We start from the raw sequence: 57,671 nt of genomic DNA on the forward strand, positions 1-57,671 counted from the left end.
TATGAGCAGCAGTTACAGTTATTAAAGGACTGATAGCGTGGTCGCCCCCTTCTAGGGGGCTATATTGCAAAACCGCCTTCTAAGAAGGCGGATATTTTTTATCTCAATCAAGAACAGATCGTGATGCGTTAAGCACTATAGCGAGAAAGCTGATTAAGTGCTGTAGCCAATCGGTACCTTGCGGGCGCGGGCGGTTCATTGAGGTGTCTGCCAGTGTGGGAGTGGTAGTGATGCGCGCGGATATCATCGACGTAAAAATGCTGATCCAAGAAGCTGACATTGCGATGTATCAAGTGAAAAATGAAGGCAAAGGAAATTTTGTGTTTGCAGAAGATGTAAAAAAGCAGACTGAAACTGATCAGTCTGCGTAATAGGGTATTTTAGTTGGTTAATTGGACATCAAATGGATACCAAGTAAGCTCAATGGTTTCTCGGCGTGAAAACATGTCCATGTGTTTATCGATGATCGACTGCTGCATTTGTAGCTGATCTTGTTGGCTGGCTTGGCAATGAATCACTAATTGTGAATCTGTGGCCGTCATAGTGCATAGGCCAACTGGAAAATCCACTTTGCCTTCGGTTTCGGTCCAATTTGCGGGTACTTTTCGGGCAAAGTGGCGGCATAAAACCACTAGGTATTTTTTAGCATGTTCAGAGTGAATGGTGGCGGTAGATTGAAACATAGTGCTTCCTAGTTTGTGTCAACGTTATTGTTATTCGGTGTAAGTAAAATTAAATGGCTCTGTCTGCGATAATGTGCGGGTAGCTTTGCGAGCAGCGCTCAATGCGCCCTTCAATGCCATACACGTCTTTAAGTAATTCTGGTGTCATGACATTTTTAGTGGCTCCAAAGGTTGCCGTATTATTGGGTTGTAAAATTAATAAATAATCGCAAGAGCGTAATGCTAAGTTGATGTCGTGGATGGCCATCAAGCCAATGGCGTTCTTTTCTTTAACGTTGGCTTTCAGGGCATTAATGACCTTTAATTGCCAGCGAATATCCAAAGCACTAGTGGGTTCATCGAGCAGTAACAGGTCGGGAGATCGAGCCAAAACTTGCGCAATGGCTATCATTTGCCTTTGCCCGCCTGATAACTTGGTTAAAGGGGTAAAAGCCAGTTCCATAAGTTCAAGCTGAGTAAAAGTTTGTTCTATAGCGAGGTTTATTTCCTTTTTATTAAGGGCACTATCGACGGTTTTTATGGCGCTGAAGACCACTTCATAGGCAGTAAGCGGAGAAGCTTGTGGCAGCATTTGTGGCACATAACCAATGTGGCGAACTCGTTTATTTAGTGAGAGTTGATGCAGGGGCGTTTGTCCTAACTGGATTTCCCCTTTACTTGGCTGAAGGCCGGCAATGGAGCGCAATAGGCTTGATTTTCCAACACCATTTGGCCCAATAATGGCCACTAAACTGCCTTGACGGATTTCTGGAACCGTTAAGTCTTGGAATAAAAAATGGTTTTTATACCCGATTTCCAGCTGTGATAAATTCAACATTAAGACTGCCTCGCACGAGTGATGATCAATATCATGAACAGTGGGATGCCAACTAAAGAAGTCACAATGCCAATGGGTAAAATAATACCTGGGATAAGGGACTTACTGGCAATAGACGCCATCGACATCATTAGTGCGCCACACAAGGCACTGGCTGGTAGAAAAAAACGATGATCTTCACCAATTAGTAGACGGGCAATATGAGGCCCCACCAAACCGATAAAACCAATCTCTCCGACAAAAGCAATGCTGACCGCAGTTAATAAGCTGACACGAATCATGAGTTTGAGTCGTAAGGATTCGACGGAAATACCGCTAGAGCGAGCATGATCTTCACCGCAGCGTAATAGAGTCATGGCCCATGCATTTCGTATCGAAAAAGGCAAACAAATGGCAAATACGACGGCGACAATGACAATGTTGTCCCACGTAGCACGAGCAAGACTGCCCATGGTCCAAAATACGATCTGTTGTAAGGTATCTTCACTGCTTAAAAATTGCAGGAATGACACCATGGCATTAAGGGCAAAAAACATGGAGATGCCAAATAAAACCACGGTGCCCACTTGGGCTCCAAAGTGGTTAGCTAACAGCAAAATAATGGCGGTAGACAGAAGCGCAAATACAAAGGCGGAAGCGGGGACAATGTAAGTGCTGCTGATTCCAGACCAGTTCCAGTCAAACACTAAGGCGAAGGCGGCACCTAGTGTGGCAGCAGCAGAAACCCCCAACGTAAAAGGGCTGGCAAGTGGATTGTTTAGTGCGGTTTGCATTTCGGCTCCAGCCAGTCCGAGTGCTGCGCCCACTACAACAGCCATTAAAGAGTAGGGGAGGCGAACTTGAAATAAGATCACTTCCTCACCGCGAGATAAGTTTTCTGATTGAAAGAGCCCCAGAACGACGGTACTGAAGTCCATTGCGGAAGGGCCAGAAGCAAGATCAACCAAAAGAGCCAATACAGTGCATAACATTAATGCCCCCATTAACTGTACTCGGCGTTTAATCAGTTGATGATAAGTCGTTTCAATATCGAAACGACTTGAAGGTTGTGTACTACTTTGTGTTGTTTGAGCCTGAACAGACATATCAACAAACCTTTTGTTTATTTTGAAACGGCATCTAGCTGAGCCCAATACGTACCTTGGTAAGCAATAGGCAGAAATTTTTCATGCATGGTTTTTAATGTGGCTTCAGGGTTTAGTTGGCTAAAATCGTCTGGGTAGAACCATTTGGCCATTTGCTGAATAGCGGCTACGTGAAGGGGGGTGTTATAGAAATGGTGCCAGATGGAGTAGGCTTGGCCATGTTCAATACTGCTGAGGTACTCTAGTTTATACACACCAATGGCATTTTTTAGTGATTGCTGAGCTTGTTGCTGGTTAACGGCGGCACCTAATGCCACTCGCGGTGACTGTTTTGCTAAAGATTTGGACGAACCAATGGCTGTAGCAATGTAGATGTCAGGTTGGTTGGTGAGTAAGTATTCGTAATTCATCACCCCAGCAATACCCGGAATAATAGGCTTGGAAATGTTATTGCCGCCCGCAAAGTCAATTAAGTGGCCAAGCATGCCATCAACCATGGTTTCACAGCATTCGTTACTGAGCCCAACTCGGCTATGAATAAAGACAGTTGGCTTGGGTGTTTTCAGTTTGTTAACGATCGCACTGACTTTATCCATCTCTTGTTGGTAAAACTGATTAAATTGCGCTGCTTGTTGTTCTTTACCTAAGACTTCCCCCAGTAAGGTGATGCTCTTTTTGGTGTTTTTCAGTGGCTCTCGACGGAAATCAATGAAAATCACGGCAATGCCAGCGGCTTCCAGTTGATTAATAATGTTTTTATTTCGAGCACCAGGACCGTGTCCTTCAATACCAAAAATGGCTAAGTCCGCGCCACTGGTAATGGCTTTCTCGACACTGAATGTACTGGCATCACTCCGGCCGATAACGGGTATGTTGGCAAGTTGAGGGAATTTGTCGAGATACAGCTGGTAGCTGTCGGGATCCATACGTTTATAATCACCAACGGTGGCAGTGATCCTATCAAGTACTTGCTCTTGTTCTAAAATAGCCATGGTCGGAATAAACCGTCCTTCACCCAAAATAATACGCTTAACGTTTTCGGGAACCTCTACCGTTCGGCCAACCACATCGGTAACGGTTTTTGCGGCAAGAGCAGCAGGGCTCAGCAGCGAAGAAATGATGAAAGTACTGATTAGACTAAATGAAGATAAGAGTTTCATTGGCATCCTTGTGATAAGTAATGAAGCCCAGTTGTGCGCATTTAAGGCAAAACTGGGCTGAATAGAGTGAATGAATAACTAGAATTGATATGAGGCCGATACTTTTACGTTTCGTCCTGGCTCAAAGTCTGTACTGTCAAATCCGCGGGCTTCCCCAGAGCGTGAAGCATGAGAGGCATAATGCTCATTTAATAGATTGTCGACACCAAAGGTCAGCATCAGTCCATCGACTTGATGAGGAGCCCATTGGGCAAATAGGTTGTGTACGGAGTAACTTTCTTTTACAGGCGCGTTAGTCAAGACATTGTCTTCTTCTAGAACGAACTGAGAGGTTAACCCAACGTACAGATCTAACTCATAAAAGCTGTAATCAAGAGTTAAACCAATGGCGTCACCAATATCGCTGCTGCGGCCATTTGAATCTAAGATCGGAGTGCCGTGAATGATGCTTTCATTGTCTGATTTGGAATAAGAGAGTTTTGAGCTGAACGCGTCGTAGCCATAAAATACGCTGGCCTCAAAGCCTTTTATCTCGACATCTCCATCGTTATAGATGTCATATTGCTTAGAGGCTGAGTTGTACTCTGTTCGGATGTAATCATCAATTTCAGTTTTAAACACAGTTAAGTTAGTCGCAAAACTGTGTTCACCAGAATTGCGCTGGAAGCGAAACCCTGCTTGGGTATTAAGGCCAGATTCGTGCGTAATGTTCTCTGATAAATGCGCCACATTTTGATATTTGATGAAGGTTTCAAGCAGCTCGGGGGCTTTAAATAACTCTTTGGCACTGATGAAAAACGTTAGCTCATCTGTTGCTTGGTAATCTGCAGCTAAAGCCCAAGTGACATCATTAAAGGATTTATCACTGGTAACGGCTTTACGTTGGAAGTCGTCAAAGCGCACGCCTGGAGTGACGGAGATGGCATCCGTAAGCTGAATTTTGTCTTCAATAAAGGCTGCGCTGGATGTGGCTTTCTCATGCATTTGTGGTTGTGGGCCATAGGTGCTTTTACTGTCTTGGCGGTTGTAATCGACTCCGTAGGTGAATTGGTTATCAAGGTTACCTAGTGTGATGAAAGATTGTGCAGTAACCGTTGCCCCCGTATTGATGTTATTCGCGTTGTTTTTATGTAAGCGATCGGTTGGCCAGCGAATGGTAAGGTTAGATTCATCGCGCATTAAATTCATATCATTACGATAGGCGACAGCTTTTAAAGATAGGGCATCACCTCTATCCATGTCGTAACTTAATGTGAAGGTATCGCGGTCATAGTTGGTTGGTATAAGAGTGTCTTGAGATAAACCATCGTTGGCACCACCCGACATGTCAGGGCGAGGGTTGTAATCCCCTTCATCCCGGTACATATCGTAGCTAAATTGCAGTCTATCTTGATCTGTTGGCTGCCAACCTAGCTTGATGAGTACATTTTGTACTTCACCATCAGCACCGAAAGTCTCGACACCTTTCCCGTCTTTAAAGTTACCTCTGTCAACGGTATAACCGTAAATCATCGCGTCGATATCTTGGCTTAATTGTCCATACAAAGTGACGGAGCCTTGGGTGTAGTCGTTACTGCCATAACCGGCATGGAGTCGAGCACCAAACTCTTCATCAGGGCGTAATAAATCACGAGCATTTTTTGTTTCAAATTGCACAGAACCACCAATGCCGCCGTGTACCACAGAGTTTGCGCCCACTTGAATATCAGCTGATTTAATGATGTCTGAGTTTAGAGTGAGGTTGCCAATGTGGTGGAACATATTGGCGTGTTGCGATGCTCCATCTAGGCGGATATCGAGATCTGTTTCATTTAAACCACGAATATTAATACGTTGGTTCACGGAGTGAGTACCGCCCACATCGACGCCAGGAATATCACGCAATAAATCAGATAAGTGGTCGACTTGCTTAATGGAGATGTCTTCATCACCTAAGTATTCAGAGGAGCTAGAAACTTTGGCGGCCCATACCACCACTTCATCAAGGTAGGTGATGTCTTCTTCAGCATAAACGAGCGGGGCTGAAAGGGCTGCGGCAATAGAAAAACTCAGGGGGGTATAACGTAATAGTTGGGCTTGTTTATTTGTAAAATGAGTACGGCTAAGCATGGTTGTTATTTTCCTAACGGTGGTCAATCGTCCTTTAGAAAGGCTGCTTTGTAATGATATTTATTCTCATTAATGTTATGTTCTGCGCTAATTGATGGAAAGCTTAAAGAGTTATGCGAAATCGCTTTTGTGTTATGAATAAAATCATGGCGATATGGAAAGTGAGGATCCGACAAACAAGGCAGAGGGCACAATGGCTGGGATAGCAGTGAATAAAAATCGAGCAGATTCAGTGATTTTGCGCAAAGTAGTGATGACACGAGTAGAGCAAGAAGATCAAAATATCAAGATAGTGTCGGAGCGTAATCAGCAAAAGGAAATACTTGTTGAAGGGGATTTTGTTTCTGTTGAGTTTCCCTCGGGTATGTTGGTGCAAGGTGGTAGTACCGTAGAAAAAGCCGATGCGAACGTGCTGGCTAGAGCAAACCCGTGTGTCATTGTCAGTATTGTGTTGGAAGGAGAGCTGGAGTTTGGCTATGACGATCGTGAATATTCGTTATCTGCGTGTTCTCAGCAAGAAGGTCACGGTTCAGCCATTATTGTTAACCTGAAACGCAGCTGCACTTTTCGCCGGCGAGTAGTGGAAGGCCATGCCATGAGAAAAGTGAATATTATTCTTAAGCCAGAGTGGTTTGAGCGCCAGGGGATGAGCCAGAGCGTGAGCCACCGCCAATTTGAGCAGATGTTTTCAGAGCATTTGTCACAATTAGCATGGCAACCACCTCCTGCTGTGGTGCAATTATGTAATGAAATTTTAGCGGCCGATAATTCTGATTTGTGGCTACATCACCTTTATATAGAGAACCGAGCTACCCAAGTTGTTTATGAAATGGTGAACCATGTCGTGGTTCAAGCTAAGAGTAAAGCACAAAAGTTGGGTAATGCAGAGGTGCGCCATACTTATGATGTAATTGCTGATGCAGTGGAATACCTAGAAAGCCACTTATTTACTGAGATAAGTTTGGAAGAAGTGGCTAAACATCTCGCCATGAGTGTCAGTGCATTACAGAGAAAGTTTAAACAGGAACTTGGTTTTACCGTGGTGGATTATGTACGTAATCGCCGACTAGAAAGTGTGATGGAATCTTTGAAAAAAGAGCGCGTTAGCATCAGTGAAGCAGCTTATATGGCAGGATATAACCACCCATCAAACTTTATCACCGCATTTAAGCGTAAGTTTGGTGTTACGCCAGGGGAAATGGTGTCAGAGTCGTTTAGTTAACTTGAGACAAATATGTATAAATAAACTCAGTTAATTGGATGCGAGAGAAGAACAGCCGAGAGCGATCATCGGCTGTTTTTTATTTTTATTTTCTAGCGTTTTAATTATTTCAGTGATTTCTCAAGGCGGATGTAATCCCCTCGGAAATACCCAGAAATAACTGCTTTTTCTAGCTGGCTTACTGTTGTGGCATTGGCTGGCAACCAGCTTACATCTACCCCAGAAAATTTGGTCGTTGTATCTGCATCCATGGAGGTCGCAGATAAAATTTTATCAAACGTTGTTGCGGTTAAAGATCCATTGTTTTGAGTAACCCAATTTGTGACTAAATTTTTATCCATTAATTGATGAGCGACTTTTACTGGCGCGCCACTGATGTTAGAAAATTGCACATAATCAATAGATTGGCTATTTACTAGAATGATCTTGTCCGACAGCATTCCCATAAACTGTGTATAGCTGCTGTTAGGCTGCTGTAAGAGCACCTTTTTCTCTTTACTGTCCAAAAGATAAAGTGTTGTTGAGGTTAATACAGAGAACAATGAACCATCAGGGGTAGAAGAGATGAACCTTACGTTACCATCTAGGGTGAGTAAGCCAGAACCAACATTTGGTTGCTGGGTATTAAACCATTGGATATTACTGGTTCCGTCGCTGGTAATGATTTCGCTTTCATTATTTACAAACGCTGCTTGTTTAACGCCAGCACTTGGAATAGTACGTGGGTTATCCAGTTTCGCCGAATCTAATAAAACAGGTTCACCACTGCCTTGTTTTACAAATAAGGTCTGATGGGATTCACTCATTACATAATAAGGCGTGTAGTAAGAGGTGGAGATAGGATAATACAGTCCAGTAGGCTGTAATGTGTGGCTATCAAGCAGTTGCAGCTCTGTAGAGCCAGATAACCCCACACCAAATTGAGCGATAAGTTTATCTTGTTTGTAGCTAGGAATAATCGCCTGGATATGGTTATTAAAGCATTGTGAATCTGCAACTGGCTTTGGAAGCGGTTTAGGGGTAGGAGTAACGCCAGAAGCACCTGCATAAGTATCGATCATGGTGGCAGACGTTAGTGTTGTGGCTTGTGCACCTTTTTTGAGTGAAGTAAGGAAAACACCGTTGTCACCGCTTTGATTACACGTATTTGATCCTGAAAGGTCGCCATTAATGGTTGGTGAATACACCAAATATACTTCGTTTTCACCTTCACCTTTTAAAGCAGTCGTAATGGTGGATGTGCTAACTGTGCCACCATCACCGTAATCATCATCATCATCATCATCATCGTCGTCATGAGAGTCATAAGGGTAGATGATTGGTGGTGTAACCTCATCTGAACCAGAGTCTTGTGTGGCACTTTCAGAGGTGTATTTTCCTGTCGCGGCGTCCAGCGTAATGAGTTTGTCATCGCTGGTTAATAGCAGCATTTTCCCTTTTTGGGTGTCTAGAGAAAAAGACTTATAGCCTGCAGTAGCTAAAGTGTGGCTACCTGAGAAAAAGGTTTGTTTCTCTAAATTGACTGTTTTTTGGTCAAGATAGCTTTGGGTGAGTTTCTCTCGAATATCTAAAGTTTTATTCGCAAGCATCATATCGACAGCGGCGGAAATCTTTAGATACGGTGAGTCGCCCGATAATTGCAGGGCATGCTCGAATGAGGAAATTAATATTTCGGATTCGCGCACAGGACCGTGTTGAATATTTAAAGATGAAAAGTCGATACCAAGTGGATCACCAAGCTGTGTTTGAAGATAAGTTTTGGCTGATTCAATGCTCCCACCATGCTGAGGGTTGAATAAAACCTCATTCTGAAGAAGGGTGGTAAAAGGACTGACAAAAGTGACATTAGCAGGTGCAGTGAGAATGTAATTTTTACCTTCCACCATGCTAGGCAAAGAGTCATCAACGATAGATGTGTCGCTACTTGATAACGTGGATAGACCAGTATTTTGTGCTGAGTCACATTTTCCGTTTAGGTCAGAATCCTGGCATCGAGTTAGCGATGTGTAGCTATAAGCATCACTTTTTTTGCTTTCTGTTGTTCCATCTTCGCTGCTATTACATCCTGCAAGTGCCACAATACCTGCAATTGCTAGTGAGATCCTACTCAATTTCATTTTTATATTCGCTATGCTAATAGTTGTTTTACGGGTTAGAACACCATTCTTTATAGATTTTTAATCTCTAACTAGGTGATTTTTTAGGATAATAGATCAAATATAATTGATAATCGATATCATTTTAATTAACATACGCAAAAATATGTAAATTGACATTTATTTTATGAATGCATTTCTCATCAACTTAGTCTGTTGTATTTGGAGTAGTTAAGGCTATGGATAGTTTTAAGGCTAAACAAAAGTTTATTCTGTCAATGGTGGCGAGTTCATTGCTCGTTGCATGTAATGATTCTAGTTCTGACCCGAAAGAAAGTGCGAATCCAGGGAGTGGTCATTCACCACTTGTTTTAAGCGGAACGGCCATTGACGGTTATTTAGAAAATGCGAAAGTTTGCCTTGATAAAAACGCAGATATGAAGTGTGACGTGAGCGATGGACAAATCGTTCGTACGAATAAAAATGGTCAATTTACCCTGCCGTACTCAGCCCCTTCAGATTTAAACTTCCCGATTATTGTTGAAGCCATTTCAGGAGAAACGATCGATAGTGATCAGCCTGATTCTGCGATCGAACATTCATTTGGTTTAGTGGCAGAAGCGAATAACTCTGAAGTGATTACACCTTTCACTACGTTAGTCATCGAAAGGGCTAAGCATGATAGTGTTTCTTACCAAGATGCTGAAGCGGCTCTTGCGTCTGAATTAAGTATTACTGTCGGAGACTTAGGCCGTGATTACGTTGCGGGTAATAATGAAACGGATCAACAACTGCATGCGTTAGCACGAAGCGTTACTCAGCTCATGAAAGATGCTGAGCAGGCTTCATTGGCTGAAAATGTTGATCGCTTTAAAGCGCGAAAAGCATTACATGGCAAACTTGCGATGATTGATGTTTCGGGTATGAAGAAAAAAACCGATGTTTTGGTCGCAAATGGTACCGTTGATGCTCAAACACTGAAGGTGGTGAGTGATGAAGTTGTTGATGACGTAAAAGTAACTTCAGAAGAAGTCTCAACAGGAGTGACTTCTATTAAACCACCAACACCAAAAAATGGTGTGGTGGATGATAAAAACGATTTATTTGGTTGGGCGTGGGCTGGTCGTTTAACGGCAGTTGAAGATTACGAGTACTCGGTAGATAACGGAGTAACCTGGCTGCAAGTGACTGCGAATCCTCAGCCAATGGGTGACAATAGTTACTCGGCAGGTACAGTTCAAGTTCGTGTGAAGGCTAAAAAAGAAATTAATCGCTTAGCCGGCGATGCGCTAAAGTCGAGTAATGACTTTGCAAAGATTGTTTATGTTACCCCGGTTGCTCCTTCCGCTATTACAACCAATGACGCAAATAATACGTTCACGTGGGATGTAGTAACTGGCTACGATGCCGCTGAGCTGTACGAATATTCATTAGATAACGGATCGATTTGGCAAGCGGCAGCGGCTAATCCACAGTCGATCGCTGATCAAGCCATTGCTGTTGGTCATCTGAAAGTGCGAGTCAAAGCTCAGTCTGAAAATCATGTTTTAAGTGGCGAGAGTGTTTCTTCTACGACCGCTATGACATTGACGCCAGCACAGCCTTCAGCACCAGCGATCACAAATACGAATGATGCGTCAGATACCTTTACGTGGGCACTGGTTAGTGGTTTTTCTAAGCTAACTGATTATGAATACAATTTAGGTAACGGTTGGGTTGAGGCGACAACACAGACCATCAGCGTTGGGGATATTAATATTCCAGCTGGTACCATTAAAGTACGAGTAAAGGCAGATCCTATTACTGGCCGTGCGGCTGGGGTAGAAGGCGTGGTAAATACATCATTTAGCAAAGATATGATGGTACTGCCTGCACCAATGAATGCTGTAGTGGACGATGGTAATAATACGTTAACCTTTACCTATGCCGCTGGGTTTGGCTCGCCGTCTGATTATCAAATTTCATACGATGCAGGGGTGAATTGGCAGCCAGTAACCAATAACCCTCACACAGTGCCAGATAAAGCATATTCGGCAGGTCAGGTTGCAGTTCGTACCTTTAATTCAAAAGGGGAATACAGCCCGTCGTTGCTGAGTAAAGAAGCATTTACTGTAACACCAGCTACGCCAAGTGCACCTACGTCTGCTCAAGTAGATGATGCGAGTAATACGTTTGGTTGGTCAAAAGTGTCTGGGTTTGGTGCTGCTTCTGATTATGAGATCAAAATTGGAAATGCAGCTTGGAAAACAGCAACGGCTAACCCAATGCAAGTCGATAACGTCGTTTACGCTGTCGGTGCAATTCAGGTAAGGGTGAAAGCGGATGCGAAAACAGGGCGTTTAGCGAGTGCAGCTTTAACAAACCATGAAGCTTATACTGTAACACCAGAGCAGCCAGTTGCTCCAACAGCCCCACAAACTGACGATGCAAGTAACACTTTCGGTTGGAATACTGTTGCTGGTTTCTCTTCTCCTTCTGATTATGAAATAAAAATCGGGGCAGGTGCTTGGCAAGTGGTGAGCACAAATCCTGTTCAACTAGACGATAAAGAATACGCAGTAGGTAGCATTATAGTTCGTGTTAAAGAAGACACGAAAACTGGACGTCCTGCGGGTCGATTGCTTTCAAACACCGATGCATTTACCGTTACCCCTGATTTACCCGTAGCGCCAACAGCGCCTGTAGTGGACGATGCAAATAACAGTTTTGGTTGGACTGCTGTGGCAGGTTTTAACGCGGCGTCGGATTATGAGGTGAAAATTGGTGCATCCCCTTGGCAGGCAGTAACTCAGAACCCAGTGAGCATCCCTGATCAGGCTTATGCGATTGGTGACATTCTGGTTCGTGTTAAAACAGATACCACAAATGGTCGTCCAGCAGGGCAGGCACTGAGCAATGACAAAGTCTTTACAGCAACGCCAACTAAACCAGCGGCACCAACAGCACCTATTGTGGATGATGCACTGAATACCTTTGGTTGGACGAATGTTACTGGCTTTACCGCTGCTTCCGACTACGAAATTAAAGTAGGTACAGCGGAATGGGCTTCAGCTTCAGCCAATCCGATGACCATCTCCGACGGTGATTTTTCCATTGGCGACGTTAAAGTTCGAGTAAAAGCAGACCCAATCACAGGTCGTGCGGAAAGTGACAGTATTGCTAATACTAAGGCGTTTACCTTAACACCAGCACAACCTACCGCCCCAACGGGTATTGTGGTTAATGATTCAACAAATACGTTTGATTGGACTTTTGTTACTGGCTTTACACAAGCCACCGATTACGAGCTTTCTAAAGATAACGGAAACACTTGGTTATCAGTTACAGTGAAGCCTGTAAACGTAGGCGACAACGCTTATGGTGTTGGTCAAGTTCAAGTTCGTGTGAAAGCAAATGCTGAAAATGGTATGCCAGCAGGCTTGATCGCAAGCAACCCAAGTGAATACTTCGATGTGGTTCCAGCGGATGCCCCAACACTGCCTGTAGTCGTTAATACCAGCTCAATAAAAACCAATGGACTGAACTGGACGGTAACGGCTGGGTTTACTCAAGCATCAGATTATGAGTTCACCAATGATGGTGGTACGACATGGCAAGATGTGGTGAGCATTCCGCAGCACATTGGTCATAAAGCGTATGATAAAACACAGGTAGGTGTTCGTGTTAAGAGCGACAGCAAGTTAAATCGACCAGCGGGTAACACTTTATGGGCAACAACGGCTACCGTTGATTTTGAAGCATTAAAATATGTTCAGTATGGTGAGAATGGTAAGCCATTACCATTGAGTAATTCTGTTTATTCTCGATATGGTGATTGGTCAGGTTCTAAACAATGCGAAGCTTATTATGAAATAGAAAATGCTGAACCTGTATTTTGGCTGTCATCAACTTCGGTAAAGAGTGATCGCATTGATACTTGGATTGCAGATGCAAACAAAGATCAAAAATGTAATCTGGGTATTTGGCAAGCGCCAAGCTATGCATTGGTTAAAACACTGTCTGGTTTAGCGGATACAAATAATAAATTTATTCACACCGGTTCAACGTTCTGGGGTAAAAAAGACGATGGAACGTATCAGGCGATACAAGACGGTGCTGATTACACAGGTGATACTCAATGGCGATTTGTGTATTTAAGTGCTAAAGCCGTACTGCCTGCTACGTCTGAAGTTAAGAGTTTTGTTGCGAGCACTAAATCGGCCTTAGAGCTTGGAGTAACAAATTCTCAAACCAGTTGGCAGACCGTAGAACAAGATTGGACCGGTGTGATTTCTGGTTTTTCATCCACATTAACGCTAGCGGAACTTACCCAAGATAAAACCGATGTGACGGCGTTAATTGCAAGCCTTCCAGTATTGATTAGCCAAATTGAAACGGTGATTACAGCTCAGGAAACGAATATTCAAAAAGCCGCCGCTTATATTGCTTTAGTACAGCAGCGTGCGGGGTTAACTGAGCAAGATAAAGCGCTACTTAATACAGATTTAGCTGCAGCACAAACTGCATTAAAAACGTTAAAAGAGCGTAAAGCGTCCGCAGAAATGCTGCAAAAAGCAGAAAAAATCACCACGACGTATATCGACTTACGTATTGTTGAGCTTGCTTTAACTCAAAGCAGCCAGAAGCTAGATGCAACGTTATTAGGTGCCGATGGGGCACTAATGCACAGTGATGCCCAAGCGTTATACGCCAAACTTGAAGAATTAAAACAAACGTTAATTACGCTAACGGCACAGCAAACGCAGTTTAGCAGTGATCTAACCGCAGTAAGTTCAGAGTTAGTGGCGCAACTGGTTACTCAATTCGACCAATTGATTTTGCTTGTGAATACCAAAGTGTCGGGCTTCGATAGCGCTGGCTTAAAAGTGCATGAAGATAAAGCAAAACAAGGCTTTGATTCAGCTTGGCAAAATGGTTACAGCGTGAGTGTTGATCAAGCGAAAGTTGCGACAAACTTCGCCAAACTGGACATTAATGGTAAATACCTACCAACGGCGACCACTTATGCTCAAGGTTGGCGTTGTGTGATGGATTTACGTAATCCAGAACGTAATCGAGTGTGGAGTTTATTGCGAAATGGCTTAGGTAATGGCGTGGATGATATGGCTTATGAGGCCAGCTCTGCGAAAACGTTACTCGGCGCTGGTGGTTTCCTTGAAACGACTAATCAGGCTCAGTTATGTGGCTATAACGATTGGAAAGTACCGAGCTATTTCTTATTTGAAACACTAAAAACCAAATCAAACGGATCGTTTGATAAATTTATTGATACTGATGTGTTCCCTAATCATAAAGGTCATGAACCGTACGAAAGTTACACGTCGCCACGTTACTACTATTGGGCGAGTGATTCCGTTTCACGCTCAGATGAAGCCGCTGTCTTCAGGTTCCAGTCTGAGTCTGAATCTGAACGAAAAGATAGCAGTGAAAGGGATGGTAGTGACCAATATGCGTACACTTTGGCTCGTTTAGTACGTGAAACGCCAATTGCGTACCAGTTATTGTTAGAAAATGGCACAAATACAACAGACAGAAGTGCAGCAACATGTGTGGTGGATCCAACCACAAATTTAACTTGGCAGCTATTTACAGCCGCAGATGCTGCGCGATTTAAGATCCTTGATGATATTAAAACAGAGGCCACGTCGAAAAATAGTTGTGGCAAGTCTGCGTGGCGTTTACCAACGGTTACTGAGTTGCAATCACTATATCCAGTAGACAATGTTGTTTTCCCATATAGCGTCGTACCAAAAGATGGTTTACCTGCCTCGGATCAATACAACGCTCGGGTTTGCTACGCCAGTTCAGCAGAATCTCAGCAATATGGGCGTGATTATGTGGAATGTGTTTCCATGTCTGATGGTACTTCAGAAGATAGCTCAGTCGGACAGTCCTACAGTCCTTATACAAAATACAAATTTATTTACCGCTTAGTAGCACAATAAGATAATTAGGAACCATTATGTTTAATAATAAGAAAAAACAAAAAGGCGCAGCGGCGATTGAGTACGCAATTTTAGCTGCCGCTATGTCACTTATACTAATTGATGCTGTTGGTGGTGATGGAAAGATCACAGCTGCTTTAAAAGATACATATACCACTATTGAAACGCAGTTAGGTTCTATCACAAAAAGTGACAGCGAAAACTAATCTTATTAGGGCGCTCATAATCTTGAGTGCCCATTACCCCAAGTAATAATAGATATATGAAAATAAAAAAATTAGTTTTCCTGTCGATTTTTTTGTCTATTGCTGGTTTTTTATTAATGGCGCTATTTTTAGTCCAACCAGTAGCAGAGGAGTTAACTGAAACACGAGTTCAGAAAGTAGAAGTACTTATTGCGTCTTCAAATATAGAATCTGGCCGGGTATTTAGTAGCTCTTCATTTGAGTGGAAAAGTGTCGATAAATCTGAACTTAATAAGTTAGTCAGCTATATTGCAAGAGACAGCTTTGATATCCAATCTTTACACGGCTCTGTGATTAATGGCGATTTTAAAAAAGGTCGAATTATTAGCAGTGATGACTTTATCTTCCCAGATAATGGCGGTTATTTATCATTAGTTCTAAAAGAAGGCTATCGCGCTGTTTCTGTTCCTGTTGATCAAGTCACGGCAAGTTCAGGTCTTATTGGCCCAGGAGATTGGGTAGATTTGGTTCTTATTGCTTCAAAAGAAGAAGAGTTAAGAACGAACAATAACGATACTCAAGACTTGTACGTAAAAACCATTCTTGAAAAAGTAAAAGTGCTGGCGTTTAACGATGCAGTTCGACATGACAAGTACTTAGAGGTGCAAAAAGGCAATAAAGGTTTTGTTCCTGATGACAGTGCTGTGACTTTGCAAGTGAGTGCCCTTGAAGCGAACAAAATCATTTTGGCAAAGCAACTCGGCACATTAAGTATGGTTCTCAGAAATAGCCATGAAGAAAAAGCACAACTTGGGGCAAATCGAGTCAACATTAATAATATTGCCCCTGAATTAAAAGTGGTTAGTCCTGATCATGGTCTAATTGAATTTAGAGCACAGAAAAAATCACTGATAGGCCAGTAGGGAAGTCGGCGTGTTTAATAAAAGTATACTAGTAGTTATTTTTGTTTTTTTTAGCAGTTTTCTCTCTGCAAAAACAATTGAATTATCTATCGATAAAGCTAAGTTAATTAATTTACCTGAAAATGCCCGTTCGGTATTTATTGCAAACCCTGAAATAGTAGATTACCAAACTTTAACCAATACAAAAGTGAGTGTATTTGGTAAAAAGGCAGGGGTTACTTCGATCATTGCTTTAGACATTGATGAAAATATTATTCTTGAAGCTTCAATTAAGGTTGAACACGATGTTAAAAGCTTAAATAAAATCATTAAATCGAACTTTCCCGATGCGTTTGTTACGGCAGAATCCATTGCAGGAAAGTTATTCTTAAAAGGACATGTAGCAACACCGGTAGAAGCGGACAATATCTATCGTATTGCTGCTGGTTTTACCAAAGTGGATTTAGCTTCACAAAACACATCCGGTGATGCGGCTTCTGATTCAGGCTCTTCTACGAGTGATAGCCAGCAAGGTAATAACGACGAAGCTAGCCCTAGTTCACAAACGGATGAGATCATCAATCAAATGGTGGTCACTATGCCAAATCAGGTGAACTTACGTGTCCGTATAGCAGAAGTATCTCGCAACGTCTCTAACCAGCTTGGTGTTAAGTGGGCAGACAGCAGTAAGCACTTTTCTGGTGGCTGGAGCGGCAGCAAAGGCAGCCCTGGTGTGTTGTCATTTTTTGATCAGCAGTTTTCTGTGACCGTAGATGCACTCGCTGAAAATGGTCTGATTTCTGTTTTGGCAGAACCTAACCTAACCGCACTAAGCGGTGAATTTGCTAAATTCCTTGTGGGTGGCGAAGTTGCATTACCTTTAGTGCTTAACGATACCGCTGCTATTGAGTACAAAGCGTACGGGGTTCAACTTGCTTTTAAACCGACAGTATTAGGCCCTAACCGTATTAGCTTAGTGGTTGCCCCTGAAGTGAGCATGATTTCGGTTGATAGTAGTTATCAAGCGGGGAACATTCTGTTGCCTAATTTCACTACTCGTAAGGCATCTACCACTATTGAACTCGCTAGTGGTCAAAGTTTCGTTTTAGGTGGTTTACTGCAAAGTCGTGATATTGAAGACATGCAAAAAGTACCATTCCTTGGCGATGTTCCTATTTTAGGTTCACTTTTCCGCTCTTCTGCGTTTAAGCGTGAAGAAACTGAGTTACTTATTATTGCCACGGCGTACTTAGTTAACCCAATTCGTAGTGACAGTTTTTCGCTTCCGACCGATGGCCTATTACCTCCAAGTGATCTTGAACGTTTACTCGCTCTACCTGAGAAAAATGCTCGCCGTGCACTGGAAAACCAAGATGGTTCAGAGAGCAATTTAAAAATGGGTATTTCAGACAATCAACAGCCTCGTTTACTTGGCGATAACGGTTTCTACTACTGAGGTAATAATGAAAGTCGCAATTTTATCACTGCTTGTTCTCTCGCTAACGGCATGTTCGGCTTCTCAGCCTATTAAAAGAGAGCCAAGTGTTAATGTTGAAATCGTTAGCCAAAAAATGAGTTTTTCTGTGAAAGGCCGTGCTTTATCTACTCAAGATAAACAAGCGGTGAAGAATTTTATTGTTCGCCAGGGAAATCCAAATCGCTTACGAGTACGCATTGAAGCGAATACGAAAAAAGGCGAGAGAGTATCACAGCAGCTAGTTGGTTTATTCCATGAACAAGCGATATACCCAAGCCAAGTTGAAGTGAAAAAAAACGTCACAAACGGTGATTCAAATAAAGATGTAGTCCTAATCGTTGAGCAGTTTCGTTCACAGTTAAGCTCATGCCAAGGAGGAGATTATTTTACTCTTGGTAATCATCGACATAACTCAGACAACTTTGGCTGCGCCAGTGCAAATGCGCTAGCGCAAATGGTTGCTGATCCACGTGAGTTGGTGGTGTCAGAACGTTTAGCGCCTTCTCAAGGACGTAAAGCCGTTTCAACACTAGATGCTTATTACAACACTAAAACCGTCATAGAACAGAGTAATTCAACCAGTAGTAACCAATCTAGTGGTAATAATCAGTAGGAGATACGATGAATAATAACCAAAAAGCAATCGTGGAAACTGATGCTCATACTGTGATTTTTAGTAAAAATGATCACCACAGTTCGTTGTTCGAAAGCGCCCTTGAAACACGTCATTGCCAGTACCAACGTATTATTGGTGGTATTCATGAAGCCATAGCGTATTGTGATGACAACGCATTACCAGAAAATGTGGTATTAGATGTTTCTCATAACGCACTTTTGCCAGAATTGGCGTTGTTCACTACTTTAGTTCAAAAGTTATCGACACGATCGCGTTTGATCGTTATTGGTTGTATCGATGAACTGGAAACCTGTTTGTCGCTACAGCAGTTGGGTGTGGATGAGTATTTGTCGGTGCCGCTGAGTCGTATGAGTGTTGAAAAAGTCATTCATATGCCTTCGCTATCTTTAGTAACACCGACTCACCAGGGAAGCTCAAAAAACAGTAAACACCTTGCTGTTATTGGTGCTAAAGCAGGCTCAGGGGCAACGACACTGATTGCGAGCATTAGTGCTATGTTGGCCAGAAAAGGTAAGCAAGTCGCAGTGGCTGATCTGGACTTTATTGGTGGAGACTTAGATCTTCATTTAGATTTTAAAGCCAATAATCGCCTGCTTGAAATGCTGCGCTTTCCAGAGCGTTTAGAGCCTGTTATTTACCAACGTAGTAGTACATGTGCATTACAGAATTTACATGTGTTTACGGGGTATTCTGGGCAGGGAGAACAAGAGTTTTGGCCTGATTTAGACAGCTTTAATACTGTGTCTGATTTTTGTTTGGAGCATGCTGATTACCTTCTATGGGATGTACCGACGTTCTCTTTACGTGATCAGGTTGGTTTCCATGCTGTGCAACGTGCTGATGTGTGTGTGTTGGTTGTAGAACCAACGTTATCGTCGTTAAGACAAACGAGTGTATTGCTACAGCGGTTAGAGCAAAACCCTGCCCAACGTGTGTTTGTTGTTCTGAACCAAACAAAACCAGCTGGCAGCTCTTTACTGACACCAGAAGATATCGTGAAAGTGATTGGTCGAAATGTTGATATTACGATTCCTTACGCACCAAAAGCCTTTTTGTCATCAGCCAGCATTGGTGAACTTCCGTTTGATAAAAACCGTAAGTTGAATAACGTAATAGAACAGTTATCTGATCTTATTATTGATGAGCCAGCCGCCAAAAAAGCGTTCTTTTCACGCTTATTTGGAGGTAAATAATGTTTGGTAAAACGAATACTAAGAGAGCGTCTCATCAAGCCAATGGTTTGAATAAAAGTCGTTATCAAGACCAATATCAGGTTGGTCAGCAAGGAATAGGGACGACCTCTTTTTCCCATTCGGAGCCAAGTAAAACTGTACAAGAGCGTGAGCTAAAAGAAAGCCGCCTTGCATTGATTCACCGCGAAGTGATGGCGACCATTGAGCCAGCGGTGGCTTTACAGCTGTCAGCGGAAGACCTTGAAATCCGTATTCATGATGCTGTTGATACCATTGCCACAAACCATCAAATGGCAATGGGTGTGCGTGATCTGCGAGAGATTACTCACAGCTTAATCGATGAAATGCTAGGTCTTGGCCCACTGCAACCATTAGTGAATGATCCTGAGATCAGCGACATCATGGTGAATGGTCCTAAGCAGGTGTTTATTGAAAAGCAGGGCAAGGTATTCCCATCTCACATTACTTTTCGTGATGAAGACCACTTACTGAGTGTGGCACGTCGAATTGTGAGTAAGGTTGGCCGTCGTATTGATGAAGCAACCCCGATGGTGGATGCCCGCTTGGCGGATGGTAGCCGTGTGAATGTGATCATGCCGCCACTTGCACTTGATGGCACGTGTATTTCTATTCGTAAATTTGTAGATAACAAGCAGTCTTTACAGCAACTTGCAGCATCTGGCTCAATGTCTGTAGAAATGGCTGAAGTACTGGATATTGCAGCTCGCTGTAAGGTGAACATTCTTGTTTCAGGTGGTACTGGTGCAGGTAAAACTACTTTACTTAATGCAATGTCGTTTAGCATTGCAGCGGATGAGCGCATTATTACCATTGAAGATGCGGCGGAACTTAAGTTACAGCAGCCTCATGTTATTCGATTAGAAACACGCCCTGAAAGTATTGAGGGTACTGCGCACGTTGATCAGCGTCAGCTACTAAAAAATGCGTTACGTATGCGTCCAGATCGTATTTTGCTGGGTGAGGTTCGTGGCATTGAAGCCTACGATATGATGCAAGCGATGAATACGGGCCATGATGGCTCTATGTCGACATTGCACGCAAACTCGCCGGGTGATGCGTTGATCCGACTAGAAAACATGTTGATGAACGCTCAGGCAAACTTACCTTTGCTGGCATTGCGTCGTCAGATTGCCAGTACCATTGAGCTTGTTGTTCAAGTTGAGCGAATGGCAGATGGCAAACGACGAGTGGTGCGCATTACGGAGCTCACTGGTTTAGAAGGTGATCAATATATTTCACAAGATCTGTTCTCTTATCAGTACCAAGAGCAAGATCACCTTGGTAACTTGCATGGCCATTTCGTCTCTACTCAGCAGCTGCCTAAGTTTGTGAAAAAAGCACGTTATTATCAGCTTGATCGCCAATTAAAATCGGCATTAGGAGTGATGGGATAATGCTATCGACTTCTTGGCTACTGCCGTTAGCGGTGCTTGGTTTGATTGGGTTGCTATACCTTTGTTCTGCGGTTTTACGCACCGTCACGGTACGTACTAAAGTGTCACGTCGTGTGAAAGCATTGGCTCCAGCTCAGGGTGCAAAAACACCACAGACTGCGTTATTTTCGTGGCAGCAAGAACAGTCATGGTTACAACAAACCAGTCAACGTTTTGGCCAGCGATTCGATGCACTGTACGGTGTGAGTGGCAAAAAAGTGGTGGTGATCAGTGCCGCTGTGGTTTGCTTGGCGTGTTGGTTTTATATTCCAACAGAATCCGCCTCACTGAAGCTCATTGCAGCGGCTTTAGCCATGATTGTTGGACTAGGGGGGAGCTATGTGTATTTGGGCATGCAGCAGCGTAAGGCATTTGAAAAAAGCTTTCCTCAAGTTCTGAATCAGTTATCAAGAGCAGTCATGGTTGGGGTAACTGTTCCTGAAGCGATTGGACAAATTGCCGTGAGTCACCGAGGTTTGATTGCTCAAGAATTTACCTTAATCAAAAACAAGCTAGAGATAGGGATGGATTTAAAACAAGCTCTTGCGGAGGCGAACCATCGTTTACCTTACTCGGGTTTTCATTTCTTTACGGTAGCGCTGACATTGAATCAGGACAGTGGTGGTCAGCTTCGTTCTATTTTGAACAGTTTAAGTCGGACGCTACATGATAACAGCACCATTAAAATGAAAGCTCGAAGCTTAACGGCTGAGCCTCGAATCACTATGGTCATATTGGTTACGCTGGTGCTTAGTTTGGTCGGGTACATGATTTACAAAACCCCGGATAACATTGATCTTTTACTCTCGACAGAATCAGGCAATGCCATTCTTTTGTATATCGTTGCTAGTATGAGTGCGGGTATCGGCATTATTTCTTATCTGACGAAGGTGAAATTATGACGACCTTACTATGGCTCGCTGCATTTTTATTCGGCATTAGTGGTTTGCTTGCTGTGAGTTTACGTCGTTACGCAGAGCAGCAGGATAAAATTGCTTCTCGTATTGAGGCTATTTCTCGTAATACGGCCTCGAATGCGCAAGATCTTGCGAAACAAAATACCAAAACCAAAGCTGAAATGTTATTAATTTCTGCTGGATTTTATTCACCGAAAGCACTGCGGTATTTTTGGCTTGTAAAAGGCAGCGTGATGCTGTTCTCTGGCATGGCATGGTTGTATTATCGCCAGTTTGATCTCAATTCCTCGGAGCTTGCTAAAGCCATAGTGTTTGCAATCAGTGGTGGCTTGCTGGTTGAGCGTTTTTTGCATTTTAGAGCAAAGCAGATTATTGAGCGCATCGCATCAGCTACACCGGATGCCCTAGATTTGATGGTGATTTGCATCGAATCTGGTTTAACGATTGAAGCCACGTTTGCCAAAGTGGGTAAAGAGCTAAAAAGGATCAGTCCAGAACTATCACGTGAACTGCTGATCACTGAAGCGGAATTACGTTTGCTGGATTCACGTAAAACCGCATTCATTAATATGCAACGCCGAGTGAAAGTACAAGAAATCGACATTATGGCTTCCACATTAATTCAGTCGGATCAATACGGTAGTGCCGTTGCAGAAACCCTTCGAGTTATGGCGACAGACAGCCGCCAACATCGTTATCTTCGTCTTGAAGAAAAAGTAGGTAAATTACCTGCTCAAATGTCGTTGCCTTTAGTAGGGCTGGTGATGGTACCTGTGGTGGTGCTAATTGCCGCTCCGACCATTTTAAAAATTCTAACTATGCTGGGGGTATAATGAGGCTCATTATTCTTAGTTTGGTATTGGTTTTAGCGGGGTGTACTGCTACTTCGCATAATCAATCAGAGCCAACGGCCGAATTAGAGAACACGGATCGTAAGTTGGCAGACATTGCTCTGGAAACAGGGCGCATTGAGAACGCCATTGATATTTATTCTGCTGAGCTTGAAAAGAACCCTAATGATCCTGAATTGCATTTTTTATTGGGAAGTGCTTATAACCAGATCGATGAGTTCGAATTGGCTATTCATTATTTAAAGCGCGTTGATAATAGTTTTCAACCGGAAAAGGTAAGTAGAGAGTTGGGTCGTGCCCATTTAGGTTTAGGGGAACTCGATTTAGCACAGCAACAGTTAATGAAAGCTCTAGAAGTACAACCAAAAGATGCCGTGAGCCAGAATAGCTTGGGAGTATGTTATTCCTTACAACGTAAATACGATGCTGCGCGTGATGCGTTTTCTGCGGCTTTAGCCATTGAGCCTACCCGTTTAGAGTACAGAAACAACTTAGCATTGGCATGGATTTTAGATGAGCAGCCGCAAAAAGGAATCGATGTGCTTTATCGTGCGTATTCAAAGGGAAAAAGTACCGCCAAAATGCGCCAAAACCTTGCGTTAGCGTATGCAATGAAAGGGGATCTGGATGCGGCCAGAGAACTGATAGAAGGGGATTTAACCGCGGCAGAGCTTGAAAGTAATCTTGAGTATTACCGACAGATAGTGAGTAAGCCGTTATGAGGAGTCGTCAGCGTGGTGGTCAAACAATAGAGTTTGCACTTACTTTACTTCCTTTTATGTGCATGTTTATTATTTTCATCGAAATTTGTCGGTTTTTACTGGTGAATTCTTTGCTAGACAGTGCATTGGCTAAGAGTACATTTGAACAAACCAGTACCACAGTCAATGATGATATTGCGGTGTCAATAAAAGAGAACATTGACGCAAATAATTGGCCGCTGATCCAAATGGATAAGCTCAAGATCGAAGGGCGTTATTTTTCAGATTTCAACGAGTTAGTCGATGATAATTCGGTTACTAGCCATACCAATCAGCCATATGCTCAATACAAACTGACGTACACCATGGAATTTATGGGGATTTCATTTCTACCTGTTCTGTTTGATGGTGAGCATACGTTCACTAAAACCATTTATGTAGCTCATTATTATGCGTAAAAATCAGCGAGGGATCAGCAGTATAGAGCTGCCATTTATTATTTTATTTGTTGTGCTTTTGACTTTGATCGTGACTCAGCTGAACAGTGCCGTTCAATTAAAAAATCAACTTAACGTTGCTTCTCATGCCATGACATCCATTGTTACTAGCAAAAATGTAGTCACAGGCCCGCGTATGGATCAAACCCTTGTGGGCATAGATGGTGTGGTTGACAGTGCCTTAGCGGAGCAGCTGTTGGAATTGGTGGTTCGTCAGTTTGGTTCTGATGAAAGTATACGATCTCGATTAGGTCTCGTACTTGAGCAGCAAAAGTTTGATGTCAATAACCAACCAGGAACTTATGAAATCGTCACAGCAGGACAAACCTGTCGTGGTTATGATCCACTGACGAATTGGCTTTCATTGATTGGTACTGCGCCTCATGGAGATTTGAACGGTGGCAGGCCTGCCGATTTGTTGCAGGTCACTGTCTGTTTAGACCCCATCTCGTTTGAGGAACAAGAGAGCACAAGCTATTTTGCGGTGATCAAGCGTTATGAGGCTGAATATTTCATGAGTTCCTCAGTCATGAATGGGAGGCAGCTTGAAAACTAATAGGAAGCTATTGAGCACAAAAGTGTCACAGCAGGGCAGTATTTCAATTGTGTTTGTTTGTAGCTTGCCAGTGATGCTGATTTTATTCGGCATAGTGATGGCGGTTTCAATGCATTTGCAAGCTGCCAATAGAGCCATTTATGCTTCAGAAGCCGCGGCGTTTTCATTAGCAATTAAAAACCGTGTTGATGATCAGGCTGTCATGAAATATGCAGAATATTATAAGCCTTATATGGCTGAAATTGCTTCTGAGCCGAAGGTGACGAGGCGGGTTGATGCTGCTGATAATACCGAATACCAAGTCACGGTAGCCTATGGTTTTGAATCTACGGCGACTGTACTGATTAACGACCAGCCTTCAAACATTGTGGTTGATGGACACAGTGTCTCTAAGGTTTCTGTTTCTAGAGATGCGGTGGATGTTGCGTTAGTGCTGGATACATCTGGCTCGATGTCAGGTGATATGGCGGATTTAAAAAATATTATTAATGAAGCGCTACCAGAACAGAATAAAGGCGACACGGTTCGGTTTTCTGTGATTCCATTTTCTGGTGCGGTTGGGGTCGAAAACGTCAGATGGCTGCCTGAATCCAATCAGAGTTTAATGTGTGTGAGTGGCTTATCTGAAACCAACAGTACGGTTGATATTCCTCTGACTGTTAAGCAACTAGATTTTTTACCCGCGAACCTGAATATAAAAGCGACAAAGGGCAGTGAATGGCTAGCAGACTGTTCAGACAGTGGTGCCATTCTTCCTTTGAGTGCAGATCTTACTGCTGTCAGAAATAAAATAGATTCTCTATCTGCAGGGGGCAATACCGCTTCTTACCAAGGGCTAATTTGGGGAGTGAGAACCCTGTTAGATGAGTGGTCTTTTGATTGGAGTGTGGACGATAAAACTGGCACTAAAATTACGAAACGTCTGATTTTGTTCACTGATGGACAAGATGGCGGCACTGTATTTGATGATCTTACCAATGCTGGTGTCTGCGAAAAAATCAAATCTGAGCTGAACATAGAGATGAGCTTTATTGGTTATGGAGTGGATTCTTCTCGTATTAGACAGTTCCAATCGTGTGCTGGTGGCTCTGAGTATGTGTTTGATGCTCAAAATACCGCAGAGCTACGAACCTATTTACAAGCAGCCATTAAAGGGGCTGTGCAGTCTGACTTGTCGGTACGACATTAACTGCCGATAAGATTAAAAATCTATTTAGAAGTGATTCTTATTTGTTTTATTAGAGGTATTTATGTTTTCTAGAGTGTTGTTGATTTTGTCTTTGTTGTTTTCTAGCCATGCGATGGCGTATCAGCAAGGGGATCAATTACCTGAAGCGGTTCAAAAGAAGCTGGGCTTAAAGCCTGATGAATTAACGATCATTGATTTCTTTGCGGAGTGGTGTGTGTCATGCCGTGAAGAGCTTCCAGAAGTGAATCAATTATCGAAAGAGTTAGAGGGCAGTGGTGTTGTCTTTTTAGGCGTTGATGTTGATGAAGACATTGAAGTCGCTAAGAAATTTCAAGCAGAGCTGGGTTTGACTTTCCCTGTGGTGAACGATCCTAGTCAAGAAATTATTGGCTACTTTAAGCCAGTTGGAATGCCAGCTCTTTACTACGTATATCAAGGTCAGGTACTGAAAGTTCGCTTTGGAGCAATTAACCATATCAGACAAGTCATCATTAACGATTTAAAAGAGATGGGGCTGTAACTATGGTGAAATCAGAACAAGTGAAACCCTTTTTTTACGCCGGATGCTTACTGTCGGCAAGCGTTGTAATGAGCAGTGCTTATGCAGATGACTATAGCTATGAAGAGAATGTCTCGACATCCGTCTACAGCAGTAAAAGTGTACAGGTTGAACCGACTCAGCAATCAACAGTAAAAAAACCGATCCAAAATGGTATCAAAGGGTTATCACTTGGTAACAAAAGTGCCTCTGATGTTGAATCCGGAGCGCTTATTAAGCCGCTGGCTAATTTAAAAGTGCCAGGCAAAAGTAACTTAGCAACAGAGCAGACCGCAGCAGCAATTAAACCCGCTGGCCTATCACTTAAGTTAAATGGCTTATCAAAACCAGCGGTATCGCAAGATACAACCTCGGAAACCACTACGCCTAAGTTAGGGCTTTCAGCATTGGCTGGATCGACATTGCTTAATAGCTCAGAAGGTGAACCATTAGCCTCACCTGAAAGTGTAGCTCCAGCAGAAGAGCCATCTATGTTTGCCTTTTTAGACGACTGGTTTGGGATTGAAGAAGTGAAGCCGTGGCAAAAGGGTACATTGGCGCAACAAGAAATGAAGCCCGGTGGTGCGGTTCCTGAATTTGAATTGTTCACCAACAAGGTATTGGCATACAAGCAAGGTGCTCGTGGTGGTAGTGGTGTTGGCGGCGGTGGTTGTGGCTGTAACTAAGCCACGTTCCATTAAGCCATTCGCTTTTTCGTAGTGATGATAGCAATTTGTAATAGCAGAAATAATGCCTCGTGATAACAGTGCATAGCCCTACAAAAACAACAATGAAGTAATAATAATGAGTAAGAAATTAAGCCTAACTATTTTAACGACGGCAGCAGTGAGTGTTCCTGCAATTGGTGCTGATCACATTTCGCAGCACTACATGAACTTTGAAGAGTATGGAGATAAAGTCCGAGCGCAAGATTTAGTCACCTCCATTGAAAAGAGCTTTGGCCTTGATTATACCTTAGCGGTTGAATTGGGCTACGATTCTGTATCGGGTGCATCGCCATCTTGGGGGCCAACTACAGCAAGCACTGGTGATGCGGACTTGGTTAATCGACACAACAAAACAGTACAAGCTCAGAAGCTAACAGATGAAGTCATTCGAGCTGGGTATGATCCACATCGTGATAATTATGCTGTACAAAAATATGACTTAGAAGATACTCGCCAATCCATTAATGCGCGTTTAACTTACCGTGATGAGAAGCGTAATGAGTGGACGTTTGGTGGTAATTACTCGAAAGAAGAAGATTACGTCAGCATGGGCATGAACGGGCAAGTGCTTTTCTATGCGGATAGCCGTAAAAACCGTTCGTACACGGTGGGGTTTTCTACTTTATTCGATGAAACAACAGCATTTCAGAAGTACGCCAATTACGGTAATGGCCAGCAATGGGAAGATATCTTCACGGGTGATGTGGAAGTTGGGTTATCGCAAATATTCACCCCTAATTTTTACTCCACTTTCACACTATACGCGGGTTACACATCGGGCTACTTGAGCAATCACTACTTAACGGTATTGCGAGAAATCGACATTAATGCCAATGGCACCATTGAAGATGATGAAGTGTTTTTAGGCCAAGATTCACGTCCTGATACACGTATGTCGGGTGGTTTCAATGTGCAGAGTTTTTACAACGTAAATAGCAAGCTGGTCGTTAACCCAAGATATAAATATTTTTCAGATGATTGGGGGATCAGCTCTCATCAACTGAGCTTAAAAGCGAGCTATAAAATTACCGATTCATTAAGCATTATGCCGGGTTACACTTGGTACAATCAGGAAGGTGCTGATTTTTATCGAGATCCAACATCTAGAGATCCTTCTTTTGCTGCAACAGGTTATGCGACTTCAGATTTACGTTTAGGTACTTATACTGGTAATGCGTATGAGGTTGGTGCCAGTTATAAAATTACCGCTGAGTTACGTGGTAACGCATCATATGCTTATTACGAACAAACCAATGGGTATGAAGCGAGCTGGTGGTCTGTAGGGGCGACTTATGAGTTCTAAAATGCCGTATTGCCATACCTTTACCGCAATGACGGTTCTTTGCGAGCTACAAATTTTTGATGAGCAGGCAGCAGGGCTTGCTCAGAAAATTGAGTCAGTTACCCAAGAGCTAGAGCGTAAATACAGTTTTTATGATGAGAAGTCATGGTTATCTACTGTACTTAATAACCGACAAGGTCACCGAGTGGTGCTTGATGCTACCTCGCTAGCTGTGTTTTGTGAGGTCAAAAAATGGGCAGATCATGTTGATCATAGTTTTGACATTACGGTTGGGACGCTTAAAAAAGCGATCGAGCGCTCTCCAGATCTTTCTAAACAGGATCTCTTTAAGCAAAACCAGCCTTTTATGGGGAAAGATTCTTGGTCTATTGAAGGCGATGAGTTAGTTGTACCTGCTGCTCAAACACAGTTTGATTTAGGCGGTGTGATCAAAGAGTTTGCTGTTGATCAGGCCGCTGAAATTTTAGAATGTGCAGGTGTTAGTGGTGCCCTGATTAACTTCGGTGGCGATGTACGAACTGTGGGTCAGAAGCCAGATGGCTCAGCGTTTGTAGTTGCAGTAAGAAACCCTAAGCAGCCAGATCAAGTGGCGTTTGCTTTGCCTCTGGAAGGGCAGGCTCTTACCACATCGGCTCATTATGAAAGGCAACAAACTATCGCCACTGAGCGAGTGTCACATATTCTCGCTGAAAAAGGAGTTCATGCTTCTGTTCTTTCGGTTTCTGTTGTGTGCGACAGCGCGCTCCAAGCAGGCATTTTTAGTACTGCACTTACTATTAATCCGCAGATTTCTATTCCTGATGAGATGGGAATCGCGTTGATTGATTCACACCTTAACATTCACCAAGATGCCGAGTTCTTACAATGAAGCGCATGATTTCTATTTTATTTGGGCTGATGTTATCGGCTCATGCCATAGCCAGTGAAGAGCCTGTTTTTCTTCCCGTTGAAGAGGCTTTTCCGTTTAGCTATTCCGTTGACGATTCCAACATAGTGGTGCAGTTTGATACTGCGGAAGAGTACTATCTTTACCATAAACGTTTTTCTGTTACCTCCCCAGAAGGTGAATTGCAGTTACAGGCTGCTCAATACTCACAAATGGGGAAGATGAAAGACGATCCTAACTTTGGCACCGTCAAGGTATACGATGAGCCGTTAACCGTTACGATTCCATATCGTGGTGAAGGGGAAGCGGTAATTCGTTATCAAGGTTGTGCTGACGTTGGCCTTTGCTATTTACCGCAAAGTCAAAAGATTAATATTTCTTCCGATCCATCTGCACTATTAGTAGCTAACGTAAATCACAGCGAAGAGGCATCATCGCCAGAAGAAAAGGCTCTTCCTAAGTTATCTTTACCTAAGCTTAACCTTGCCAAATTAGAGCAAGGAACAGAGCAACATGAGGAAACGGGGAGCGAGGTAGGAGAAAAACGTGATGACAACGTTTCTTCATCTGCTCCGTTATCGACGGTTTCGTTGGCTAATACATTCTCTTCAGACAGTGATGGTTTGTCCGACTACTTAAATAAAGCGAGCTTATTACAAGCGTTAGTCATTTTCTTTGTTCTGGGTGTAGGCTTGTCTTTAACGCCTTGTATCTTGCCGATGATCCCAATTCTATCGAGTATTATTGGTGGGCAAGGTGAAACGACTTCAGGTTGGAAGGGCTTCCGTTTAGCGTTGGCTTATGTACTGGGGATGGCTTCGAGTTATGCACTTATTGGTATTCTTACCGCGAGTGCAGGGCAGGGCATTAATTTACAAGCAGCCATGCAACAGACGTGGGTGCTAAGTTTATTTGCTCTGTTATTTACAGGTCTTGCTTTATCTATGTTTGGCCTTTACGAGCTGCAACTGCCATCTCGCTTTCAGGTTGCCATTAATAATCAATCTCAGCGTTTTTCTGGTGGTAAGTCATTGGCAGTCTTCGCCATGGGTGCGGTATCAGCCTTAGTGGTCTCTCCTTGTGTATCAGCGCCTTTGGCGGGTACGTTATTGTATGTATCTACGACACAAGACTGGTTGTTGGGCGGATCTGCTTTATTTGTTTTAGCGCTTGGAATGGGGATCCCATTGCTTGTTATTGGCGCAACAGGTGGGCGTTTCTTACCGAAAACTGGACCTTGGATGGTGGCGGTTAAAACGTTATTTGGCATTATGCTGTTAGGGGTTGCTATCGTACTTGTCAGCCGCTTTGCATCGTCTGGTATAACGTTAGGCTTATGGTCTGCTCTTATTATTGGTAGCGCGGTTCATTTCGGTGCATTGGAAGCTGCTCAACCAGGGTGGGAGCGCGTGAAAAAGTCAGCTGCCTTTATAGGATTGGCATTTGGTGTCATGCTGTTATTAGGGGCGTTTACTGGGGCATCAGACCCACTTGATCCTTTATCGGAACTCACATCTCACTCAGGTACTCAGTCTGAATACATTGCTAACCCCTTTACAACCGTAGAGCGAATAGATTTGGTTAAACAAAGCATCCAATCGGCGGGAGAGCAAAATAAAGTCACCATGATTGATTTGTATGCCGATTGGTGTGCGTCGTGTCAGGTAATGGAAAAAGAGGTGTTTCACACTAAACCAGTGATGAAGGCTTTACAGTCTTACCAAGCCATTAAGCTTGATCTCACTGAAAATAGTGATGATCAACAAAAATGGTTAGCTGAGAAACAGTTATTTGGTCCGCCAGCGATTTTATTTTTTGATACTGAAGGTCAAGAGATACGAGATTTACGTTTAACGGGTGAAGTGACGCAAGCTGAATTACTGGATCAGCTGAAGAAAGTCCAGCAAGGGTAGAAGTTTATTGTTAGCAAAGGATGAGGCCACATTGATAGTTATCGATGTGGCCTTTTTTGTCTGTTGATTTATATAAAAATAGTTGGGGTAGTTCGTGTCTATACTAGAGATAGGTTCATTAATGACACGATTTATGAAACGAATAATAAAGTTGATATGGTTTATAGGTTTTGTGTGTAGTGCTGTTGGCGTCAGTGCTGCTGAGCTTTCAGGAAAAGTAGTTACATTCTGTGCCGAGGATGGTGAGTGGCCCCCGTTTAATTTTTTTCTTAGAGAAAACGGAGTAAAAACAAAGAAAAGTGTAGGGTACGATTTAGACGTGCTCAGAGCGATTTTAATAAAACACGATATTGTTGCGAAATTTGAAATTATTCCTTGGAAGCGTTGTTTGAATTTAACAAAAAGAGGACGGTATGATGCGATTCTAAGTGCATCATTAAATCCTGAAAGAGTGGCTAGCTTTATTACAACGGAACCTTACTATTCGATTACACCAAGTTATTTTTATTTACGAGAGGATTACCCTGGAGGATTAAGTTTTCAAGCTGTTCAAAAAATAGATTCTAAAAATATTTGTGGTCGACAAGGGTATAATTATGTAAATTTTGGCTTTGATAATCGGAAGATTCAAAGAGTTGCAAAAGATCATGATACCTTAATTAAAATGACAATTGCTCGTCGTTGTAAAGTTTTTTTAGCGCGTTCTGAAATTTTCTTCGGTTTAAACTATCTTGGTTTACCAACCACATCATATAATCAGTTGGATTATAAAAATATACCTAATATAAACCCAGAGACATTTCATGTTCTTATTTCGCGCCAGTTTAAATACGCGAATGAATTAAAGTTGATTATTGATAAAGGGGTAGACGAGTTAAAGAAAAGCGGTGAATTAGAAACCTTTTTACGGAAGTATATTCCAAGGTGAGTTATTTAATTTTAAATAATTATTTATAGCTTATATAAAACGTTTGACAACCTCATATATTAGGCGATTTTATCTACCTATTCAGTAATATTTCTATGCATTATTTATATGAATGCTGATGTTTTTGTCATTCAGTTGTTTTGGTGATCCAGTTCATACAGTTATGTGGATTTCTTGCGTCATAATTATGTCGGTAGACATAGAGTTGACACATAGCTACTAAAATCAGATGAAACAAAAAAAACAATAGATATTTTGTATGTTCATTACTTTATTTCTTAAATAATTTCTTATTAAAGATAAAAAAAGAGATAAAAAAATAAAATTAACAAATTTATTAAGTAGCTATACTGGTTTTACTTCTTTGATTTTATTGAAATTGTTTACTATTGTTTTATCTGTTTTGATTTTTTGTTAATAATTGATTGTTTAATGTGCGGAACTTATACTCAAGCTCCCTTTAGCTCGTTGTAATCAACGATAAACAATTGCTGTCTGATGAAATTAATAACTGAAAATAATAATGATAGTAGTCATGCTGGAATCATGGAAGATATACGATTCTCAGTTGAGAAAGCAGCTAACCACTATGAGCACTTAACAAAAGACGAAATTGAATACATATTGGATGTGTTGATTAGTCATGCTCACAAAATAAATATTAATAATTAACAATCAAAAATAATATGATTGCTTTATAAACTGGAATAATAAATATGTCATGGTTCATGAATTTTAGGCTAAAGTATCAAGTACTTTTCCCTGTTGCTGTTTCAATTCTTTTAATTATTGCATCGTCTATGTATGTGGTGGTTAATTTACAAGAAGCGTCGGATGGTGCTCGTTTGACGAATAATACAGCGGAAGCAAGTTCTGTTGTCTCTCAGTCTCAACGAGATTTATTAAGGTTGAGAATGCAGGTTATTAATGCATACAGTAATCCTGAGCAGTTTAAAGAAATCGAACAAACCTTTTCCATCTCCTCATCAACGATTTTAAAAGGCTTAGACTCAGCGGATTCAATGCTAGAGGAAGATCTATCTTCTACTAAAAATAACATATCTAAGGTGCTATCAGAATATGGTCAATCCATTTCAAGTGCCGCTGATGCATTTGAACGCTTAAGTGTTAATTATGAAAAACAGTCTTGGTTAGTCGATATTATTTTAAATGCTAATGTCATGTCTGAGCGAGTATCATTATCTGATGAAGAGAGCATGTCTTGGGCTAATATTAGAAAAGAATTATTGAAAACGGCTGCCCGTGTTGAAACAGAAATTATCTACTTATATACGGTTAACTTCGATAAAGAGAAAGCCGTTTTTGATAATATTGATGCGTTAAAAGATTTGGCGTCTAAAGTTCAAGTTGAAAGCATTTCTGCGTATCTTTCTTCAGAAATAAACAGCTATGAAAGTATTGCTAAGCAGGTTAGCTCGGATGCCCATAGTATCGCTGACTCTATTACTCGCTTAGGTACACTGGGCCCACAAGCTGACAGTGAACTGACTGGTATTACTCGTTCGTTATCTTTAACAACGAATGAACTTGCAACAGATAGCGCCGAGCAGATTCAATCCAGTGAAAGTACCATGATCACAATGCAGTTTATTGCTTTGTCGATTGCATTGCTTATTGCTTGGTTTGTGGCAGATACCATTATTAATCCAATCACTCAGCTACAACGAGTGATGTCTGATGTAGCTAAAGGGGATCTGAGTACTCAGGTGAATATTTCTGGTGATAATGAAGTCGGTCAGCTATGTAAAAATACTGACAAAACCATTGATACATTAAGAAGTATGATTGGTCAGCTACGTAATGTTGGTGAAGAAGTATCATCTGCATCAACCGAGTTGGCTGCGGTGATGACTCAAAGTGAAGCAAATGTGCATGAGCAAAAATCTCAGGTTGAGCTTATTGCTTCAGCGGTGACTGAACTTTCTAGCTCCGCTACTCAAGTTGATGCTTCGGCCTCTCAGGCTGATACAAGCGCACGTGAGGTATTGGCATTAAGCCGTCAGGGGGCCGTTGCCGCAAATGAGAGCTCTCAGCTGAGTCAAAGTCTAGCTAAACAACTTGATACCACATCTACCGAAGTGACTATGCTTAAGGATCAAACCGATAGCATCAGTGAGGTGATCAATGTGATCGAAAGTGTGTCTGAGCAAACAAATTTACTGGCATTAAATGCGGCTATCGAAGCAGCACGTGCCGGAGAAACAGGACGTGGTTTTGCTGTCGTCGCTGATGAAGTTCGTATGTTGGCGGCAAAAACTCAACAATCGACCCAAGATATCCAAACGATCATTGATAGCTTGCAGCAAAAGTCGTCAGATGTGGTGAGTTCGGTGCATGAATCCATCAATATGGTTCATGAAACCAGCAGAATGAGCCATGAGACCAGTAAGCAACTCGCGGATATTTCAACTTCTATCGAAATGATTTCACACACAAACTCAGAGATGGCAGAAGCCGCCAATGAGCAAAATAGAGCGATCTCTTCTATTAGTGAAAACGTTGAAATGATCAATGAGATCATTAGCCAAAATGTGGCAGGTATTAGTGAGAGTAGTCAAGCTAGCTCACATTTATCAGAGCTCTCTGAAAATCAAAAACATCAGCTTTCTCAATTTAAAGTCTCTGCACTGTAAATAAAGTTGAATTAAATAAGTTCTTATTTATTGCTGAAACCACCGTCTATGGCGGTGGTGATTACCTGTTAGGTTGTCGCCTAAACAGTGCCCATGTTAGAAGTAGCCTCTTAATTAATCATGTAAGAGGAAGAAAGCATATGGGTGATTATATTATTCAATAACATTCCATATAAGGTTAAACAGCCTATTAAAGGAATTTACGTAAAAGTTACTTCTAGTTTAGATATTTAGGTTATGGCCGTGAAACTACAAAACAAAATAATTATATATATATCTTTGTCGATAACTTTGATGATATCGGTATTTATATTCTTAATTAACTTTATTTTCTCTTCTTCTTCTATTTCGATGGAAAAGATGAAATTAAATACATCTTCCTCTTTAATTTCATCAATAATAAATGAAAAGCTCAATGGGTATATTGATGTTTTAGATAACTATATAATATCAAACCCCGAAATAATAAAACCGAATGGCCATATTGATCATGACATAGGGAAAAAAGTTGTATTGTCATTGAATAATATTGATGGTGTTTTGGAGTCTTGGATAACGTTGCCAACAGGTAATACATATGGGGTTATTGATGGGGAGTTCATTCAAAATGAAGGCTTTAATGCTAAAAAAAGTAACCGTGAGTGGTTTGTAAGTGTTTTTGAAAAAAGAGCTCCTTTCAATATCAGCTCACCCTACAAAAACGTCGAACAGGCACATGTTATTGCAATAACTCACCCTATACACAGAGGCAATGAAATTATAGGAAGTCTGTCATACTCTATACCAGTTTTATATATTTCAAATTTTTTAAACTCATTACCAAATTCTAGCAATCTGACTGTTTTTACTGATTTAGGGTTTTCAGTTAGAGAAAATGAATATTTTAATGTTGGGGATAATGTTTTTAAAACAGAGCCTCAATACAAAACATTATCAAAAATAAATCCATATATAGAATGGACATCAAAAAATGAAGAAGATAAAGGGATAAAATATTCCGCATACTATAATGATATTGGCAATATAGGTTGGAATGTTTTATCTTGGTCTATGGAAAAAAATGTCCTTAAAGATAAAAACAAACTATTAATAACAATAGTCTTAACGGCAGTGGTATTATTATTACTTTTTCTTCTAACTTCCTTTTACTTTTTAAGAAAAAATGTATTTTTACCTATTGGTGGTGAGCCAACGAATATCCAAAATATAGTAAAAAACATTTCTGGTGGTGTATTTAACTCAGACATAAAAACAACAGGCAAAGAAACGGGTATTTACCTATCAGTGATAACCTTAATTGAAAGGTTGCCCAAAGTGATTAATACCTCAGTATCGATTGCTCATAATGTAACCTCTTCGTCTGAAGAGCTTGCTGTGGTCATGAAGGACACAGCAAAAAACATGAATGACGAAGCAGAACAAATAGAACAAGTGTCGACTGCTATTAGTGAGCTATCCAGTACTTCAAAAGAAGTGTCATCGAATGCTGTTCAAGCGGAAGAAGAAGCTAACAAAGCTTTAGGTAATGTGAATTTGGGGCATGAGGCGCTAGAACAATCAATAGTGTTAACTGATAACATTAACCACTCAGTGCATGAAACGTCTCGTATTCTTAAAGAATTAAACATGAGTGCGATTGAGGTAGGCGAAGTGATGAGTGTGATTAATACTATCTCAGAACAAACTAACCTTTTGGCATTAAATGCGGCTATTGAAGCGGCTAGAGCTGGTGAGCATGGTCGAGGTTTTTCTGTCGTGGCTGATGAGGTACGAAAGCTCGCCGCAAAGACTCAAGGTGCAACACAAGAAATTTTAGATATTGTCTCTAGTCTTCAAGAGAGGACAGAAAAAGCCAACAGCAATATGTCAAAGAATATTACGTTAATTCAAGAATCTGTAGAGCTTTCTGACAAAGTGAAATCATCATTTGGCAGTATACACCGCTCTGTTAAGTCGATTTCAGACATAAATACTTTGGTTGCCACAGCATCACAAGAGCAAAGCTCTGTCACTGAAGAGATTGCACAAAATACAACAAGAGCTTTTGATTTAGTGAATAAAAATGTTGTCGCGGTTAATCAAACACAACAAGCCGCTGATGTGCTTGCATCATTAGCAGAACAACAAAAAAAGGAACTATCGTTTTTTAAAATTCATTAACGCTGTCGTATATGAAAGAAGTGATGCCCTTTAGTGTTCTAAGGGGCATTGGAGGGAGTGACGTCGAGATGGCCAAATAAAATTAACATAGTGCCTTCCATGAAAGAGCGTGAGCGAGATCAGTATGAATGACCTAGGATGCGCAGCCTTTTGTTGAAAACCAATCAACTTATTTTTATTTATTGTTTACTTTTTAAGTAGTGGCGTATTTTTAATAGGTTGCTTTTGATACAGTGCTTCATATAGTTGATTGGCAATTGATAAGGGATTAATGACTTTATCTCATTTAACCTTGAAGAGATTATCGATTCTTTTATCGATACTGACCGTTGTAATTTTTATAATGAGCTATGTCTCTTTTCGGTATTTTTGGTCTTATGAGCAAGAAAAAAAAGCAGTTATTTCTGCTCAAGAAGAAGAGGTGAGTCGTGTAAAAACGGTGTTTGATTTTCAGACGTCATTTATGGGCTCGTTGATTAGGGATTATGCTTCATGGGGCAGCATGCGAGATTTTGTCGTATCACCATCTGAGCAGTTCATTTCTGATAACTTCACGCCTTATATCTTTCAATCTATTGGTATTGATGCACTTTATGTTTACGATGAAGATGTACAGAAGATTTGGTCTTACGCACAGGATCTAAAAACCGGTTTACCATTAAAATTAAACACATTACGGTATCGGCATGGAGAAATCTTAGCTGAGACTTTAAAAGATCGTTCTCCTAATCCTGAACCTGTGGTTGGCCTTATAACGATAGATAAAGAGCCTTACCTGTTCTCTTCAACCCGAATTTGTAATAGCAAAGGTCAGCAATGTAATGCAGGTTATATGCTGATGCTAAAAAAAATCCGAGCCGAATTCCAAGATGATATTCAGCGCTTAACGGGCCTGAATGTTCATATCCGCTCCACGAGAACGGCTAAAAAGATGGATTATGTCGTAAAGAGGCCGACTAATATCGAAAGGGTGGTGATCCCTGATTACCGTGGCCGCTCTGCGATTGAGTTAGAAGTTCGTCATAATGCCGTGATGCCGCCTTTTGCTTCTAAAATTGAACTGATTGGGATCTGTATTCTGGCGGTCATTTTATTGATGGTGAACTTTTTTGTGGTGAATATTTTGATTTCACCGCTAAGGAAAGCAGCGCTCAGGCTACAGTACTTTAAGGATCATGGGGGATTAGTGCCTAAAATCGATCAGTTTTATACCGCTGAATTGAGATCGTTTGCATTGAGTATTTCTGATCTGTTGAACCACTTAGAACAACAAAAAGAGCAGCTGCTTTATTTGTCGGAACATGATCCCTTAACTGGTCTTGCTAATAGAAGAAAGCTGGATCAAACCTTAGATAAAGTATTATTGAATGACAGCAAGCATTATGTTGCGCTTTTCTTGTTAGATGTTGATCGTTTTAAGGCTTATAACGATAACTATGGTCATACGAAAGGGGATGAAGCCTTAAGCCGAATTGCAAAAGCGATTGATGCTCTTTGTAAACAACAAGGTGGCTTTAGTGCGCGATTTGGTGGAGAAGAATTCTGTATTCTTTTTTCATCTCAAACCCAAGTTGATATTGTGAGCCTTGCAAAACAGATCTGCCAAGCTGTGGTTGATCAGCATATTATTCATCAATATTCTCACGTAGCAGACGTTGTCTCAGTGAGTGTCGGCGGTGTAAGAATTAAAAAACGTGCGGAAGAGCAGACAATAAATAAGCTTGAATTGTTCAATTTGGCCGATAAAGCCTTGTATCAAGCGAAAGAAAAAGGGCGAAATGGCTATATTATTGTGGATTATTGAGCAATGACGCCATACTAGTGTTTTGAAAGATAGCTCTTAATGGTGGGATGCTGTAAGCTACACGGCCGCTGATTGTAGCGGTATATACTTGATCACAATAAGAGACGATTCTATGAGTTTTACCTCCTTGGGCTTATCTGCCCCTATCCTTAAGGCCGTAGCTGCGAAGGGTTATGATACACCTTCTCCTATTCAAGCTCAGGCGATTCCAGGGGTGCTTACCGGCAAGGATGTAATGGCAGCGGCCCAAACTGGTACAGGTAAAACAGCAGGCTTTACTCTGCCGTTATTAGAGCGCTTATCAAAAGGCCCGCGCGTACGTTCAAATCAAGTACGTGCGTTGGTGTTAACGCCAACCCGTGAGCTGGCGGCGCAAGTCGGTGAAAATGTTGCAACCTACAGTAAGCACTTACCACTCAGCTCTGCGGTTGTATTTGGTGGGGTGAAGATTAATCCACAAATGAAACGTTTGTGCCAAGGCGCTGATGTGCTGGTGGCTACCCCAGGTCGCTTGTTGGATCTTTATAACCAAAATGCAGTTCGTTTTAGTCAGTTAGAAGTGCTGGTGTTGGATGAAGCCGATCGCATGCTGGATATGGGCTTTATTCGCGATATTCGTAAAATCTTGGCCATCTTACCGAAAAAACGTCAGAATCTTCTGTTCTCTGCCACTTTCTCTGAAGAAATTCGCGATTTGGCGAAAGGCTTGGTACATAACCCGGTTGAAATTTCAGTAAACCCACGTAACACCACCGCAGAAACCGTTGAGCAATGTATTTACCCGGTAGATAAGCGCCGCAAAGCTCCATTACTTGCTCAGTTAATCAAAGACAATAATTGGCAGCAAGTACTGGTATTTAGCAAAACAAAACATGGTGCTAACCGTTTAAGTACTTATTTGGATGCAGAAGGCATTAAAGCGGCTGCTATTCATGGTAACAAAAGCCAAGGTGCAAGAACAAAAGCATTAGCCAACTTTAAAAGTGGTGAAATTCAAGTGCTGGTGGCGACAGACATCGCAGCTCGTGGTTTAGATATTGATCAATTACCGCAAGTGGTGAACTTTGAGCTTCCGCATGTAGCTGAAGATTATGTGCATCGCATTGGTCGTACGGGTCGTGCTGGAGCAGCAGGTAAAGCGGTTTCCTTAGTGTGTGCCGATGAAGCAAAAGATTTATTTGCCATTGAACGTTTAATTCAACAATTACTCACACGTGAAGAAATTCCGGGTTATAAGCCAGTAAATAAGCTACCTGAATCGAAGCTCGATACACGTCCGATCAAACCGAAAAAGCCTAAGAAGCCGAAAAAACCTAAGGTGGATCATCAAGATGGTCAGCGCTCGGGTGACAATGCCAAAGGCCATAAACCGGTAGGTAAGAATAAAAGACACACTGGTGGTAACCGCCCTTCAGCAGGAAAAACGGAGGGTAAAAAACCAGCTAGCCGCTCACGTGGTAAAGCGCCAGCGAAACAAGGGGCTGGTAAACCGAGTCAACATCGCTCTGGTCAAAGAAAGCCAGCAGCACGTACTTAGTTTGAACGAAGACACATTAGCCAAAGACGATAAGCAGTAACGCACTCTTATGATAAGACGATAAAAGTGTGCTTTAATCGCCTTAATAAAAAGCCCCGCATTGTGATCAGTGCAGGGCTTTTTTCGTTTAATTAAAAGCTTAATTCCTTGAAACAGTTACCATACAATATGGACTGCTGTTAATTAGATTAGTCACGAATTAGGCGAATGCGGAATGTACGGCCTTTCATCTTGCCTTTTTCGAGCTTACTCAGTGCTGCTTTGGCGACTTTATGATGAACCGCAACAAAAGCGCAGTTATCAAATACATTAATTTTACCTACTTGTTTGCCATCAATGCCGTTGGCACCAGTCAATGCGCCTAAAATATCACCAGGGCGAACTTTTTGTTTCTTACCACCAGAGATTTGTAGGGTTGTCATTTGAGCGTAATAGGGTTTTTCGCCCAGCAAGTCAGAAGATGGTAGAGGTTCATCTTCAATTGGCATGTCTAAATACTCATCAAGTTGAGCGACTTTGTAGCTTTCTTTCTCACTGAATAAGCTACACGCTACACCTTTATTACCAGCACGACCAGTACGACCGATACGGTGAACATGTACTTCAGGATCGCGAGCTAATTGGTAGTTAATCACCGCATCTAAGTTTTCGATATCCAGACCACGGGCCGCAACATCGGTAGCTACTAAAATCGAAGCACTTTTGTTAGCAAAACGAACCAGTGCTTGATCACGTTCACGCTGTTCTAGATCGCCGTGAAGGGCTATCACACTAAAGCCATCGTAGTGAAGATCGTCAGCCACTTCTTGGGTTTCACGTTTAGTATTACAAAATACAACGGCAGATTCAGGTTTGTAATTCAATAGTAATAAGCGTAGAGCTCTTAAGCGATCCTCATTATCGGTAACTTTATGAAAGTGCTGAGAAATGCTGCTCTTATCGTGTGTTGCTTCTACTTTTGCCATGACAGGCTTAATCATGATTCGGTTAGCGATGGCCTGAATTTGATCTGGGTAAGTGGCACTAAACAATAAGGTTTGGCGCTGTTTTGGAGCAGCATCAATAACGGCATCAAGTGCATCTTGGAAGCCCATTTCTAGCATGCGATCGGCTTCGTCTAGAACTAGTGTATTTAGGTTATTGAGTCGAAGCGTGCCTTTACGAATATGCTCTTCAATACGACCGGGCGTGCCAACAATAATATGGGCACCATGCTCTAATGAACCAATTTGTGGACCAAAAGGCATGCCGCCACATAAAGTAAGCACTTTAATGTTATGAATGGTACGTGCCAGAGTACGGATCTCCTTGGCTACTTGGTCAGCGAGTTCACGAGTAGGGCAAAGCACTAAAGATTGAATGCGAAAGCGTTTTACATCTAGGTTTGAAAGAAGCCCTAAACCGAATGCGGCTGTTTTCCCTGAGCCTGTTTTACCTTGTGCGATGACATCTTTGCCATCGAGCATGTGCGGCAAGCTTTGCGCTTGAATCGGAGTCATTGAGTCGAAACCCAAAGACGTTAAGTTTTTTAGCAAAGCTGGGTCTAAGTTAAGGGTAGAGAAAGCAGTTTGGCTCAAGGTATTTATCCTTTCTGGTATTGATAAGAGTATTTCTGTGGAGCACAGATCGGGGACGGTAACCTGTTCATTATGTATCGTCAACAGATAACAGCGTGATTTAGTTACTTGACTATAATTGGAAGAGTCGTTGAGTGCTAAATCGAGAAAGTCATGTTAAAGAAGTTCCTGACTCCAGTATTAAGCTTGCTTATTGTTCTCGCTATCGGTATCGCCATTTATATTCCCCATATAAAAGAACAAGCATTAATCAATGCGGCAAAGAATGAGGCGGTAAGCACGGTAAAGCAATTTAAAATCTTACGCGGTTATTACACTAAGAACGTGATATCTAAAGCCAAAGCCTTTGGAATGAAGCCTCATTATGATCACTCCGGTAAAGACAATATTCCATTGCCTGCCACATTAGTTCATGAGTTGAGTGAACTGGTATCTCAAGAAGGGACCACCATTAAGCTGTTTAGTCAGTTTCCTTTTCCTAACCGTAAAAATCGCCAGTTAGATGCTTTCCAGAATGATGCGTGGAATGCATTAAAAAGGGATCCTCAAACAACGTTCATTCAAGTGGATGATACGTCAGGTATACCTGTTTTAAGGGTTGCAGTGGCAGATACCATGCAAGCACAAGGTTGTGTTAATTGCCATAACGCACACCCAGAAACACCTAAAAATGATTGGAAATTGGGCGATGTAAGAGGGGTTCTTGAAGTCATTAAACCTTTACAGCCCATTTATGCCCAGGCGAATGAAATTCGAATTCACATAATTGTTATCACCTTGATTGGTACTTTGTTGGTTGCGGTTGTGCTTTATATTCTCTTTAGAAGAATCGTTTTAGATCGCACTGAGAAACTGAAAAACTCATTATCACGATTGGCTCAGGGAGAAGGGGATCTCACGGCTCATCTTGAAATTGGCGATCATGATCAAATAGGTGATGTGGCTGAGCAATTTAATTCCTTCTTAAATAAGTTTCGTAACATAGTAGAAACCATTATTCGGAGTGCCAATGAGGTTGAGCAGTCCATCATTATGGTTAAAAACGCTGCCGATGAGATTTCGGAGAAAATTAATAGCCAAGAGAAGCAAACTCGGGACATTACTGAGGCAATCCATCAGGTGACACATAGTATTAAAGATATCTCTAATAATACTGACGTTGCAGCATCAAACACACGGGAGACGGATGAAGAGATACAGCTGAGCAGTGAAAATATGGTCACCAGTGTGGAAGATATTGAAAAACTGTCGAGTAATATGGCTGAAAATACCACCGTTATTGAACAGCTCAGTACTCAAAGTGCCCAAATTGGTTCGGTACTTGATGTCATTAAAAATATTTCTGAACAAACGAACTTGTTAGCATTAAACGCTGCTATCGAGGCGGCCCGTGCAGGTGAGCAAGGACGAGGCTTTGCGGTGGTGGCTGATGAAGTACGAGCCTTAGCACACCGAACGCAAGAGTCTATTGTGTCTATAGAAAGTACCGTTGAGTCATTACAAGGGTTAGCAGATAAAGCCGTAAAAAACGTCACACAAAATGCTGAAACCACTGCTCATGCACAAATGTTCATCCACAAAGTAGCAACTCGCCTTGAGCATACTAAGACGCTTGAGAGTGAAATTGCTGAATCTATTTCCAGTATTGCCAGTGCTATGGAAACTCAAACAGAAATGTCTGTGCATATGGAATCGAACATCGAAATTTTAAGAGATTCGTCAACCAATTCTTTTGAAGACTTACAGAAAATCATGGGGCAGTTAGAAGATGTCTCCACTCAAGCCCACTCGCTCACCGAAGAGTTAAATAAATTTAAGGTATAAATCATCTAACGGCTATTTGTTATGATTATTTTTCAGTGAGGTTATGGCCTGTAATGTAAATCTTGGTAAATTATTTTGTGGTGTTGCTTACTACATCTATATGATTGATTTGATATTTCTTGATAACAATAATAGATGGAATAGAAGCAATGAAAGTAAAGTTACTTATCAGCAGTATGGTCCTAGTCGCGAGCACGGCTACAGCAACTCCGTTTGAAAATCCAGAAGATGCGATTGAATATCGCCAATCTGCTTTTTCCATGATCGCTACAAACTTTGGCGATATGGCCCAAATGGTGAAAGGTCGTAAAGATTGGGATCAAAATGCTTTCACTCAGCGGGCAGAGCATATTGCACAGTTAGCGTTAATGCCGGAAGAAGCCTTTAAAGTAGAAGGTTCTGACAAAGGTGATACAAAAGCCAAGCCAGAAATCTGGAGTGATTGGGATGGTTTCACTGGTAAACTGAACCAGTTTCAAGGGGATTTAGCTCAGTTGGCAAAAGTATCATCAGAAGGTGATGAGCGTGCGACGAAAAAAGCGTTTGGTGTTGCAGCAAAAAACTGTAAAGCCTGCCACAGTGATTACAAATTCCGTTAATGGCTAACATTAAATAAACTAACACCGAAGGCATGGTTTTTGTCTTCGGTGTTTTTGTTTATCACTTCTGTCGCTCTGGTTGTTGTATTTTGGGCTATTGATAAAAATCAGAAAGCTAAAATAGGAATGCCACCACATCTTTAGCAAAGTAGAAATATACGGCCGCACCAATTCCTAAGAATAGGGTCCAACCAAGTAAACCGTTGACAATTTTCGGTTGTGGTTCAGTACTGATAGGGGTTGTCTTCTGGCCGCTGATCATTGGTTTTACTAAATTATCTTTTTTCATCAAATAAACGAAAATAGCGATAAGGTGTAGTGCGATTGCAGCTAGCATAAAGTCAAAGTTCAGAGCATGGATTTCTGTTAAGAAGCTACTGGTATCACCACTTACATATATGGCAAAGGGTCCTTCGGAGATGATGTCATCCGTAGCAAACAGCCCTGTGGTGATTTGTATCGAAATGATTAGAAAAAACATAACGACCATATAACCACCTGCCGGGTTGTGGCCTACGTGCGTATTTTTTTGTTCGCTGGCTTTACGAAGTGATGATAAATATTGAATGACCGCTCGCGGTGAACGAATAAAGTGGCGGAACTTTGCGGTGTCACTGCCAATGATTCCCCAAACCAAGCGTGTTAATAGTAATGCCAGCAATAGATAAGCCACCGAGAAGTGCCAATCCATGAGTCCTTCCGTACCGGTGTACCATAACCCTGCAACACAGGCGACTTGCAACCAGTGATAACCTCGAACGAAACCATCCCAAATTTTGGTTGGTACTTGCATAACCTAGCTCCCAATTATAATGATTGTTATTTGGAATTATTATCTCAGACTTCAGCCATGTTCAGAGTAACTTTACGCATCTTTACAATGGTTTAAAATTATGGCGATTCACTCTTTCCATCACGAAATGGTTGGGTGAGCATGTTTTTTAATCGAGACTCGTGCGGCTTTCTGAATATGGTTAATCCAATCGTCATATTCGTATGGCCTTGTTTGGGTTGGCTCTGGTAAGTGTTGAAGATGAGATCCCACCAGGTTAAGCAGAAACCAAAATTACGATTGGTTTCTGTTCCATCTACAGAGTGATGAATGCGGTGCACATCAGGTGTGACCAAAAAATACCGCACATACTTATCTATTTTCTTAGGAATCTTTACATTGCCATGGTTAAACATAGCGGTCAGGTTCAACAGAACCTCAAAAATAATGACTGAAACAACAGGAGCTCCAAGCAGTACGACGATGAGGATCTTAAAAATCATGGATAAAATAATTTCTAAGGGGTGAAATCGAGCACCTGTCGTTACATCAATGTCTACATCTGTATGGTGCATTCTGTGCAGACGCCATAAAAAAGGTACATGATGAAAAAGAACGTGCTGAAAATAAATAGCACAATCAAGCAAAATGATAGCAGTAACGATGGCAACTGGTGCTGGTATATCGAACCAATGAATAAGCCCCCATTGGTTTTCAGTAGCAATATATGAGACATCGACCGCAAGAATGGGAAATAGTAATTTAATGGTAATACTATTGAATACAACGATACTTAAATTACTGCACCAGCGAGTAGGTTTTGAGCCTGTTAGCCTTTTGCGTGGGGCGATTAGCTCCCCAATAGCGACTAAAGTAAAAATAGTTAAAAAGAAACCAAGCCGAATGTAGAGTTCATTTCCAACAATCCAGTCACTCATTTTTCATCCTAAAATATTGAATCATAATATTTAGATTCTGATTGTACTCCATTTTTTAAGTTTGAAAACTTTGTTTCCATTCCCAGTGCTTTTCATTGTGGTTCCCTTTTGTATATAACCACTAAGTATGATTAAAAGTTTGTGAAAAGTATTAAGAAAGTTTATATCTTCTTAATTTTTAATGCTAAATGATGATTTTATTTTTAGCGTATGGTCATTTATATAAAAATAGTCTACACCTTTTACATGACACTAGTCGGAATAAAAAGAAATCACGGCATTAATGGTACTTAGTACTATAATGAAGGGTAGGGATGTATATCGTATGGAGTGGGATAATAACTGGATGAAAAACTTGACCTTTTAAAAGGCGCTGTACTACGTTTAGAGCAGCATTAATGGAATGTACGATGATAAAAGAAATTATTCCTATGCTACTAATATAATTTGAACAAGTGTCACATTAAAACTTTTTAGTATTGATAATTGTAGGTCTAATATATTTGGTGATAGTATTAAATATACAAAATGAATAGTGTTTTATTGCTCGTTATTTATACAGAATAATACGTTTTGCTTATACCGCATATAAATTGTGATTATTTTTATTGATTTTATCTTGTTGATTTAATTGGTTTTTTTAAATTTATTTGTTTTTTATGAATATTTTTGAAATAAAACATTCAAGTTCGAGGTCTGATGAGGTGAATATATGTTGATTAAAGATAAAAAAAACTGATATTGTTTCGCTATAAGTAATAAGCCAGTGGTTAATACTTTTGGATAATATAATGCAACTATATTAACAATAGTGATTCTGATTCATATAAGTTATTTTGAGTTACATTGTTCTCTAATTCTAAAAATATAAATATAGCGGGTGTTATGCGCTTTAATGAAAACCAACGACAAACTTTGCTTTCTCCACTGACAGAAGATAATTTCTGCGGGAGCTACTTGAAATCAGATCGGCAGGTGTTTAGACCATTACGAAATGAATTTAACTTAGCCCAAACATCGTTAAGAAAGCTGACTCAGAATCCAGATCCGTCGGAGATTGAGGCACTTATTGAAGAAAACCAAAATAATTGGGGTTCTTTATCAGATAGTTTGTTTACGGTATTTCAGCAATCGTCTAGAGACATAGAATTGGCTGGCTGGATGCTTGTTTCACAGGTCATTATTGATCCAAGTTTAAACTGTGCTAGCCAGGTTAGTGAATGGTTGAAAGAGTTGGTGTCCTCACATTGGGACAACTTACAGCCAATTTTGCCAGACAATAAAATAAAAGCCGGTGATGATGCGGGCAAAAAGATTGAGATCGACACTTTTAAAGTGAAAGCCTTTGTACAACTGGTTGGTGAGAGTGAAGACAGTAGTTTACTTTATTCACCACTTTTAATGACACCTTTGATCGGAGATTTAGATTATTTCCGTTATCAAAGTGAAGAACGTAAAGGCAACTTGACCGACTTACGTCACCAGTACAATTCAGTCGCATTGGAAAATCGAGCGCATTTAACTGAACTCGTGCAGAATTTATCGAGTTTGGCAGAAAACATGACAGCCATTGAAGCACAAGTGAAAGTGGTATGTCAGAAGAGTTTGATAGCTCAGCCAGGTTTTGCTTTTGTGACCGGTTTATTAGCAAAAATGCTAAAAGCCATTGAATTTATTTCTGGTATTAAGCCAGTAGCCGCTTCAAGCCAAGCTGCTGCCGCTGTACCAGAGAATAAACCTGAGGTTGATGCAAACCCTAATGCCCCAGTTGATGTTGTGGAATCAACAGTTTCGATGAACCAAATAGAGAACTCGAATATGGCTCAACCAACACAACAAGCGGCGACAACGGTTTCATTTGCTTCTATTGCTGAACAACAAGAATTTAATCGAGACCAAGCATTTCACCAATTACGTGAATTGTCAGAATTTTTTAAAAAAACGGAACCGCACAGTCCAGTACCTTACTTATTGGAAAAGGCGATTCGTTGGGGCTACATGCCATTACCTGAGTTAATGACCGAGTTGCTATCAAATCAACAAGAAACGATTGCGCGTGTTTTCAATTTAACAGGGTTAGACGAAGAAGGGCAGGTTGGTTTACCAGATTTGCCAGTAAGAAATTACTCAGTGTCGAGTCATTCGATACCGAGTCAAAATGTGACGTCGGCTTCGGCCGAGGTCGTAGCGAAAGAACCATTACACAATAATAATTTAACAGAAACTAAGTCTACACCTTCTACTTCAAATGAAGCTGAAAGTGTAAATAATCAAACCAAACCACAAACGGAGCAAAAGTCAGATTCCAGCAATTCTTTAAGCTGGTAAATGGCCTTAGCTGCACATAAATAAAACAGGGGAACTATTATTATGGCAAGCATCTATATGCGAATTGATGGCGTACAAGTAACAGGCGGCGCAACTATCGAGGGTATTCCTGGTGAAGGTTGGTTCGCACTGAACTCTTACAGCTGGGGCGCAGTACGTTCAGTTGCTATGGATATCGGTAACGGCACGAATGCAGATTCAGGCATGGTAGCGATGAGTGAAGTTAACCTGACTAAAGAAGTAGATGGTGCTTCAGAAGACCTACTTTCTTTCCTATTTAGCCCAGGTCCAGAAGGTAAAGACGTAGAAGTTGTATTCACTAAGCCATCAACATCTGGCGAAGGTGCAGATATTTACTTCCAAGTGAAGCTACAAAAAGCACGTCTTGTTTCTTACAACGTAAGTGGTTCAGACGGTTCTCAACCATTTGAAAGCATCGCGCTTTCTTACATCCAGCTTGATCAGAAGCACTGGCATGAAGGTAACGGTGGTAAGCTTGAGCAAGGCGGTCTTGTTTCTTACAACGTACCACAAGGCAAGCTGCTGTCTGGCGCGAAATAATTGTAGTAAATGCGCCGCTGTTTGGCGGCGCATTTTTTATACTTTTAATTCGGCTTTTAATATTATTGCGAAACAAGGTAGGGAAGCATGGCTCTCAACTCACAACATAAGCGTGTAAGCAAAAACCGCGTCAGCATTACGTATGACGTAGAAACTAACGGTGCAACTGAAACCAAAGAATTGCCTTTTGTCGTGGGCGTGATTGGTGACTTCTCTGGCCACAAACCAGAAAGCGAAAAAGTGGACTTAGAAGAGCGTGAGTTCACTGGTGTCGATAAAGACAACTTTGATACGGTAATGGGACAAATTAACCCTACCTTATCTTACAAGGTTGATAATAAGCTGGCAGGCGATGACAGCCAGTTTGATGTGAACCTTAGCTTCAAATCAATGAAAGATTTCCACCCTGAAAACTTAGTTGACAGCATTGATCCTTTAAAGCAGCTAGTAGAAACACGTAATCAGCTAAAAGTATTGCTGAGTAAAGCCGATCGTTCTCGTGATTTAGAACGTTTGCTTAAAGAAGTTCTGCAAAGTACCGATGCGATTCAACATCTTGCGGAAGAACTAGGCGTGCAAAAAGGGGAGGCTGAATAATGTCAACTGAACAACAAAATGCACCACAGCAAGCAGAAGCGGCTGAAGGTGAGCTGAATTTTCTGGATCGTGCAATTACAGCAACGACTCAAACGCCAGCAGATACAACAAAAGAGCTGCTTTCTGTTTTAACATCACAAGCTCTAGACGGCACAGTAACGTGGGATAAAAACCTAACGTTAACCATTGAAAAAGCCATTGCTGCTTTGGATGTGAAGATTTCTGAGCAACTTTCAACAGTCATGCAAAACCCTGATTTCCAAAAACTGGAAGGGACATGGCTTGGTCTTCAAAAGCTGGTTAAAAACAGCGAACTTGGCCCAGATCTAAAAATTAAGCTTGCTGACTACACGAAAGACGAGCTATTAGAACAATTTGAAGATGCGCCTGCTATTGATCGCAGTCGTTTCTTTACCATGATTTATCAAGAAGAATTCGGCACAGCTGGTGGTCAACCATACGGTGCACTAATTGGTGATTACGAGTTTGGCTACGGTGATGAAGACGTAGCATTATTGCGTTACATGGGTGAGGTTGCTGCGGCTTCTCATGCACCATTTGTAGCTGCTGCTAATGCAAGCATGTTTGATTTCGATTCTTTTGAAACCTTCTCAGAAGGTAAACCAGTTGCGGCAGGTTTCGACTCACCAGCTTACGCAAGTTGGAATGCTTTCCGTGAAAGTGATGACTCACGTTACGTTGCATTAACGTTACCAAAAACCATTGCTCGTCTGCCTTATGGTAAAGGTACAGTACCAGTAAGTTCTTTTGATTTTGAAGAATTTAAAACAGATGCGAATGGTAAAGCAGTACCACAATCTCAAGATGATTTTGTGTGGAGTAACGCTGCATACGAATATGGTCTGTTACTGACTCAAGCGTATACGCAATACGGCTGGTGCACCGCGATCCGTGGTACGGACAATGGTGGTAAAGTTGAGAACCTACCTAACTTTACTTACAACACACCTTCAGGTGATCTTGTTCAGCAGTGTCCATCGGAAGTTAACTTAACGGATGAGCGTGAGAAAGAGCTGAGCGATCTTGGCTTTTTACCATTAGTTCACTACAAAAATACCAATTACGCGGTATTTATGGGTGCACAAACGGCTCATAAGCCAAAAACGTATACGGACCCTGATGCAACAGCTAATGCAGCTATTTCAGCGCGTTTACCATACACAATGGCAAGCAGCCGTATCGCCCAATACCTAAAAGTAATGGGACGTGATCGCATTGGTTCAAACCTTGATCCAAACAATGTTGAAAAAGAACTGAACGACTGGATTCACCAATATGTGAACCCAAATGCCATCGGTAATGAAGCGAAAGCGACTCACCCATTGGTAGAAGCAAAAGTAAGTGTAGAAGAGCAAACAGGTCGTCCTGGTTGTTACTCTGCGGTTGCTTACTTGCGCCCTTGGCTACAAATGGAAGAGTTAACAACCTCTCTACGTATGGTTGCGAACATTCCAGGCTAATGATTTCTTCGGGGGCTTAATCGGCCCCCGAATGGAGCTTTTATGACAATATCAAACCCAACATCATCCTCCAATGTCTTAGCCGAAACAGGGCAATGGCGAATGCTGTTAGAGTTAGCAAAACAGCAAGATAATGATGGCTTTGTTGCTTTACTGAGCCGTGTTATTGCCCAATTAGATCAAACATTAAGTGATCAACTTGCCGAAATTATGCAGGCAAAAGAGTTTAAAAAGTTGGAAGCGACGTGGTCTGGTTTAGCAAGCCTAGCTGAACTGCCAGTCTCAGGCCGAAGAGTTAGAATTAAGCTGCTCGATTTTAGTTGGAGCATGTTGTCCACCGACTTAAACCAGTCTTTTGAAGTTAGCCGCAGCGCACTCTATAAAAAAGTCTACGCAAATGAGCTTGATACCGCAGGGGGGCAGCCATTTGGTCTGCTGGTTGTGGATCATCTTGCCCATTCGGATTTAGATGACGACAGTGATTTTGATGATCTTTATACACTCCAATTGTTAGCCGAACTTGGTGAACGTTCATTATGCCCCGTTGCACTGGGTGTTGATCGTTACTTTTTTGGAGATGATCCTGCCAGATTATTACACGACTCCGCACGATTAACTCGAATATTAAACAGTGATGATCTCCAAAGCTGGCAATTGCTTCGTAACCACAGTTCCAGTCGATTTTTACACCTCGTTTTACCGGAATTCAGAATAAGAGAGCCTTATCGTCATTATTCGGCAGGTTTTGTTTTCAATGAACCGAATACAAACAACAGTGTCTTGTGGGGAAATGCGGCATACCTTTTAGCGGCCAATGTTATTCGAGAATTTGATCGGATCAGTTGGTTTGGCTTTTTACGAGCCTATGACAAAACAGGCCGTGATGGTGCATTAGTGAAGCCAAGTACTCCTATTTGCACGCCACTAAAAGCGCATGTTGATCTTTACAGTGAGAATGATGGTTTTTGGTCAGAGCAAGGTTTTGTCCCCGTGACTAGCGTGTACTTAAGTGGTCAATTAGGGCTTTTTAGCAACCAGTCGGTGTGGAAGCCCATTGATGAGGCCAGTAAAACCAGTGCGATGCTTCAAACCAATTTAATGGCGTGCCGTTTTGGTCATTATATCAAGGCTCAAATTCGCGATAGGGTAGGTAGTTTTGATAGTGCCATGACGTGCCAACGTGATTTGGAACGCTGGCTACAGCAATACATGAGTGAAGTTGACTATGGCGATGAGTCCATCATGGCGCGTTACCCACTTAAGCATGCTGATGTTCAGCTGGTACAGGATGAACGAGATGCCACTAAATATCGCTGTCAGATTAAGCTGCAACCTCAATACCAATATGAAGTGCTGGATACTCATATCGTGTTAATGACAGACGTAGCAGCACGCAAGCTGGGTGAGGTAACTTAATGAGTTTACTAGCGAAGTTAAAAAACCAATGGCATGGTAACAGCGACAGTGTTCGTGATGCGGTGATTGAGAATATTTCATCGTTGTTATCGGCTCGCGCGCCTATTTGGCAAGATGAGCTGCATGGTGAAGTGAATAACTCTGTTGCGTCATTTGGCATGGTGAACTCATTACGTAGTCAAGGTAAAGCGAGTGGTGACTTGGTGTTGCATGATATTCGCTCTTTGATTAGTACCTTTGAGCCAAGGTTAAAAGACGTCTTGGTTGAACTGGATGAGCGCTCAGTAACGACTAATAAATTAAAATTTCGAATTGAAGGCACAATGACCAGCCAGTTCGGAGAAGAAGTGGTTGTGTTTGATTCAAGCTTAGATTTTACCACCAGTAGTTTAGATGTAAGGAAAACGAATCTTGTCTGAGTCATTATTAAGCTATTTTGAACAAGAGCTGGCATTTATTCGCCGAGAAGCGGGGGATTTCGCTCGTCGTCATCCTGGCTCGGCCAAATCGTTAGGGATCAGTGATGACAGTGTTGATGATCCACAAATTGCTCGTCTTATAGATAGTGTTGCGTTATTAAATGCCCGTCTGCAGCAACGATTGGATGACTCTTTTCCACAATTGACAGACAGTCTACTTCGCTTGTTATTTCCACATTATTTGCGTCCAATTCCTTCCTACAGCATTGTGAAAATGACGCCGTCGGATGATGTAAGTGCGAAACACAGTTTACCAAAAGGGACACAGCTAGGGATTTCAGATGGCGATAGCGAAACTGCTGTGTTTCAAACTTGTCAGGACGTAGCGTTATACCCTATCGAGCTAAGTACAGCTGCGGTGTCAATTGCGCCATTTGATGTGCCAAAGCCGAAAGGGGCAGAGCACGCAAAAGCTATGCTAGAGCTGCAACTAGAAACCACTGATCCTGCGATTTTGTTTTCGGATTTAGATCTTTCTTCATTGGATCTGTTTTTACGTGGTGAAACCCAATCTGTTTTACGCTTGTATGACTATTTGTTGTCAGGGGTAAAGCAAGTTTGTATTCAATATCAAGACGAGTGTATTTCGCTTGGTGCAGGCTCTTTAGGTTCCGTAGGGTTCCATGATGATAACCAAGTACTGCCTTATAGCGCACGAAGTTTTGGTGGTTTCAAGTTATTAACTGAATTTTTCATGTTCCCTGAGCAATTTCATGCGGTTCGCCTAGATTTATCGAAAATGCTCTCATGTATTAAAAAAGGGATGCTGCAAACGAACCGAATTCGTATCCAAATCTTTCTAGATGACATGGCTATTGATCTTGCTCGTAGCTTAGGGGCAGATAATTTCCACCTGTTCTGTACGCCGATTGTTAACTTGCAAACATTAACGGCAGAACCTTTAAACATCGATTTTAGTCAGTCACAGTATCCGATCTTACTGGATGCTGGTGGTCAAGAACAATTACAGCTATTTTCCATTCAAAAAGTGGTGGACGTAACAGAGCAGCAAAGCCGTCAAGTTCCGCCTTTGTATGGTGAAAAATTCCGTGGTGCTGAAATTGGTTTGCGTTGGCAGTTGAGCCAAGAATGGCAAGATGACAGTTATTTAAGTAGTAAGCTACGTGTGGCTGACATGGATCACACTAGTGCGAACAGTGGGCCAAGAACATGGCTGGTCACGGCAACCTGTTCGAATGGCGAGCTGGTAAATCAGCTGTCTATTTCCAGTGAGGTGGATTGCCGAGACTCTATTTCAATGCCAGCAGAATTACAGTTGCTGCGCCGACCAACCAAACAGGTTCGTATTAAAGGCACTGAGCACAATGCATGGCCATTATTGGCTCATTTACATTTTAATTATCACGCGTTATTAGGCTCTGATGATCCAGTTTCAGCGCTAAAGGCCATGCTAACTTTGTATAACCATAACGACAACATGCAAAACAGCGCTTACATTGCGTCGATTCAAGGTTTAGAACAAGAACAAGTTGTGGCTCCGATCCGAATTTCTGGCAAAAGTTGTTTTGCTTACGGTACTCGTTTGAAGATCACGTTAAGTCCAAAAGAACTTGGCGGTGGTGGGGTAGAGCTGTTGTCGCAATTACTTGACCGCTTTTTTGCTTATTTCGCAGGTTTTAACAGTTTTACCCAAGTGGTTATTGCTCTTGATGGCGTGGAAGGTGAACACAAAGTATTTCCAAGGAGATCGGGATGCAAAAATATGCTCTAACCCAGCTATTGAGCGCTCCGTATACGTTTGATGTTCATCGGGCCATGCAGTTGGTGAAACACGAAGCGGCATCAATAGGAAAGCGACCTGTTATTACATTTTCGGCCAGTTTATTACCTGCGTACCAGCAATCTGACATTATTGAAGTGCGTAACCCTATTGCTGGCGAATGGGTATTCACTTGTGATTTAACCGCATTGTCAGGCAGCCAAGGGGTGATGCCACGCTACAGCTATAGTGAGTCGTTAAAGGAGCTGTTTGAACAAGGCAATGACGCGCTGGTTGATTTTTTTGATGGATTTAACAACCGTTATTATCGTCTGCATTGCCAAACAGAATTAAAACACGACTTAGTTTCTCAGGCAGAAGAAGAGCATTTTAGTTGGAATAAGCATGATTTATCGCTGACGACCATGCTTTCTAATTTATATGGTGATTTGGGTCACCATAGTCACTTACCTGCAACACATTTAGTGCAATATTCAGCGCTTTTAGGGTTGAAGCTGTCTTGTCCGCATACCCTAGAAGGATTGCTGGAAGATTATTTTGAATATGTCTTTGAAGTGAATTATGGCGATGTGGACTATCAACCATTATTACCTTGTAGCGTGACTCGTTTAGGTGAACAAAAAGGGCAGAATAATCAACTTGGGTTTGGTGCTTTGGTTGGGAAAAGTGCGGTAACGGCTTTTCAACGTTTAGATATCATGATCAAACCGCGTAATAACCGTGAATTCAATAATATTCGTCGGGATCAGCGTTTAATTACTGCCGTTGATGAATTTGTTCGTCATTACATTGGCGTTGATATTCGCTTAAAACTGATGATGAAAGTCGATGGCCGTTACTTACCTGGTTTACAGCTGACGACCAATACTGATACCGATACCAGACTAGCTCAATCAACTTGGCTTGCTCCAAAACAAATAACAAAAGAATACGTGGTCATGCCACTTAAATAGGGGAAGAGAATAATGATAAACGTGGAATTACAAAGTTTAGTAAAACGCTTAGCGCCAACGTTAAAAAGTGCTCTTGAAGCGGCGGCTGGTGATTGCATGGCTCGTACACACTTCAGTATCGAGCCAGAGCATTGGTTTTATCAGCTTCTTGACGATCCTAAAAGTGGTTGGACAGAGCTGCTATCTCAAGGCTCGGTTGGTCGTGATCAATTAATTGATCAGCTGGTTCGCCACTTGAACGGTTTATCTCGCGGTAATGACAGTTCCCCATCATTAGCGCCAGGTTTAGTTGAGCTATTGAAAGACAGCTGGTTACTTGCCTCTCTAAACCACAGTAATGCTGAAGTAAACGGCTACCATGTTCTTCTTGTTTTAAAGCAGCGTATTAGCCAAGCTGGTTACAATGGTGAGTTAACACCGTGGTTAAATGAGTTATCTACTGAAGCATTAAAAGCTAATGCTGTTAAGCACGGTACAGTTTCAACAGTGGCTCCGAGCACTGCGGGTTCTGAAGCGAGTATCAATCATGAAGCCAGTACTGTCGCTCTTGATAAATACACACATAATTTAACTCAGGCAGCTCGTAACGGTGAGCTGGACCCTATTTCTGGTCGTAACCCTGAGATTCGTAAATCTATCGATATTTTATGTCGTCGTCGTCAAAACAGCCCTATTTTGGTGGGTGATCCAGGCGTAGGTAAAACAGCGATTGTAGAAGGATTAGCACAGCAAATTGTTGATGGTAATGTGCCACCTTCTTTAGTTAATGTTGAACTTCGCACACTAGACTTATCATTATTGCAAGCAGGTGCAAGCATCAAAGGTGAGTTTGAAAACCGCCTTAAAGACGTACTCACAGAAGTTAAGCAGTCTGCTCACCCTATTATTGTGTTCATTGATGAAGCTCATACCTTAATTGGTGCTGGTGGCGCAGCAGGCCAAAATGATGCTGCAAACTTATTAAAGCCAGCTTTAGCTCGTGGAGAGTTCCGTACTATTGCGGCAACGACTTGGGCGGAGTACAAGCAATATTTTGAAACCGACGCAGCGTTAACTCGTCGTTTTCAATTAGTGTCGGTGGGTGAGCCAAACGAAGAAGATGCCATTCAAATGCTGCGTGGCGTGACTCGTGGTTTAGAAAAGCATCACCGCGTTAAAGTATTAGAAGAAGCCATCGAAGCGGCAGTTCAGTTGTCGGTACGCTTTTTACCTGAGCGTCAGCTGCCAGATAAAGCCATTAGTTTATTAGATACGGCGTGTTCACGTATTGGCCTGAGCCAGAGCGCTTTACCACAGCAGCTTGATGGTTTAGCGGAGCAAATTCGCTACACCAAAAATGAAATTTCAGCGGTTGAACGCGAAGATGCAATGCTGGCTAATGGTGCTGAAAAATTAGAAGCAGCAAAAGAAAAACTGACCAAACTTGAATCTGAGTTCGATGAGTTAGAGCAACGTTGGGAAGCTGAAAAACAGTTAGTGACTGACATTACGGCTCTGCAAGATGCGATTGATGAAAAATTCTTAGCGGGTGAAGACGTTGCTGATAGCGCCGAGCAAAATGAGTTGGCGGAAAAAATGGCGAAGCTGCATGAACTACAAGGTGAATCACCACTAGTCATGCCACAAGTTGATACTCAGACCATTGCGGAAGTGATTTCATTATGGACAGGTGTGCCTGTTGGTAACATGATGAAAGACGAAGTAGAACGTTTACTGAAGTTAGAAGATCTTATTGGTGAGCGTGTAATTGGTCAAAAAGCCCCAATTGCTGAAATCTCTAAGGCCATTCGAATGTCTCGTGCGGGATTAACGGATCCACGTAAACCTGTTGGTGTCTTTTTAATGTGTGGTCCAAGTGGTGTTGGTAAAACAGAAACAGCACTGGCGTTGACGGATCTTCTTTATGGCGGTGAGAAAAACATCACGACCATTAACATGACGGAATTTAAAGAAGAGCACAAAATCTCCATGTTACTTGGCTCACCAGCAGGGTATGTTGGGTTTGGTAAAGGCGGTGTGTTAACGGAAGCGGTACGTAAAAATCCATACTCAGTTCTATTGTTGGATGAAATGGAAAAAGCGCACCCAGGTGTTCATGACTTGTTCTATCAAATCTTCGATAAAGGCTCGATCTCAGACAGTGAAGGCCGTGATATTGATTTTAGGAACACCATTATCATCATGACATCAAACGCTGCTGACAGTGCAGTTGTGGATGCATGCTCTGAGAAAAGGCCACCAGTTCCTGAGTTAACAAAAACCATTTTCCCTGCACTGC

General features: G+C 41.8%; 43 protein-coding genes and 2 pseudogenes (1 of these 45 running past the window's edge). 36 read left to right on the plus strand and 9 right to left on the minus strand.

What is annotated here, in order from left to right:
- Positions 1 to 122: 122 nt before the first annotated feature.
- Positions 123 to 371 (plus strand): annotated as a pseudogene (locus MHO82_RS04700) (diguanylate cyclase); the annotation flags it as partial.
- Between the two features lie 9 nt (positions 372 to 380).
- Here the strand turns inward: MHO82_RS04700 and MHO82_RS04705 are convergent.
- From MHO82_RS04705 to MHO82_RS04725, 5 genes are all read right to left on the minus strand, one after another.
- The gene (locus MHO82_RS04705; protein ID WP_239182704.1) at positions 381 to 683 is read right to left on the minus strand and encodes a DUF2218 domain-containing protein; all 303 of its coding nucleotides are present in this window, start codon (positions 681 to 683) and stop codon (positions 381 to 383) included.
- Between the two features lie 49 nt (positions 684 to 732).
- Positions 733 to 1,500 (minus strand): ABC transporter ATP-binding protein, encoded by a 768-nt coding sequence (locus MHO82_RS04710; RefSeq protein ID WP_239182705.1) that lies wholly within the window; start codon positions 1,498 to 1,500, stop codon positions 733 to 735.
- A complete protein-coding gene (locus MHO82_RS04715) occupies positions 1,500 to 2,585 on the minus strand; it encodes an iron ABC transporter permease (RefSeq protein WP_239182706.1) in 1,086 nt (361 codons plus the stop codon). The genes MHO82_RS04710 and MHO82_RS04715 overlap by 1 nt, the downstream gene beginning before the upstream one ends.
- A 17-nt stretch (positions 2,586 to 2,602) precedes the next feature.
- Entirely contained in the window at positions 2,603 to 3,745 is a 1,143-nt protein-coding gene (locus MHO82_RS04720; RefSeq protein WP_239182707.1) for an ABC transporter substrate-binding protein, read from the minus strand.
- A gap of 78 nt (positions 3,746 to 3,823) precedes the next feature.
- Entirely contained in the window at positions 3,824 to 5,854 is a 2,031-nt protein-coding gene (locus MHO82_RS04725; protein ID WP_239182708.1) for a TonB-dependent siderophore receptor, read from the minus strand.
- A gap of 193 nt (positions 5,855 to 6,047) precedes the next feature.
- Between MHO82_RS04725 and MHO82_RS04730 the strand changes: the two genes are divergently transcribed.
- On the plus strand, positions 6,048 to 7,076 hold the full coding sequence (locus tag MHO82_RS04730; RefSeq protein WP_239182709.1) for an AraC family transcriptional regulator: 1,029 nt from the start codon (positions 6,048 to 6,050) through the stop codon (positions 7,074 to 7,076).
- Between the two features lie 104 nt (positions 7,077 to 7,180).
- Here MHO82_RS04730 and MHO82_RS04735 read toward each other — a convergent pair whose 3' ends face one another.
- Entirely contained in the window at positions 7,181 to 9,193 is a 2,013-nt protein-coding gene (locus MHO82_RS04735) for a hypothetical protein (protein ID WP_239182710.1), read from the minus strand.
- Between the two features lie 218 nt (positions 9,194 to 9,411).
- Between MHO82_RS04735 and MHO82_RS04740 the strand changes: the two genes are divergently transcribed.
- From MHO82_RS04740 to MHO82_RS04850, 23 genes and pseudogenes are all read left to right on the plus strand, one after another.
- Positions 9,412 to 15,117 (plus strand): hypothetical protein, encoded by a 5,706-nt coding sequence (locus tag MHO82_RS04740; protein WP_239182711.1) that lies wholly within the window; start codon positions 9,412 to 9,414, stop codon positions 15,115 to 15,117.
- Positions 15,118 to 15,134: 17 nt separating this feature from the next.
- Positions 15,135 to 15,323, plus strand: coding sequence for a Flp family type IVb pilin (locus MHO82_RS04745; protein ID WP_239182712.1), 189 nt, complete (start codon positions 15,135 to 15,137; stop codon positions 15,321 to 15,323).
- Between the two features lie 56 nt (positions 15,324 to 15,379).
- Positions 15,380 to 16,225, plus strand: coding sequence for a Flp pilus assembly protein CpaB (gene cpaB / locus MHO82_RS04750; protein ID WP_239182713.1), 846 nt, complete (start codon positions 15,380 to 15,382; stop codon positions 16,223 to 16,225).
- Between the two features lie 10 nt (positions 16,226 to 16,235).
- Positions 16,236 to 17,660 (plus strand): type II and III secretion system protein family protein, encoded by a 1,425-nt coding sequence (locus tag MHO82_RS25855; RefSeq protein WP_239182714.1) that lies wholly within the window; start codon positions 16,236 to 16,238, stop codon positions 17,658 to 17,660.
- 7 nt (positions 17,661 to 17,667) lie between these two features.
- Positions 17,668 to 18,294: a CpaD family pilus assembly lipoprotein gene (locus MHO82_RS04760; protein ID WP_239182715.1), complete on the plus strand. Its 627-nt coding sequence runs from the start codon at positions 17,668 to 17,670 to the stop codon at positions 18,292 to 18,294.
- A gap of 8 nt (positions 18,295 to 18,302) precedes the next feature.
- The gene (locus MHO82_RS04765) at positions 18,303 to 19,511 is read left to right on the plus strand and encodes a hypothetical protein (protein ID WP_239182716.1); all 1,209 of its coding nucleotides are present in this window, start codon (positions 18,303 to 18,305) and stop codon (positions 19,509 to 19,511) included.
- Positions 19,511 to 20,926, plus strand: a complete 1,416-nt coding sequence (locus MHO82_RS04770; protein ID WP_239182717.1) for a CpaF family protein — start codon at positions 19,511 to 19,513, stop codon at positions 20,924 to 20,926. Before MHO82_RS04765 ends, MHO82_RS04770 begins: the two co-directional genes overlap by 1 nt.
- Entirely contained in the window at positions 20,926 to 21,867 is a 942-nt protein-coding gene (locus MHO82_RS04775; protein WP_239182718.1) for a type II secretion system F family protein, read from the plus strand. The genes MHO82_RS04770 and MHO82_RS04775 overlap by 1 nt, the downstream gene beginning before the upstream one ends.
- Entirely contained in the window at positions 21,864 to 22,715 is an 852-nt protein-coding gene (locus MHO82_RS04780; protein ID WP_239182719.1) for a type II secretion system F family protein, read from the plus strand. Before MHO82_RS04775 ends, MHO82_RS04780 begins: the two co-directional genes overlap by 4 nt.
- On the plus strand, positions 22,715 to 23,455 hold the full coding sequence (locus MHO82_RS04785) for a tetratricopeptide repeat protein (RefSeq protein ID WP_239182720.1): 741 nt from the start codon (positions 22,715 to 22,717) through the stop codon (positions 23,453 to 23,455). Before MHO82_RS04780 ends, MHO82_RS04785 begins: the two co-directional genes overlap by 1 nt.
- A complete protein-coding gene (locus MHO82_RS04790; RefSeq protein ID WP_239182721.1) occupies positions 23,452 to 23,892 on the plus strand; it encodes a TadE family protein in 441 nt (146 codons plus the stop codon). The genes MHO82_RS04785 and MHO82_RS04790 overlap by 4 nt, the downstream gene beginning before the upstream one ends.
- Positions 23,885 to 24,487, plus strand: coding sequence for a tight adherence pilus pseudopilin TadF (gene tadF / locus MHO82_RS04795; protein ID WP_239182722.1), 603 nt, complete (start codon positions 23,885 to 23,887; stop codon positions 24,485 to 24,487). The genes MHO82_RS04790 and tadF overlap by 8 nt, the downstream gene beginning before the upstream one ends.
- Positions 24,477 to 25,676 carry a VWA domain-containing protein gene (locus MHO82_RS04800; RefSeq protein ID WP_239182723.1) on the plus strand — a complete coding sequence of 400 codons (1,200 nt, stop codon included), beginning with the start codon at positions 24,477 to 24,479 and terminating at the stop codon, positions 25,674 to 25,676. Before tadF ends, MHO82_RS04800 begins: the two co-directional genes overlap by 11 nt.
- 61 nt (positions 25,677 to 25,737) lie before the next feature.
- Positions 25,738 to 26,196: a TlpA disulfide reductase family protein gene (locus MHO82_RS04805; RefSeq protein ID WP_239182724.1), complete on the plus strand. Its 459-nt coding sequence runs from the start codon at positions 25,738 to 25,740 to the stop codon at positions 26,194 to 26,196.
- A gap of 494 nt (positions 26,197 to 26,690) precedes the next feature.
- Positions 26,691 to 26,900 (plus strand): annotated as a pseudogene (locus tag MHO82_RS04810) (DUF4266 domain-containing protein); the annotation flags it as partial.
- A gap of 118 nt (positions 26,901 to 27,018) precedes the next feature.
- Positions 27,019 to 28,245 carry a DUF3570 domain-containing protein gene (locus MHO82_RS04815; RefSeq protein ID WP_239182725.1) on the plus strand — a complete coding sequence of 409 codons (1,227 nt, stop codon included), beginning with the start codon at positions 27,019 to 27,021 and terminating at the stop codon, positions 28,243 to 28,245.
- On the plus strand, positions 28,235 to 29,113 hold the full coding sequence (locus MHO82_RS04820) for an FAD:protein FMN transferase (RefSeq protein ID WP_239182726.1): 879 nt from the start codon (positions 28,235 to 28,237) through the stop codon (positions 29,111 to 29,113). Before MHO82_RS04815 ends, MHO82_RS04820 begins: the two co-directional genes overlap by 11 nt.
- Positions 29,110 to 31,044, plus strand: a complete 1,935-nt coding sequence (gene dsbD, locus MHO82_RS04825; protein ID WP_239182727.1) for a protein-disulfide reductase DsbD — start codon at positions 29,110 to 29,112, stop codon at positions 31,042 to 31,044. Before MHO82_RS04820 ends, dsbD begins: the two co-directional genes overlap by 4 nt.
- 94 nt (positions 31,045 to 31,138) lie before the next feature.
- Positions 31,139 to 31,972 carry a transporter substrate-binding domain-containing protein gene (locus MHO82_RS04830; protein WP_239182728.1) on the plus strand — a complete coding sequence of 278 codons (834 nt, stop codon included), beginning with the start codon at positions 31,139 to 31,141 and terminating at the stop codon, positions 31,970 to 31,972.
- Between the two features lie 728 nt (positions 31,973 to 32,700).
- Complete coding sequence (locus MHO82_RS04835) at positions 32,701 to 34,626, plus strand: methyl-accepting chemotaxis protein (RefSeq protein ID WP_239182729.1); 1,926 nt, start codon at positions 32,701 to 32,703, stop codon at positions 34,624 to 34,626.
- 360 nt (positions 34,627 to 34,986) lie between these two features.
- Positions 34,987 to 36,786, plus strand: coding sequence for a methyl-accepting chemotaxis protein (locus MHO82_RS04840; RefSeq protein WP_239182730.1), 1,800 nt, complete (start codon positions 34,987 to 34,989; stop codon positions 36,784 to 36,786).
- 343 nt (positions 36,787 to 37,129) lie between these two features.
- Positions 37,130 to 38,590: a diguanylate cyclase gene (locus MHO82_RS04845; RefSeq protein WP_239182731.1), complete on the plus strand. Its 1,461-nt coding sequence runs from the start codon at positions 37,130 to 37,132 to the stop codon at positions 38,588 to 38,590.
- Between the two features lie 112 nt (positions 38,591 to 38,702).
- Entirely contained in the window at positions 38,703 to 40,127 is a 1,425-nt protein-coding gene (locus MHO82_RS04850) for a DEAD/DEAH box helicase (RefSeq protein ID WP_239182732.1), read from the plus strand.
- A gap of 188 nt (positions 40,128 to 40,315) precedes the next feature.
- Here MHO82_RS04850 and dbpA read toward each other — a convergent pair whose 3' ends face one another.
- Positions 40,316 to 41,704 carry an ATP-dependent RNA helicase DbpA gene (dbpA, locus tag MHO82_RS04855; protein ID WP_239182733.1) on the minus strand — a complete coding sequence of 463 codons (1,389 nt, stop codon included), beginning with the start codon at positions 41,702 to 41,704 and terminating at the stop codon, positions 40,316 to 40,318.
- A gap of 153 nt (positions 41,705 to 41,857) precedes the next feature.
- On the opposite strand from dbpA, the gene MHO82_RS04860 reads away from it, so the two are divergent.
- The gene (locus tag MHO82_RS04860) at positions 41,858 to 43,528 is read left to right on the plus strand and encodes a methyl-accepting chemotaxis protein (RefSeq protein WP_239182734.1); all 1,671 of its coding nucleotides are present in this window, start codon (positions 41,858 to 41,860) and stop codon (positions 43,526 to 43,528) included.
- Positions 43,529 to 43,677: 149 nt separating this feature from the next.
- Positions 43,678 to 44,127: a cytochrome c gene (locus MHO82_RS04865; protein WP_239182735.1), complete on the plus strand. Its 450-nt coding sequence runs from the start codon at positions 43,678 to 43,680 to the stop codon at positions 44,125 to 44,127.
- Positions 44,128 to 44,242: 115 nt separating this feature from the next.
- Here MHO82_RS04865 and MHO82_RS04870 read toward each other — a convergent pair whose 3' ends face one another.
- The gene (locus MHO82_RS04870) at positions 44,243 to 44,920 is read right to left on the minus strand and encodes a cytochrome b/b6 domain-containing protein (protein ID WP_239182736.1); all 678 of its coding nucleotides are present in this window, start codon (positions 44,918 to 44,920) and stop codon (positions 44,243 to 44,245) included.
- 98 nt (positions 44,921 to 45,018) lie between these two features.
- Positions 45,019 to 45,837 carry a sterol desaturase family protein gene (locus MHO82_RS04875; protein WP_239182737.1) on the minus strand — a complete coding sequence of 273 codons (819 nt, stop codon included), beginning with the start codon at positions 45,835 to 45,837 and terminating at the stop codon, positions 45,019 to 45,021.
- 885 nt (positions 45,838 to 46,722) lie between these two features.
- Between MHO82_RS04875 and MHO82_RS04880 the strand changes: the two genes are divergently transcribed.
- The 9 genes from MHO82_RS04880 to tssH all read left to right on the plus strand — a co-directional run.
- Positions 46,723 to 48,165: a type VI secretion system ImpA family N-terminal domain-containing protein gene (locus MHO82_RS04880; RefSeq protein ID WP_239182738.1), complete on the plus strand. Its 1,443-nt coding sequence runs from the start codon at positions 46,723 to 46,725 to the stop codon at positions 48,163 to 48,165.
- A gap of 42 nt (positions 48,166 to 48,207) precedes the next feature.
- Positions 48,208 to 48,726 carry a type VI secretion system tube protein Hcp gene (locus MHO82_RS04885; protein ID WP_239182739.1) on the plus strand — a complete coding sequence of 173 codons (519 nt, stop codon included), beginning with the start codon at positions 48,208 to 48,210 and terminating at the stop codon, positions 48,724 to 48,726.
- 87 nt (positions 48,727 to 48,813) lie between these two features.
- The gene (gene tssB / locus MHO82_RS04890) at positions 48,814 to 49,323 is read left to right on the plus strand and encodes a type VI secretion system contractile sheath small subunit (RefSeq protein WP_239182740.1); all 510 of its coding nucleotides are present in this window, start codon (positions 48,814 to 48,816) and stop codon (positions 49,321 to 49,323) included.
- Positions 49,323 to 50,804, plus strand: coding sequence for a type VI secretion system contractile sheath large subunit (gene tssC / locus MHO82_RS04895; protein ID WP_239182741.1), 1,482 nt, complete (start codon positions 49,323 to 49,325; stop codon positions 50,802 to 50,804). Before tssB ends, tssC begins: the two co-directional genes overlap by 1 nt.
- Before the next feature lie 42 nt (positions 50,805 to 50,846).
- The gene (locus MHO82_RS04900; RefSeq protein ID WP_239182742.1) at positions 50,847 to 52,220 is read left to right on the plus strand and encodes a type VI secretion system contractile sheath large subunit; all 1,374 of its coding nucleotides are present in this window, start codon (positions 50,847 to 50,849) and stop codon (positions 52,218 to 52,220) included.
- Positions 52,220 to 52,639 (plus strand): type VI secretion system baseplate subunit TssE, encoded by a 420-nt coding sequence (gene tssE / locus MHO82_RS04905; protein WP_239182743.1) that lies wholly within the window; start codon positions 52,220 to 52,222, stop codon positions 52,637 to 52,639. Before MHO82_RS04900 ends, tssE begins: the two co-directional genes overlap by 1 nt.
- Positions 52,632 to 54,431 carry a type VI secretion system baseplate subunit TssF gene (gene tssF / locus MHO82_RS04910; RefSeq protein WP_239182744.1) on the plus strand — a complete coding sequence of 600 codons (1,800 nt, stop codon included), beginning with the start codon at positions 52,632 to 52,634 and terminating at the stop codon, positions 54,429 to 54,431. The genes tssE and tssF overlap by 8 nt, the downstream gene beginning before the upstream one ends.
- Positions 54,413 to 55,393 (plus strand): type VI secretion system baseplate subunit TssG, encoded by a 981-nt coding sequence (locus MHO82_RS04915; RefSeq protein WP_239182745.1) that lies wholly within the window; start codon positions 54,413 to 54,415, stop codon positions 55,391 to 55,393. The genes tssF and MHO82_RS04915 overlap by 19 nt, the downstream gene beginning before the upstream one ends.
- Before the next feature lie 12 nt (positions 55,394 to 55,405).
- Positions 55,406 to 57,671 carry the 5' portion of a type VI secretion system ATPase TssH gene (tssH, locus tag MHO82_RS04920; protein ID WP_239182746.1) on the plus strand. It continues 347 nt past the right edge of the window, so 2,266 of the gene's 2,613 nt are visible here — the first part of the coding sequence; the start codon lies at positions 55,406 to 55,408; its stop codon lies beyond the right edge, outside the window.

The sequence above is a fragment of the Vibrio sp. Of7-15 genome (assembly GCF_022347565.1).
Lineage (GTDB): Bacteria > Pseudomonadota > Gammaproteobacteria > Enterobacterales > Vibrionaceae > NORP241.

Coding starts and splice junctions, on each gene's coding strand:
- MHO82_RS04705 (WP_239182704.1), bottom strand. CDS start 683: ATGTTTCAATCTACCGCCACCATTCACTCTGAACATGCTAAAAAATAC.
- MHO82_RS04710 (WP_239182705.1), bottom strand. CDS start 1,500: ATGTTGAATTTATCACAGCTGGAAATCGGGTATAAAAACCATTTTTTA.
- MHO82_RS04715 (WP_239182706.1), bottom strand. CDS start 2,585: ATGTCTGTTCAGGCTCAAACAACACAAAGTAGTACACAACCTTCAAGT.
- MHO82_RS04720 (WP_239182707.1), bottom strand. CDS start 3,745: ATGAAACTCTTATCTTCATTTAGTCTAATCAGTACTTTCATCATTTCT.
- MHO82_RS04725 (WP_239182708.1), bottom strand. CDS start 5,854: ATGCTTAGCCGTACTCATTTTACAAATAAACAAGCCCAACTATTACGT.
- MHO82_RS04730 (WP_239182709.1), top strand. CDS start 6,048: ATGGCTGGGATAGCAGTGAATAAAAATCGAGCAGATTCAGTGATTTTG.
- MHO82_RS04735 (WP_239182710.1), bottom strand. CDS start 9,193: ATGAAATTGAGTAGGATCTCACTAGCAATTGCAGGTATTGTGGCACTT.
- MHO82_RS04740 (WP_239182711.1), top strand. CDS start 9,412: ATGGATAGTTTTAAGGCTAAACAAAAGTTTATTCTGTCAATGGTGGCG.
- MHO82_RS04745 (WP_239182712.1), top strand. CDS start 15,135: ATGTTTAATAATAAGAAAAAACAAAAAGGCGCAGCGGCGATTGAGTAC.
- cpaB (WP_239182713.1), top strand. CDS start 15,380: ATGAAAATAAAAAAATTAGTTTTCCTGTCGATTTTTTTGTCTATTGCT.
- MHO82_RS04760 (WP_239182715.1), top strand. CDS start 17,668: ATGAAAGTCGCAATTTTATCACTGCTTGTTCTCTCGCTAACGGCATGT.
- MHO82_RS04765 (WP_239182716.1), top strand. CDS start 18,303: ATGAATAATAACCAAAAAGCAATCGTGGAAACTGATGCTCATACTGTG.
- MHO82_RS04770 (WP_239182717.1), top strand. CDS start 19,511: ATGTTTGGTAAAACGAATACTAAGAGAGCGTCTCATCAAGCCAATGGT.
- MHO82_RS04775 (WP_239182718.1), top strand. CDS start 20,926: ATGCTATCGACTTCTTGGCTACTGCCGTTAGCGGTGCTTGGTTTGATT.
- MHO82_RS04780 (WP_239182719.1), top strand. CDS start 21,864: ATGACGACCTTACTATGGCTCGCTGCATTTTTATTCGGCATTAGTGGT.
- MHO82_RS04785 (WP_239182720.1), top strand. CDS start 22,715: ATGAGGCTCATTATTCTTAGTTTGGTATTGGTTTTAGCGGGGTGTACT.
- MHO82_RS04790 (WP_239182721.1), top strand. CDS start 23,452: ATGAGGAGTCGTCAGCGTGGTGGTCAAACAATAGAGTTTGCACTTACT.
- tadF (WP_239182722.1), top strand. CDS start 23,885: ATGCGTAAAAATCAGCGAGGGATCAGCAGTATAGAGCTGCCATTTATT.
- MHO82_RS04805 (WP_239182724.1), top strand. CDS start 25,738: ATGTTTTCTAGAGTGTTGTTGATTTTGTCTTTGTTGTTTTCTAGCCAT.
- MHO82_RS04815 (WP_239182725.1), top strand. CDS start 27,019: ATGAGTAAGAAATTAAGCCTAACTATTTTAACGACGGCAGCAGTGAGT.
- MHO82_RS04820 (WP_239182726.1), top strand. CDS start 28,235: ATGAGTTCTAAAATGCCGTATTGCCATACCTTTACCGCAATGACGGTT.
- dsbD (WP_239182727.1), top strand. CDS start 29,110: ATGAAGCGCATGATTTCTATTTTATTTGGGCTGATGTTATCGGCTCAT.
- MHO82_RS04835 (WP_239182729.1), top strand. CDS start 32,701: ATGAATTTTAGGCTAAAGTATCAAGTACTTTTCCCTGTTGCTGTTTCA.
- MHO82_RS04840 (WP_239182730.1), top strand. CDS start 34,987: ATGAAATTAAATACATCTTCCTCTTTAATTTCATCAATAATAAATGAA.
- MHO82_RS04845 (WP_239182731.1), top strand. CDS start 37,130: ATGAGCTATGTCTCTTTTCGGTATTTTTGGTCTTATGAGCAAGAAAAA.
- MHO82_RS04850 (WP_239182732.1), top strand. CDS start 38,703: ATGAGTTTTACCTCCTTGGGCTTATCTGCCCCTATCCTTAAGGCCGTA.
- MHO82_RS04860 (WP_239182734.1), top strand. CDS start 41,858: ATGTTAAAGAAGTTCCTGACTCCAGTATTAAGCTTGCTTATTGTTCTC.
- MHO82_RS04865 (WP_239182735.1), top strand. CDS start 43,678: ATGAAAGTAAAGTTACTTATCAGCAGTATGGTCCTAGTCGCGAGCACG.
- MHO82_RS04870 (WP_239182736.1), bottom strand. CDS start 44,920: ATGCAAGTACCAACCAAAATTTGGGATGGTTTCGTTCGAGGTTATCAC.
- MHO82_RS04875 (WP_239182737.1), bottom strand. CDS start 45,837: ATGAGTGACTGGATTGTTGGAAATGAACTCTACATTCGGCTTGGTTTC.
- MHO82_RS04880 (WP_239182738.1), top strand. CDS start 46,723: ATGCGCTTTAATGAAAACCAACGACAAACTTTGCTTTCTCCACTGACA.
- MHO82_RS04885 (WP_239182739.1), top strand. CDS start 48,208: ATGGCAAGCATCTATATGCGAATTGATGGCGTACAAGTAACAGGCGGC.
- tssB (WP_239182740.1), top strand. CDS start 48,814: ATGGCTCTCAACTCACAACATAAGCGTGTAAGCAAAAACCGCGTCAGC.
- tssC (WP_239182741.1), top strand. CDS start 49,323: ATGTCAACTGAACAACAAAATGCACCACAGCAAGCAGAAGCGGCTGAA.
- MHO82_RS04900 (WP_239182742.1), top strand. CDS start 50,847: ATGACAATATCAAACCCAACATCATCCTCCAATGTCTTAGCCGAAACA.
- tssE (WP_239182743.1), top strand. CDS start 52,220: ATGAGTTTACTAGCGAAGTTAAAAAACCAATGGCATGGTAACAGCGAC.
- MHO82_RS04915 (WP_239182745.1), top strand. CDS start 54,413: ATGCAAAAATATGCTCTAACCCAGCTATTGAGCGCTCCGTATACGTTT.